Source organism: Pseudomonas sp. P1_A1, from assembly GCF_056406935.1.
Genome location: NZ_JBFTZE010000003.1, coordinates 115,344 through 172,303, shown reverse-complemented (window position 1 = coordinate 172,303; position 56,960 = coordinate 115,344). Strand labels below are relative to the sequence as shown.

Here is a 56,960-nt window from a genome sequence, read left to right as displayed (position 1 = left end):
GGGTGTTGAAATTGCCGACCACCTGGCCGGCCTTGGCGCGGTTGCCTATACGTGCTTCGATATCGCTGAGGGTTTGGGTGTAGGCGGTTACCTGGATACCGGCACCGCCCCCCTTGTTGATCAGCGGAATGAACTCATCGCCCATCAACTCGTTGAACTCATCGGCATGCAGGTTGATTGGCAGTTTGTCACCAGCGTTGTCAGATTGAGGCAGCCCATGGTCAATGCCATGTTTGTAGATATGTCCCGCGACCGAGACCAAGTCGGCGAACATTGAATTGCCCACGGCGGCGGCCACTTCGGCATCAGTCAGCGCATCCAGGCCAACGTAGACGATGCCGCGTTTTCGGATGATCTGCATCCAGTCGAAGATCGGCCGCGGGTCATCCAGGTCGGTGTAGTTGGGAGCCAGTAACTGGGCGGTCTTGCCGGTGGTGAGTTTCTCCAGTAGCGGCAGCAGTGAGGCCACGATTTTGTCGAAGTAAGTGCGGTCGTAGCGTACCGCTGATCGCAGTCCGTCCATTACCGGATCAAATACACGCTTCACCGCCAGGTATTGCTCGATGGCCACCACCCGCTTTTCGCGTCCTATCATATGCCGCGGAATGTTCTTCTCGGTGAGCTTGCCTTCGAGCTGGACGATCACCTCCCAGGCCTTCGGGTCGGTCTTGGCGAAAAACTGCTGGGCGTATTCGATGAACAGCGCATCGATGTTGACCACATGCCGCTGAATCTGCAGATAGTCCGGGCGTCGGCCCAACTCGATCAGCGCCCGTGCGATGATGTTGACGAAACGCCAGGCGAATTCACGGAAGGCCGCTGAATTACCTTCGCCACTGAGTTGCCCGGCGATGCGTGACGCCACTTCCGAAATGCGTCCAAAACGTCCCACCGCGTTGTAGCGCGCGGAGATCTCCGGCCAGCCTAGGTGGAAAACATAAAACTCCTTGTCTCGACCGGCACGTTTGGCCTCGACATACATTCGTTTGAGCAAGTCAGCGTCGCCCTTCGGATCGAAGACGATGACGACCTCGTGTTCAATGCGATGAATATCTTGGGTGATGTACACCTCGGCGAGTCGAGTCTTGCCGACGCGGGTCGTGCCTAGCACTAGGGTGTGACCGACCCGTTCGCCCAGTGGCAGACTGACTTCCGTTTCATCGGGCTCGACCCCATGCAGCAGTGGCGAGCCTCCTACCGGTGGTAAAGGGCGCAACGGATTGAAGGCACTGTCCCAGGCAGTGACACGGGCCAATATCGAGAGCGGAAACGGTGCATGCTCAAGGGACCGTTCGAGACCACGGGCCATGCGATAGCGTGTCGGTTGGTCGACATAATGGGCGACCGCTGGGTCCTGAGCCTCGACCAAGCGCTGGGTATGCAGGCGGGTCCAGCGAAATCCGCGGCCCATGAACAGACGCTTACAACTGATGGGAATCTGCCGACTTGTCAGTTCGTAGCGGGGCAGCCGGCGGATATTGCGTCGATAGCGCAACACCTCCCAGGCTTGTCGCAGGCGGATCAGGCCGAATAGGGTATAGGCCAGCGCCGCAACCAGCCCGATCTCGGGTGACAGGGCCACAGCCCAGGGCGAGTACACGCACAACACCGCGGCGGCGATGCAGATCGCTACTGTGTACAACTCCACCGCCGGCCGGAGCTTGGACTCCATCGCATGTTCGGCCATGACCTGGACTCATTGTTCCAATGAGGTGGCGGTGATCAAGACGGGGTAGTGCTCGATCTGCAAGCGGGTGGCGATGTCGTTACCGTTGACCGGCAGGATGGTGATGCCCGGGGCGGCTGCTCGAATCCGGATCAAAGCTTCGGCATCGGTTACTTCAACCGCTAGACCAGCCGCGCCCATTTCTTGCAATTCAGTCGCGCGTTGACGCAACCAAGCCAGTGAGTGGGTATCCTCACCCACCAGGAAAAATGGCCGTAATCCCGGCATGTTTAAGGCGCGAGACTTGATTTGGCCTGGGCTCAAGTGGGAGCTGCGAACGGGTAATATCCAGGTTTCATCGGCAAACGTGGAAAAGTCCGCATGCATGGCGCGACCAGGCTGGAGATTGTTGTTTATGGGCGGCCTGGTAACTTGAAGATGGGGATGGGTGAAGCCGCAAAACTGGTCCTCTGCAACGGATTGTTTCGACTGGGCGAAAGCAGCCAAGAGCAGGGAGAAGTAATAGGCAATAGGAATTCGTTTCATGGTGGTGTGCCTTGTTCAGCGGAAGCCTGTAGCCGTGCGAGGTGCCGAGAGAATCCATCGCGGTAGCGCGCGGCGGGTAAACCTCCCGAAGGTCGGTGATAACGCCCAGCGGCTGAAACCCAATCACCGGTGACGGCGTGATGCTCTTGCAGCAGGGCGGCAGTCACAGCCAGATTGCGGTAGGGTTCGAGAGCTTCGCAGGGACTGGAAAAACGTTGTCCGTGATAACCCAGGTTGGTTTGCCCAAGTCCGGCGTCGACCCGTTTAGAGTCATATTGTGTGAGCGCCTGGAGCAAGGCGTGACATGCGGCCTGGCGAGTGGCGAAACGGTAGGGTGTTCCGGCGATATTCAGGGTCCAAGGCCACGGCAGCAGTCGACCACGGACGCGAATACCGCTCTCCTGTAAGGCAATCGCGAACAACACCGTAGAAGGGATGTTGGCGTCATGCGCCGCCAGTTGATAAGCCGGAGGGGGAAGTTCGTTAGCCCGAACCGCGTGCACCGTCAGCAGGAGGGCAATAGTAATTAATCGAGACGTTGCCATTGTCCATTCACCTGTTGAAATGTTGCGGGCAATGGTCCTGGGGCACCTAGGCTGAACCAGCGACCACGGTCATGGTTCAGGGTGATCTGCCGGCGTTGAACCTTGGCCGGATCGATGTCTGCCTGGCGAGCCCAGCTGCGGACGCGTTCATCCTCGCCCTGGCTGCCCACCAGGTAGATATCGAACGCCGCTTCACTGTTTTGCAACCGTTGTGCTGCGGCGGTGCACGCCGGGCAGTGGTCCTCCACAAATAGGGCTGAGCGCGGTGCGACCGATGAGCTGGTAGGGGGCGAAGATGCCATGCCCTGGATCGGTAGCTGCCCAGGAAACAGCTTGGTCCAGGCCGCGGTGTAAGCGTTTTGGTAGGCCAACTCGCGCTCGGCGCGTTTGGCTTCCAGCGCTACCTGCAATTCGGCATAGCGCTGGCGCTCTTGGTCGGTCTGGGCCTCAACCCCGAGGGCGGTCAACGGATCGAGGTTCGGGCTCCAGAAACCACGTGGGCCGGCTTGGATCTGTTCGAAGCGCGTCCACTCCTGCTCCGTCAGACCCCAGCTTGCAGCCTGTTCAGAGTGCGAGCGTCCCAGGGGAGTGGATTGTGTGTCCTGGAACCGTGACGGTGTCGTGACAGGGGTGCCCATCGCAGCGCCCGTGCTAAGCAGCGAAACGAGATAGACGACGGGCAACAGTGGCGCTCGGTTCATAGTCGTTTCTCAGGGGATTTGCACTGTCTGGTCTGGATGAGCGGTCACTGCGAAGATGGCCGCGTTCGGCTCCAGCACTTTCAGTTGCCATGTGCCGAGCTGCTCGCCGTTGTGCAGCAACCGGATATCGTTGAGCGAGCGACTATCAGGAGGCACGACCGCCAGAAATCGCTCGCCACCACGGGACTCGACACTCAATACTGAGAATGGCGGGGGGAGTGGGGCAGGCTCTGGGCGAGCGGTTTTCTTCGGCTTGGCCGGGGAAGGTGTCGGTGGTTGAAGTGTTGGCTGTGGCTTGAGGTCCAGGAGTTGCTGCTCGACGTGCTCAAGTCGTGCGCGTAGCGCGTTCATGTCGGCTGCAGTGGCTCGGTCTGCCAGACGGTCGCGCAGTTCCTGTATCTCTTGCGCCCATTGATCCAACATCGGATCGAGTGTGTTGGCCTGTTGCTCACCGGAATCCACCATCTGCTTCAGGTCTTTCAGTGCGTACTGCAGCTTCTCCTGCGCGTCTTTGAGAGCGCTCGAATCACGTTGCAAGGTTTTCAGGATCTCTAGGTGTTGGGTGTTCGCATTTTCTAGCTCAATCACGCGTTGATACTGGTTGTACAAACCACCACTCAGCCCGGAGACCGCCAGGCAAAGTGAGCCGACAATGAGGGTTTGAAACGTCGAGACTTTCATGGACGTACCCCCGACTGATGGGACGAGATGGGGAGTAACAGCGCGACGCCAGCCTTCGTTTTCTGCCGTTCGAAGCAGACCGAACGGCTGACCTCATTGGTCGTGAGTTGCCAAGCGGAGCCAGCCATTACCTGTAGTGCGCTGCGTAACGGAATCGGGCCGAGCTGGTAATGGGCTGCAGGCAGAGGCCGAGTGAAAAGTGTCTTTACTGGCTCGGTGGCAGGGCAGAGCGAATAACCCGAGCGCTGCAGCACGTAGTGCATCGCCTCCTGTACCGAGGGATTAAGGTTGGACGGTATGTTCACATCAATGATTTGAGCGAGAAGATCACGTTGCTCCGTGGTGGGCTCTGTGCTCACCAGCGTATAGCGACCATAACGGATCTCCGCCGAATGGCTTGCTTCGGCCGGGCTCCTTGATAATTGGGTCAGATTGGAGCCATTGTCGATCTTTGGATTAGTCGGCAATGGGGTGGGGATTTGCGCGCTGCAGGCACTCAAAAAAACCAGCAGGCAGACAGGCGTAAAAAAACGCTCCATGAAAAAAACCTCATGTCAGATTCAGTGCAGAACCTGACATGAGGTGAAGGAGCGATTCATTTAGAAAGTCGATTCAAGGAGGGTCGTGTTAACGCTGAACGCGTTGCTATTCATCGAAAATGGCGAGCCCATTCAAGACAGCAGCGTCGGGATCGAAGATCAACAATCGCACATCCGCCAATGCCGCCAAATACAGTATGTTGACCAAGGCTGCCGGCGTACCGGCATCGAGTTGCTCTTGCCTCAGCGATGAGTAAGGACAGCCCTCGATTTCCTCCAGGTTATTGTCGGTCCAGGGCGTGCCGATCAGCTTACACCCGACGCCATTGCAGTCCGTCAGGACAAAGGGTTCGAACAGCAGACCGGTTGGTCTGGAGTCGAAATTGCCAGCCCGGTGTTCCAAGTAGCGCAATGCTTCTTCAGTGAGGTGTGCGGTGCTGATCTCCCAGGTTCGACTGTAGTGTCCCGTCTCGAAGCTCAAGCGACGGATCACGGCTTGGGAATCTTCCAGGGAGTACAGATCTCCGACATGATGCCGCTCGTTGAGCATTTCGCCCATCACGGCGTAGATCACTTGGCGCACCAGTCCGGTGGACTGACAGCATTCATTCAACTCATCCGGAACGGGTTGACCTTCGTTGATCAAGGCAAAATCGTCATTGAAAATGCAGGGGAATGTCTGCAGTTCATCGTCGGGCAGATGGACCTGTGAGTCGTGCAGGGGGCGAAAGCAGGGAGGGTAGTTGTTTTCGTAGGTGATCAGTAACAGCCGTTCGATATGCAAGTTGTCATAACCGCGAGCAAATGGGTTTGAAGCGGGGAGCAGGGCTAGGGTTTGGTTCATAAGGGTTCTCCAGAATTGAAATAAACAAGGCGCCCGTAGGCGCCTGTGAGGTTTAAAGCCAGCCGTATTCGGTAAGGGAGAGCGGGCGACCTTCACCCACGATGAAGTGATCCAGTACGCACACGTCGATCAAGGCCAAGGCCTCTTTCAACCGAGCGGTCAAGACGCGATCCGCGTGGCTGGGTTCCGTACACCCCGAGGGGTGGTTGTGAACAAAAATGGCGGCCGCAGCGTTATGCGCGAGGGAACGCTTAACGACTTGGCGGGGGTAAACGCTGGCGCCATCAATGCTGCCGTGAAAGAGGATTTCGAACGCCAGCACCCTGTGCTGGGCGTCAAAAAAAATCACACCAAAGACTTCATGGTCTTGGTGCGCAAGACGCAGTTTTAGGTAAGCCGCTACGGTGTCAGGCGACGTCAGGATAGGACCGCGGGCGAAAAGCCGACGATCCAGAATGTGCAGCGCTTCGTCGATCAGCTGGTTTTCTTGGACAGTGCGATCCGCCTCGGAATCCGAGGTCTCAATCAGTTTGAGTAGGGGGCTCATGGCGCTACCTCCGAAGGGAATAATCAGGGGTACACGCCCGAGGGGAGTGGTATCCCCTGGGTGGGTGTGGAGTTGCAGGCGTTTGCAGGTGATGTAGTGTTTACATCCGAGTGTATCGGTGACGTTGGCCGTGCAGAGGTGAACCACAACCGTCGCAGGGCAATGGGGAAAAGGTTCTTATTCCGTGGCCAGTTTCGGGATCGAAGTCGGCACTGATAGGCATTAGCCGAACCAGCCCACGATGTATCGCGGCGATGCGTTGTTCGGTCTCATCCGGCGAGTGATACAGCGATAACGTGCTGTAGTCCTCGTAAGCCGCACCGAACAGGCAGTCGTCGCAAAGCCAGAAGCATTCCATATTGGTTCTCCTGTGCTGGCTGAAGAAAAGGCGCTCGATTGAGCGCCTTGATGTAAAACATCATGGATTGTTCAGGCGGAATGAACAGCACGTGTGGTGACACGGCGGGCCGTACGGGGAGTGGTTGGAGATGCAGGTTTAGTCCTGAGCTCTGTTGGATTACCGATATCCTTAGTTTCGACATCAGCCGATGTTGGGGATGATTCATTGTTTGGCGCTTGCTCAGCAGGTGCTGTTGCTTCCTGCCTGGCGGGCGCTTTGTATTCGAGCTTGCCATTGACCTTGATCCAGTCGATGAACAGCAAACGACCTTTCAGGCTGGCGCCAGGTTGGCCTTGTTTATCGCCTTTCTCATAGAGAAATGGGTCGATCCACAGGTCACCAATACGGAACGACAGCAAGACCTTTTTCTCGGCCTTGACGGCGTCCATATAGAGACGAATCAAACGGTCAGCTTCGCCACCAGCGACTTTGCAGTCGAAACGGGTGTACTCCACTGCATCGTTGGCACCATGCAAGGCTGCGATATCGCAAGCCATGAAGGGTTGGCCACGACGCACTTGGACTTCACGAACACGGTTGAGGTAGCCAATTCCGACGGTGTGCAGGTTGAAGTAAGTGGTCGCTTCTTGGGATTGGTTGGCGTAGGCCATGGTTGTTCTCCTGTTTCAAGGGAAAACGGCGACGCACAGTCCTTGACGGGAAAGTGAGCCCCCGTCAGGGTGGGTAAGGTGAAGTCGAGCGATGAACGACTCGCCACCGGCAAGCCGATGACCATCAGAATGAAGCTTCTGGGTGAGTAGCTGTGCAGCAGAGGAGCGTCTGCAGTGGTAACCCGCAGGCATGGAGTAGTCGGCATTCATCACCGCTTAAGCGGCAACCGCGCGAGCTTCCGAACGCTGATCGCACTTGGGTAAACCACCACGAACGTGGCGTAGCCTTGAAGGTTTTGGCTACCTGGGCTGGGCTGTCAACGACAGCAAACCACGCCCTTTGTATAAGCCTGTCACAGGGGAGCGTCAAGACGCTACAACCCGATTTTTTAAGGCCGGAATACGGTGGTAGTCACTGGAATTAAGAAAATGAAAAAAAAGAAGAGTGGGCCTAGCGGTGTGCCAGGCGAGGAAGAGAAAAACCACCTTTGACGGTCCAACGCAGTCGACAAGCTCCTCGCAAAACTTGGTTGAACTGCGCAATGATTCGCCAACCGACCCTTGTCGTGGCCTGGGTCGGAATATGCTGGCACGCATCCGCGCACAAAGGGTGCCCTGTGTTTCCCCGGTGGGCTCCGGGACTGAATACGATAGCCGAAGCGGATGACCGCTATTGCCGGGTAGAGGCAACAGTGGTCATCCGCCACCACAATCAGGTCGAGCAAAAAAACGGGAATTAAATTCCGCAGAAGAGGAGGCTCCGAACTCGAAGAGTTTGACCGAACTGCCCGGAGCTAATCGGTCTTGGGTCGCCGTTGGCGGTTATCCGAGGCTACTACAGCAGATACGTCAATACGACGTCAAGCCTTCAGGCCCCCTTCATAAGACGCTACGTTGAACACGATGAAAGAGGTTACTTACTGCCGAGATGTGCGGCCAATTGTTCGACGGTTGCCAAGATAAAGGCACGGTCGCTTTCTTTCAGTCCACTCAGCAGACCCGCGATCATCTGACCCTGGTCATTGGGGCGATTACTCGATGCCGTCAGGAGTTCGTCCATCCGGCAATCGAAAATATCAGCCAGTTGCATCAGCTTGACCACTGAAAGCTCCACTACACCCCGCTCCAGGCGCGAGATGGCTTCGCTACCGATCCCTAAACGTTCAGCCACCTCTTCCTGGGTCAGATTACGCTCGCTGCGGTGTTTCGCGATCATGCGCCCGATTTGGGCTTGGGTTGGATGTTTATGTGCCAAGTGATGAGTTCTCCAGTTCAACCCGAATGGTTGAGCAAAGACCCGTTGACATGAACATCCTTAAGGGTTGAGTGTCGACTCATTGGGTTGTTATAGTGACTGAAACAGCTAAGTATCGCGACGTGGTTTCTTTCCCTTCAGGGATCGGAGTCCAGATTGGTTAGTAAGAGCGACGGTCTGACAGGACCAAGTTGAGGGATGGTTGAGCATGGAAGATGAGAGTAAGGAGGACATGGATCTGATTTGGGATCAAACACTGGAGCTGTTCATCAAGATTCATGACTGCCCGGATAACCCCGAATACTTCGAACGCCTTGTTCATTGGCTCAACGAAGATCCTGCCCACCTAAAAGCCTTCAACGAACTGGGGCAGATATGGATTTCGACAGGCATCGCTTTGGCCCGTGAAGTCGGACAACCTTTGATCGACTTGGAGCGGGATCAGGCGCCGCTGATGATGCACTGAGCTGTGCACCACCCTAACTTCATGTTGATCTCAACCGAACTGTCATGCGCGGCGCGTCTCTTTTCTGAACTGCGTACTGCCCTTGCAGTTCGGATACTGCGAGCATGACCAGAACGGCCCAGATTTGCCCTTCCGCTTGATCATTGAGGCATTGCAAATGGGGCAGGCTGGGCCGGCTTCGACCGGTATCGACAAGGTGAGCGCTCCATAGTGTTCGACCAACTTAGCAATCCAGCTCGCCTGCTTGGCAACGAACTCCTCCAAGGACAGGCGCCCCGCTTCGATTTCGTCAAGCGCCTGCTCCCAGATCGCGGTCATRCCAGGATCCGCAACTGCAGCGGGTACCGCCTCGATGAGGGTATGGGCCGCCGTCGTAGCTATTAACGCGCGTTTTTTCTTCAGCAAATAACCGCGATCAATTAACCCTTTGATAATGCCGGCTCGTGTGGCTTCGGTTCCGATACCGGTGGTGTCCCGAAGTTTCTGTTTCAGGCGTGGGTCATTGACAAGCTTGGCGACGTTTTTCATCGCCTTGATCAGATCACCCTCGGTGAGAGCTTTAGGAGCGGCAGTTCGCATGGATTTGAGTTCGACATCGTCCACTGTGCACGGCGTGCCCTGTTGCAAGATGGGTAAGACTTGGGATTTTTGACTGTGCTCATCCTCCTCGGTGTTTTCGGAGAGCAAGCTTTTCCAGCCCTGGACCAAGATCAGTTTGCCCACAGCGGTCAATCGTTCTTCGCCACACGCCAGTTCGACCTGGGTCCGATCAAACTCATGAGGCGGAAGAAACTGCGCTAGGTAGTGGCTACGGATCAGTTCGTAGACATGGCGTTCTTGTTCGGACATCCGCACCAGGTTTGCCGGCTCGGTGGTGGGGATGATGCCGTGGTGCGCGGTGACCTTGGCATTGTTCCATGCGCGGGAGCGCAGTGATTGATCGAGGCCCCCAAATGCAGGTTTGAGTGCAGGATCCGTTTTGAGCATGGCATCGAGTACCGCGGGTGCCTCGTTGAGCATATTCTCTGGCAAATAGCGGCAATCGCTGCGCGGGTAGGTGGTGGCTTTGTGGGTTTCATACAGGGCTTGGGCTATGTTCAGGGTTTCCTGGACGCCGAGCCCCCGCTTACGCGAGCAGACTTCCTGCAACGTGCTTAGGTCGAAGGGCAGGGGCGGCGGTTCTCGGAAATGCTCAGTATGTAACGAGAGTACTGTGGCGGGCTTCTCGTCGGTGATTGTTTGGACCGCGTGATGGGCAAGCACTTGTTGTAGGCAACGCCCCGACTCGTCCCGTCCTGAGCATGGCGGTAACCACGACGCGATGAATCGCTGGCCCATCGACGATAGGTGTACCTCAATGTTCCAGTAAGGCACCGGGATGAAGCCGGCAATCGCACGATCCCGATCGACCACCAGACGTAAGGTGGGTGTCTGGACGCGCCCCACTGACAAAACGCCGTCGTAGCCTGCCCGCCGACCAAGAAGGGTAAACAAACGACTGAGGTTCATGCCGATCAGCCAGTCGGCACGGCTGCGGGCGAGGGCCGAGTGATAGAGCGGGAAGGTCTCCTGACCAGACTTCAGCGAGGTCAGTGCCCTGCGAATCGATGCTTCGTTGAGTGCGGACAGCCAGAGGCGCTGAACAGCGCCTTGGTACTGGCAGAGCTCCAATAATTCGCGGGCAATCATCTCACCCTCTCGGTCGGCGTCGGTTGCGATGACAACGGTGGTGGCTTCGCTGAGCAGGCGTTTGATGATTTTGAACTGCGCGGAAGTCTTGGGTTTGACCTCCACTTGCCACTGCGCCGGAATGATCGGTAGATGATCCAACGACCAATTCTTGTACTGAGTGCCGTAGGCTTCAGGCGGGGCCGTCTCCAGTAGGTGGCCGATACACCATGTGACAGTTGTCTCGGGGCCGATCAGGCAACCATCGCCACGCCGAGTGGCTCCGAGAACCTTGGCGATGTCACGACCCTGGGAAGGTTTTTCGCAGAGGAAGAGGTGCATATAACTACTCCGGATTGAGTTCGGAGCAGCGTTGTTCGAAGTAGCAGGGGCGAGATATGAGAAACCCGAATGGCAGGTTCCTCATATTAGTCGATGAGGGCGGCTTTGAGTGGTCTGAAGCTGCTACCTTTGGAGCATTTGTAAATGGGTGGGGGCTTCACGAGCAGCGAGCAATGACAGGCCAGGAACTTCGCGCAAAGGCGCAATTTTTATGCCTGAAGTCGTTTAGGCTTTAGGTGATTGACCTCTGTGTTTCTTGGGTTTCGACGTCGGTGAACTGCCCTGTTCTGTATTTTGAGAGGCCGCCGTTTCACTGGAGCGTTCCCGCATGACCACACTGTGCACCCGGTGAGGCAGGATGCCGACTCGGCGGGCCTCGATCTTGAAGGTCACCCGCGCATTGTCTTCGCTGTCCTCCCACTCATCGCGCACCGTACGACCTTCGACCAGCACGCGCATGCCTTTCTGGTACAGCGTGCTCCAGTGTTCTGCCTCACGGTGCCAGAGCTCAACCGGCGCCCAATAGCCGCCCCGATCTTCATAGCTGCCCTCGCGTGGTATGGGGTTGTCGAAGTACACATTCAGCCGTAGCAAACGCCGTGGCTCGTCATTGCCTGAGGCGAACTCCTGGAACTCTGGCGCACTGCCGATATTGCCTTCGCCGACGAAAAAAGTACTCATCGTGTTTTCTCCACTGCGGGTGTGAACTGGCGCAGCAACTGTTCGGCACTGGCCATGTTGATCGCGCAGGTCGTAGCCTGGCGGTAGAGCGAATGCACCACACTCATCTGAAGGTTTAGTGCGATACGCGCGCATTCGAAACGGTGCAATTCCTTTCGTACGATCTGCGGCAATGCTTTGTTGGAGATCTGACGTTCCCAAACCGCCACACCCATGCGAGAAAAATCACGGGTACGCCAACGCAAAAAGGTGCTGCCCGCACTGGTCTTCTGCAGCACCAATCGTATCTTCAATAGCGAGTACGGCGGCTGCCCGGCTTGCTGCACGACAGCCTCCATCAGGCGACATAACTGCGCCTCGATTTCCCTCGCCACCTGCGCCAGGTGCTCCAACTCCCCCTTACCCTTAAACGGTTTTAAAAGGCCTTTTAGGGAGGCAGCGTGTTCGAGCTGCCGATAGGCATCCGGTGTCAACGCTTCGAAGGGCATTGGTTGAATCGGGGTCATGGGATTCATGCGTCAGCCTCCGGCTCATTCACGGTCACAGACGGACCATCCACGTCCTCTGCCAACGCGTCAGCGTCATCCACTGCTACAGCACCACGGCGAATGATCGGCGGCGCAAACTGAGAACGGCGATGACCCTCAAGGATGTCCATCGGGGGCAATCCATACTTCTCCACGGCCGCCAGGGCGCGGGCATTATTTGCGGCCATATCATCGCGTGTAACGCCGGCATGTCGATAACGTTGCGCCTGACCGAACAGGCTGCGTAACAGGTGGGCACCGTCGTCGATCCAGGCTTCCATGTCTCTGCGGCCGATCAAAGCCGTGTGATGGGCCAAGAGGGTATGGCGGACCAGCGTGTCGTAGTCGGTTAGCAGGTAAACCGCCAGAAAACCCAGCTGACTGCCGATGTACAATGGCAAAGTGACGGGGTGGATGTTTAGGTTGTCCCCCATATCGATCTGTGTCGGTAGGTCCTGTCTTATTCGGTCTAACTGTTGAGTCAGTTCCAGCATCCCAGCCTTTGCCTGCATCAATTTTTCTTCGAGCTGCACGATGGCCCAATCGGCATAGGGATCGTCCTGGGCCGCAGTTTGTTTGATCAGGTTGGTGACACTGATGTAACCGGCCATACCCATGATCGAGTGGACGCCTTCGCGTGCGGCTCGACCTTGCCAGATACGGGCTGCATGGTGGGTATGCAGGGTCAGGGTGATGCTGCTGCGCAATGAACCCAGATTGAGTTGATAGTGATCGGCCATGGTGTTGTCCTCGCATTGGCTTGGACGGGACGTTGCGACAGATGAGGGTCAAGGACAGCCAAAAAGCTGAATGCGGTCTATTCGGTTTGGTGAGAGAGGGCAAATGCCTGACGTCTACGTTTATTGGAACTACGCCCAGGCGTTTCCCTAAACGCTCCATGGTTCGGTCCGATATTTTCGTAGATTGGAACTCTATGGATTTGATGCCACTGGCATCAAATCTACTGACGTCCACTGCCTCCACGCAGTTGGCGCAGCTCATTTAGGCACGCTTGGGCAAGGGCTGATGCAGGTTCGCCCTTTTTTCGAGATGGCCGCGAGGGGGCGGTTGGGGGCGGTTCTGTGATGGGTGATGGTTCGGCCTGACTTGCCCAAGGACGAAAGTCGCCCTTCAGCGCACGTTGGGCCAAGCCCATCAGATAGGCAACTGGCTTGCGTATACCACCGGTCGCACAGCGTGCCCCCGCTTCGTTAAGCACCGCCTGCTGATCCGCTGGGTTGAGCTTGTTCAGCGCCACGGCGATGGCCTGACGTTCGCTTGGGTTCAGGCGCAGCGAAGTGGGCCAGTGCAGGTTATCCACAGTAGAGGTCGCGCGCGGTACTGTACATTTACTTTCTTTTAATACAGTACAGGCAGCGTTCGGATTCCGAACGGTGCTGGAAACGTTAGGGTTCGAGCCTGATTCGGAATCCGAACGAGGGCCTGCACGATTCCGAACGTGTTGATCTTCCCCACGTTCGGAATCGTGGAGTGCATCACCGGGTGGCTGATCCAAGCCTTGCTGCGCCCACTGTTCGCCCCAACTGTCCAGCCGCGTCGGTAACCGACCCTGATCGATATTCGTGTCCTGTCGGACCTCCTCCACAATGTGCTGAGCGACAATACGCACGGCCTTTGTCGCATGACCGAGGGCATGTCCGACCAGTTCTAGGTAGTCCTGATCGAGCTCCATGGCTTCGGCGGGAGTTAACGGCTCATCGTGCAGAACGTACAAAGAACCTTGTAGCTGCCCGCTGATTTGATCGCGACCGCGGCTAACCAAACTGAGCCAACGAGTGAGCCTGAGCATCGTCAACACGCGTGCAATGGTTTCACGTGAGGCTGACGCACCGTAGGGCACGCTCGAGAGGTAAGGCTGCAAATCCTCATAGCGCGGCGTGACCACGCCCTGGCCTTGCAGCATGAGCCGAAATACCTGCCAAGCATTTCGCTCCAATGGCRTCAGCCGATTATCCAACAGCAGCCGACGTGGCACGACTTCGTGTGATTGGCCACTAAACAGAAAACCAGCCTGTAGAGCCTGGTTGGAGGGCTGTTCAGTGGTAGGGCGTGCTGGCCAGCGCTCATGCAGCTGCTGTGTGCATTGCTGCAGGACACGTTGCCAGCGACTGGCGGGAACAGCATTCATGTTTTTTTGCTGTACTGGTCGATTTGCTGCCAAACGATGGTCAAGCTGATCTGCTGTTCTTCGGCAAGCATCATCATGGCGTCGAGTTTATCCTCGGTGCCGTCCTCTGTTCGTATTTGGCACCAACGTTGCCACAACGCATGCTCCTGCGCTTCGCTTAAATGTTGGGGGCGGCCTTTACGAGTTTCTATCTTGAGTAGACGCCGACGCATGGCTGTTTCCGAATGCGCCAAGCCAAAACACTGGTACATAATGGTGCTGCTTGCGCCGAGTTTGAGCGCTCGGTTGATCAACCGTTCGTTCTGTTCGTCGCGTTCAGCTTGTTCAATCAAACGATGCAGCACTGGCGAGTCAATCTTGACCTCAAGCCAAGGGACTGTGGCATGGGCCAGACGCGATAACGTGGTCGGTGGTAAGGATTGCAGCACGAAGATGTCATCCTCACTCAGTCCAAGTGCCTTGCAGCGTTGCAGGTTGCCCAGGCGCAGTTCGTGCAGTACCTGGGTTAGCATGGCTTGATTGAGCATATTGAAGGACAAGTTCATCTCAGCTCCTCCGGTGAGTTTTTGTCTTCAGAGATGAGTGTTAAGTCGATTAGACGCCGGGCCAGGCGGATCAGGCGAAACAGTTTGATTAACAAACTGTCAGGCAGTCGCTCCAGACCCACGTCCGTGACTGGTCGATCTGGCAGATAGAGTTGATAGACCCCTAACAACAGTTGCCCGAACAGTGCGGAAGGTATTTGCTTGCGGTCCTCCCAGTTTACCTCGTCTTGAGCCCTTAACAGGGCCAGGAGCATTAGGTGAATGCCGGTCGAGCGAGGCGCTGAAAGATCAAGTCGCTCAATGTCTAGGGTGAAGCCCAAGCCAAGCTTTTGATCAATGATGCTCTCGGCATCTCCGGCATAGGCCGCCATTTCCCGAGCCAGCCCAGCAATGGCTAAACGCAGTTGTTCTGGGGTATCCAGCGGTGGTGTGATGATCCAGAGGTCGTCGATTGGGCAGGTTTCGACTGGAGACGTCGCCTCGCTGGATATCTCGCGATTGATTTGCTCACGAATCTGTTGAACGCGTGGTAGAGGGCTGACCGCAGGTGAAGCATTTGTTTCGGGGGCTCTGAGCAGTTCTTCTGGATTTGGCTCTACCTTGCTCTTGGCATCAGTTGATTCGGGGTTGGTGTCGGAGGAGGGGCGGGCTGCCGTGGCTTCATGTACGCTTTGCGGATAGATGCTCTTGGAGGGCGTGGTGGTGACAGCACCGGGCGTGGAGACGACCCGTTGGGTATCGCTCAGCTCCAAGGCCAGCATACGGTAGGACTGTCCGAGCAAGTGGCTCATGCGTTCGAGCAATTCGTCCTGGATCTGCTCAAGATCAAAGGATTCAGGATCGCTATCGAAGTAGCCCATGGTCTCCAGCCAGAACTCTGCAAACGCGACTGTGGCGGTTGGATAGCGGTTCCAGGTTCGCTCAGCCTGACTACGTAGACCGATCAGACGTTCTATCTGAGGCTTACCCAAGCCGGCATACAGAGTTTGTGGAATGGCGGGTAATAAGTGTTCGAGGGTGTCCAGCATCCGGCTGATATGCGACTGCGAAACCGGATAGCCTCCAGCGGCAAGACGTCGAGCCAGCTCCCGTTGTGAGAGCTCTGGGCCATCCGACTCAAGCATGGTTTTGAGTTTGGCTACTGCCAGGGCTCTTTCGATGAACGTGAGTTGGCCGTGCAGGTCGCTTTCCGCTAGATGGCCGAGTAGGGCGTTGGTTTCATTGCTCCAAGGTCGGAACAGGCAGTGAATCCGAAAGAAACGCTCGTCGCGAGTTTCCTGCCACAGCTCGCCGAGAATTGCTAAGCGCGTATTACCGCCGTTGCGGATGATGAAAGAGGGTTCACCCGGACGGCGGGTAATCGGTGGCGGTTGATCCAGCCCGCGTTCACGGATCGATGCCTTGATATCGTCATAAAGCGGATTACGGATGAAGCGTGGGTTGTGCTCGTAGGGGCGTAACTGTTCCAGAGTGACTAGCATGGGAGTGTCGATGACTGGATCGGACAGTCGCTCCAGTCCAGGACCTTGAGTGAAGTGGTCCTGGTGCAGCTTGTCGGTGATTTCCTCCTGACTGAGCTTCTTCATCGCAACCGCCTCGGTTAACGTCGGCTACGTAAATGGTCACCGACCTCGAATTTCACGATTTCGGCAGTCCCTGAACCTTCGAAATGTTGGGAGAGTTCTGCGAGGAACCACACCATCGCCGAGCGCCCCCCTTGCAGACGAAAAACCACGGTGCAGTACTCCTCGCAAGCCGCGTCGCGTGGTCGAATGGAAGGCTGAACGACGATAGGAAACTGATCCAACATTAGAAAACTCCTTACCAAGCCCTGCTGGGCTCAAGGCTGATCAAACAAAAATAAATTGGTGAAATGCTGATTGGGCGATTTGTTTTATCGAGGCTCCGCACACCTCATTCCCGATGAGATCGCTTCGCGCCATTCAGGAAATAATTCGATAGCCAGCGCTTGCATGATTTCTAACGCACACGGCGAACGTCGGCGTTTACTCGATAGGCACTTATCTATTCGGTGGACCGGTAAACCGAGGGAGGCGGCATTGAGATATGCCACGCGGTCGGGGATTACGGTGTCTAGCACCGAGATATTGGTAGCCTCTGCGAAAGTCTCGCGCAGGCTTCGGATGATCATCCGGGTGTCCACTCGATTGACGTTCACCTGGTTCAGTAAGAGCCGTAAGGGCGGCGGGTCGATGCCTAGGTGGCGAAACGGTTCGAGCTCACTCAGTAACTTCAAGGTGCCACGGCGCATTTCGCGGGCAGCGAGCATTTCTGGCGTGATGGGAGAGAGGGCGAGATCTGAGGCCAGGATGGCCATTTCCAGCATTACACTGCGTGCTCCCTGAGTATCGATCAAAAGCAGGTCATAATTGAGACACAACTCGTTGAGCAAATTGTGCAGGCGTAGGCGCCCGTCAGGGGCATGCAGCAACAAGGTGCTCAGTCGACCTTGATCGTCATTAGAGAAAATCAGGTCGAGACCGACGACTGCAGTCCTAGAAATTATTCGTTCAGGTATTGTTAGATTGAGCGCAATGAGCTCGTACGCACCTGCCTGTGCTTTCTGGCTCAATGAATAATAACTGGAGAGGGTGGGTTGGCTATCCAGATCCAAGAGCAGAACACGCAGACCAGCATCGGCCAACAGGCCACCGAGGTTCGCCGCTACTGTAGTTTTGCCTACGCCACCCTTGGTGGAAACCACCGAGACCACGTGCATCACCTCACTCCTGTCGCGAAAGGCGTTCTGCAATCCAGTGCTCAATTTCCAGTGAGTCCCAGCCAACTGCGCGCAGTCCGATACGCTTCGCCCGCGGAAACTTGCCTTCCTTCATCAGGTTGTAAATGTGCGCACGTTTGAAGCCGGTTTTTTGCTCCACCTCATCACGTCGCATGATGTGGCGTTGGGGTTGAGGTGCTTCGACTGCGGGTACCGATGGGTTGGACATGCTAGTCACTCCTGGCGCCAGTTGGCGCGTGGTGGGAAGTGACATGGATTGAATCGCACCACGGCGGATGAGTCATTGCATTGCAATCAACCCTATTGCAACGCAATTGGCTCGATCAGGTATTTTTTTTGAGGCTACGATTGGCCACGGCAAACTTTTCATCCAGCGTGCGCTTGCTAAGGCCGGGCACATCTTTGTGACGGGCGACAATGGCGTCAACGATGGCTGCTTGATTCGTGAATACCGAAAGAGGTTTTCCGGCGGGCGAATGGTCCAAGAGAAGGCTGACCAATGCTCCAATGATGTTGTGATAGGTCAGTTCGCTGCGCTCGCTGAGTTGACCATTCGTTTTGGCCAAGGCTTTGAGATCATCTCTTTCAAGTCCAATCGACTGGAGCTCTCCCAAGATTTCTTGAATGCACTGCTGTTGCGCTTTGAACGCTCTCGATAACTCATCTCGATCTGCTTTCAAGGAGAGAAAAGTTCCTAGACTGACCTTTGCAGGCGCATCTTCACCAGACTCGAATAAGAAACTGGGCTTGTGGTCGGGGTAATGAATCTCCATCCAGCGGCGTAAGTCCGAATGGCGGATGGTCAGCTGATAGGGCTCTACATAGCTTCCCAAAGGAACAGAAATGCCGAGGCAGCCATACGGCAGCTCACCATTGCGTATGGCGTCTAAAATTCTTTCGACAGCGATGTGAAGATTGGGCCATTGGGGGAATAGGACTGCAAGGTTCTCGGGACGAGACCAGTCCGCCTGTACTATTTGGGCTTCGCAGTGAGTGAGATTGCACCAGCGTAAAGCTGCGTCTATAGGGCGATAGAAGCTCTTGCTATGCGGATTGAAAATATAAACGCTCATCTACGGCAGGCCTCCGTTCCTTACAGGTAGGTTGCTCACCGATTATCTACAAATCAAAACTAGCTATCCACGCTAGCTATTTCCCGGTTGACCAACTCGGTGAGGTTATTCCATTTCTTGGACTACTCGAAAGCGATCCCAGCGCGGCAATCGATTTACGAAGTCTTTAATGTTCTCATGAGGAAGAGTCAATGCCGAATTAAAATCGGGTTAGACAATTCCCTTCTAGCGCCTCGTCCCAGAATACTCAGCTGTAATGTTCGAATTGATCTAGTCTCCTCGGTTGGCGCATTCATTAAGGCGCTTTCTAGTGGATCAGTCGAATGAGGCCTTTGTCAACTATCGTAAAGTGCAAATATGCCAAGTGCGTTATAGGTAAATGTTATTAAATATAATTTTTTGCTTTTAAGTGAGAAGGTGCGGTTTGTAAAAAAAAATGCTGTAAAAAATCCAGGTGTTTGCCGTCTTTTTTTCCAATATCAAAAATTGCGCTAATAGTACGTTTGATTTGCAAGAAGAACTCGAAAATTTCACGTGAGGCAAGTGGGAGTGCTTTTATGATATAAGTTTTTTTGATGTTAAATTGTAAATAAATCAGCTGGAAAAGCTTGTTTTAAGATGGGCTGATATACTGCAATTGTTAAATAATAAAAATTTTGTAATTAAACACTGCCACCCTATAATTATAAAGAAGTGGGTTGTTATGAAAAACAAAACTATTGCAATATTAGGTATTTGTGCGGCGACAAGTGCTCATGCTGAAGTAAGTGTGCTTCCTTACACGATTATAGATATTTCGGCGAGCAGAGTCTCTAATGTAGTGAAGAAAGATGGCGATTCGCACGCGCGCACTGAAGCGAGACTGAACGGAGGATATGGAAGTCGATGGGGTGTTCGGACGGGAGTCACATTTGGTGAAGGGCAGGAGTTGTTCGCCAGATATGAACAAGGCATTGTAAAGGTAGACGGGGAGGTTAAAACTGGCCTTGATGAGCGCTATCTGCGACTTGGTCACGTTGGCTATAAGTCTGGTTTGGGAACAATCCGATACGGGCAAGATTTAAGCATCAGTTCTCTGTCATTAGATTATGATCCGCTGATCGGGCGACTTGTAAGTAGCAGTTCGCAGTTATATTTTCGTGATGATGGATTTGTGTCTAATGCATTCTCTTACGACAGCCCTACATTAAGTAATTTCAGTTTTTCGCTGCAGCACAGTGGTGAGCAAGAATCGAGAGGGTTTGTTTATGGGACTAAAAAGACATATGGTGCATCTTTAAAATATGCCAATGGACCTTTCTCAGGTCGAATTGGATTCGATGAGCAGCAGTCTCCAGATGGCGAGCTGAACAATCTTTTCTCATATTCAAAATTTGCTTACGCTGCTGGCCTAGTTAACTTAGGTAAAGTGACATTGATGGGCGGGTATTCACAACTGAGTGCGCCTGATGCAGCTAGGGCCGCTAGGAAAGCTGATCATCTCTGGTTTGGCGGGAAATACCAATTTACACCTAAGTGGTCGACGTCGCTATCGGTTTATGATACGAAAATTCGAGATTCCGGTCGAGCAACGATGCTGGGTGGGATCGTAGAATATGGACTAAATAAATATGTAACACTTTGGACAACTGCTGGATATTTAGTAAATAGCGACAAGTCCGCTTTCGCTATCAATGGACTTGATAGCCCTTCATTAGGGAATAATCAAACATCGGTAGGGCTAGGGATGACTTTCATTTATCAGTAAAGAATAAGCGAGTGATGTTTTAAAATAGATCCAGTCGACCGCCTTTGGTCGACTGGAGCTTAATTTTCTCGGTATCAGCCCGCTATTCATTCTTGTTGTGCACCGCGCCATCAATAATGGCTCCGATTTTCTCTTGCTTCTCTGGGAGTAAGGCCGTGTTTTTTTCGAAAGGCATGCGTGAAATGTGCTTGATCAAAAAAACCTGCGCTAGTTGCGATTTGAGCAATTGACTTAGAGTCGAGCATCAGTTCTGACATTGCCAATTCTAAGCGCTTTTCAATGATATAGCGATGGGGGGGCATTCCGGTAGTATTCAAAAACAGAGCCCGCAGCTTTTGAACGCTACAAGAAACGTCAATTGCCATTTGTTCGAGTTTATAATCGTCAGAAGGACGATTATTGATTTTTCTTAACAACTCCTCGAATGTAAGGGCTGGGGAGGATGTGTGAGACTCTAATTCTGCTAGGTTAAAGGTCAATAAATGCAAGCAGAGAGCGCGTATTAAGCTCAGCTCATAGCAGCGTGGCTCGGTTGCATTTTTGTCGTGTTTGCATGTAGATAACGCTATCAGTAATTGAGAGATTAGCGGGTCGGATATTATACCTTTACTTCTAAACTCAAGGGCTCCTTTACCAATCGGACGAGTTTCGGCAACTAGCGACTTTAAATAATCATCACTGAGGTAGAGATGAAAGGTTGAGATCGCAGAGTTTGATTCCCAGCCGCCGCCTTCGTTAGCGGGACGAAACCATGCTGAACCAGCTGATATAGTGCTTTCACGTGGTTGTTCAGAATTAGCCCAAAACCGACCACGGGCACCAATGTCGGATACCGCGAGTGTATGAACGTTTGAAAAAACTGGATATTCCGCCATTCGAAACTTGGCGCTTTCTTTCCAGGTCGAGCTGAAAAATTTCCCAGGATAGTAATTGTTGATGCATTGAGGCTGTAACCCACAAGATTTTTTGTAGGCTTCAAGAATCAGTTTGTTGTTCATCGAGGGCACCCCTGATCGAAAATTCGTCTGGGCAGATAATGTCTTATTATTTTCATGTTTATATACTCTATAGAGTACACATTGCAGTAGTGCTTTTTGTTCGCTATCTATATGCCATTTTTAGGGTTTTGTCAAGACTCGCGGTAAGTTATTTATTATCCTACAGCTTTTGATTTGCGCCTCCGTGGTTATAGTCATGTTAGTAAGCATTCGGGTTTGAAAACATTGCTTTCGGATGGTGTTCATTCGCGAGAGATTGATTCGCAATACCATCTATTGATTGGCTACTGTACGAGTAATGGTGAACTCAACTAATAAGGCGCGTTTCTACGGGCCTTCATGATACATATTATTAGGGCTTTACCATATTGGTTGTAAAAAAAACGTTTCGATAAAATGGCCGTCGATGTGCATTTTTTTACAAGATCCTTGGGTGATTTGGATATAAAAATAAACGCACGGCAAACGAGCTAACGTCAGGCGTAAATAGCTCTGCATATGCTGCAGTTGAGTTGTTTTCAGGATGAAAAGCATGTCCGGCTCAGGAATTCATGTGAGGTTTTGTAATTTGGAGGGTGCATAGGTTTTTCGCTTCGTGGATGAAATTTAATTTGATTATAAGAGACTTTAGATGAGCGTTGAGCGATTGGTGGTAAACGACGATTCTGAACTGCAAATCTATTTGCAGGGACTAATGCGTGACAGGAAAATTCCTGGGGCGCAGATTGTTGTAATAAAAAATCGTGAGATAGTTTATTCAGATTCTCTAGGTTATGCTGATCTGGAAAATAAAATACTAGTTTCTCAGGATTCGGTTTTTTCTATAAATTCTATTGCTAAAGCCTTTACCGGTGTGGCGGTGATGCAGTTGGTAGAAGAGGGTTTGCTTGATCTCTCAAGTGAGGTCTCAAACTACTTGGATGATCTTCCTGAGGCGTGGAGGGGTATTAGTATTCGTCAGCTTGCAGCGCTCACGTCAGGTCTGCCAGATGTAATGACTGTAGGCATGGATGGCAGTGTAGGTTTAATTGGTGACGGAACTGACAGCTCTGCTTGGCTTATGGCTTATGAAATGCCCACGATTTTTAAACCAGGCACAAAATTTAATTACTCTCAAACAGATTATGCGCTATTGGGTCGAGTGATTGAAAAAATAAGTGGGCTGAGTTTCACTGATTTTATTATTGAGCGACAACTTATTCCTGTGGRCATGAGTAATACCAAATATGCAAATGATCGTGACATAATTGACGGCCGGGCGACTACTTATAATTCATTGTATCCGGCAACAGGCGAGGGTACTGGCCTATCGCGTAGCTGCTTGAATTGGCCGGATATGCTCAAGCCTGCTGCTGGTCTCCACAGTACCGCTATTGATCTTGCGCATTGGGTAATCGCACTCCAAAATAGTAGCTTGCTCAAGTCGTCTAGTTACTCGGTATTGCGCGAGCCTATAGCATTGACAGATGGCGGTGTTGGAATAATGGGGATAGGCTGGCTAAGTACTCCGGGTGCGAGTGGTTATGTTTCAGTGCCTAGTGGTGGTTGCAAATCACAAATCACAGTTTATCAAGACGGCCTTGCGATTATTTTGCTTACTAATTTGATTGGTGGGCTTTATGAGCATCTTTCAGCAGTTAGTGGTGATCCGATCAGTATCGGAGTCATGGATGAGATAGCGAGCTATTTTTAATAGCCGGCTTTTTGCAGCCTAATGTCTTGGGTCCAACAGTATTGGTTTCTCTGGTGGGCAATTGGGTGTGGTGGTTGTAAAGATAGTTTTGAACTTCAGAAAATTTTAAAAACAAGATGGGGTGCGTATGACTACTTCTACCGTTGGCTTGCGAGCAAGTTGGTTTTATCCAGGAATTGTAATCGCAGCTGTGTTTGCTTTTACGTTGCTCGAGACAATGCTGGTTCCTGTACTTCCGTTCATTCAGCGCGAGTTGAATGCAACACCTGCTCAACTCGGTATGGTTTTTACGGGGTTGCTGTTGTCTGGCGCGGTTTGCACTCCTCTTGTCGGGCGAATGGCTGATATATTTGAGAAGCGATTAGTTCTACTTTTCACTATTTTGGTTTTGGGCGTAGGTGTCGTAGTTGCGGCACTGGCTCCGTCCTTCGAGTGGATGGCGTTGGGGCAAGTGTTGCAAGGTGCGGGCATGGGGCTTATTCCACTTTCTATAGGCCTTTTGAATGAGGCGCTTCCGGTCGAAAAGGCAAGCCGATGCACTGGGCTGGTGATTGGGGCATCTACTGCCAGCATGGCGCTTGGTTTGGTGCTAGGCGGGCCGATAGAAGCAGCATTTGGATTTCGTTGGGTATACTGGCTGCCGCTCTCAGTTCTTGTCGTATGTGCAGTTCTTGTTTTCCTAGATCTGGTTCAGGGAGTCGACTCTTATAAGGAGTCTAATCGACAGCCTATCGATTGGTGGGGTGCTGTCTTTCTATCGTGTGCTCTAATTGCTCTGCTTCTAGCTATAAGCACTGGCCCTCGATATGGCTGGACCTCGAGCAATGTAATGAATTATCTTTTTGCTTCGGTAGTGCTATTTTCGATTTGGGTTTACATTGAGCGGCGAGTTATATCCCCTCTGGTCGAAGTGAGCTTGCTTGCAAAGAAAGACGTAGCACTTACCGGGGTTTTTGCCTTTGGGCTTGGTTTCGCATCCGTGATGAGCTATGTGCTTGTTCCCGCGATGGTGGCCTCACCCTCTTCAAGTGGTATTGGATTTGACGCTTCTGCTACATCTACTGGGTTCTATATTTTACCGCTTGGAATTATGGGGACTGTAGCCGCGCTTGCCGTTTCTAAGTTAGAGCATTGGATCGGTGATCGATACACAATGGCACTTAGTGGGTGCACGTTGATGATCGGGGCTATTATGATGGCAACAGTGTTTGCACACCCGCTCTCAGTAATTATTGCTATGTCATTAATAGGTATTAGTATCGGATTGGGGTTGCCGATCGCTATGAATGCTGTTGTAAAGTCTGTTCCAGTTGATAGGGCTGCGAGTGTCTGTGGTGTAGTTATGGTGGTTAGGAATATTGGCGGAACCTTAGGCGTCCAGTTAGGGTTTACCTTTTTGGCCGCCCAAACAGATGCCGTTACCGGTATAACCTCTCCGCAGGGTTTTATCGACGCATTTTATGTGGCGGCCGCTTTTGGGTTGGTTGCTATAGTTGCGACGCTCATGCGCTCAAAGAAACGTGCTTCCACATTGTAAAAAAAACTTATCAAAAACTCACGTCGTTTTTTACAAGATATACACAGCTCATTTTCTTCATGCTCCTCCTTATGGTGGCTGAGTATGTAATTGGCGCGCGATGACTACAACTTATTAGCATTTTTATCGGCGACAACGATATAACAAAAAATAGGAGTTCCGAATGCGAGAAGCTTGGATTATCGATGTGGCGCGGACGCCGCGGGGCATCGGGCGCGCTGACAAGGGCGCGCTGTCATCGGTGCATCCGCAGCGCATATTGTCGACGGTGCTTAAAGCGCTTGGTGATCGGAATGGACTGAATACTGATGATATCGACGATGTCATCATCGGCTGTTTCGCGCAGGTCGGGGAGCAGGGTGGATGCATCGCACGCCAGGCTGTGCTCGATGCAGGGTGGGGTAGTCAGCCCCCCGGCTTTACGGTCAACCGCTATTGCGGTTCCGGCCTCACCGCAGTGAACCAAGCTGCTATGGGGATTTGGTCCGGTGCGCAAGATCTGGTCATTGGCGGTGGCATTGAACAGATGTCGAGCACTCCTGCGGTTTCGCAGCCCACTCTCTTTGATTGCGGGAACTCTCACCTGCGAGCGCTTCACGCACAGACTCACCAGGGCATCTGCGCTGATCTCATCGCCTCAATGGAGGGCATTAGTCGTCAGGAACTCGACACTTTTGCCTATCACAGTCAGCAGCGCGCGGCTGCGGCGATTGGGGCGGGCGCCTTCGCGCGCAGTACGGTGCCTGTCTATCACAACGATGGATCTCTGGCGCTCGACAGGGAGGAATACAACCGGCCTGACACAACGATCGAGCGGCTTGCCGGCCTAAAGCCCGCTTTCGAGGGGCTGCTTGATATTGAACTCGACGCCAACGGCTTGACCTATCGGCAATTGCTGGAGCGCGACTATAAGGGCGTTGAAGTTCATCACGTCCATCATGGCGGTAATTCTTCGGGAATCGTCGACGGCGCGGGAGCGGTCGTCCTTGCGTCGCCCGACTATGCCCGCGCGCATGGTCTGAAGCCGCGCGCACGCATCCGGGCAATCGCGACCGCGGGCGGATCGCCCGAGCTGATGCTCGATGCACCGGTGGCAGCAGCGCGCAAGGCGTTGAAATCCGCCGGCATGACGATCGACGACATTGATCTCTTCGAAGTCAATGAAGCGTTTGCAGTCGTCCCCATCATCTTTATGCGTGCGCTCGGTGTCGACCACGCGAAAGTGAACGTAACTGGCGGCTCGATCGCACTGGGACATCCAATTGGCGCTACCGGTGCGATTCTGGTGGGAACGTTACTTGACGAGCTTGAACGACGTGATCTTTCGACAGGGTTAGTGACCCTGTGCACCGGCGGTGGCATGGCGCCAGCCGTCATTATCGAACGAATCTGAGACGTGTAGGGAGAAAGAAATGTCTGATAGTTACAGCAGTACATACGCGGAGGCCCGTCAGAAATTCCTGTCGCTGGCGTCCCGTCGCAATGCGAAAGTTATTTCGACGTCTCACCCTAGCGAGCGCGGTGTGGAAGGCGAAGAGCTGGCGATCGACATCGCAATTTTTGGCGACCCCAATGCCGAGAAGACTCTGTTCCTGGTATCCGGGACACATGGACAGGAGGGCTACTACGGTTCGGCTCTGCAGATTGAATTTCTGCGCGACCTCAAGATCCCCGAGGAAGTGAATATTGTAGCGCTCCATGGCCTCAATCCTTGGGGCTTCTCGCATCTTTCGCGAACTGATCACCAGAATATCGATGTCAATCGCAACTTTACCAACTATGGCGTTCCGTCCGAGCGGGATGAGCTCTATCCTCGACTTTTCCGAGCCCTGTGCCCGGATGATTGGACCGAGGAAACGATTGACTGGAGCAATATTCGCGACGAGTTAACGAGGGAGTATGGCGCGAAACGTTTGGTTTCGGCTGCCGGCGGAGGGCAGATCATTGAGCCGACGGGTATGAATTACATTGGCGCCGGCCCCTCATGGTCGCGCTCGGTGGTCGAGAACCTACTTCCTAAGATATTCGCTAGGTCGAAGAAAATCGCTTTCATCGAATGGCACACAGGCCTCGGTGATTATGGTGAGCTCAGCCATATCCCGATGATGGAACCCGGTTCGGACGGATATGAGCGGATGTTCGAATGGCTCGGTGATGACGCGCGCTTGACTTGGGCCAGAGGCATGGGCGATTTTGATGGGGCGACTCCAGATTATCGGGGCTGGTTTTCCGCTTGGCTTCCGAGTACTGCACCGCAGGCTGAATGGACTGGCATGGTGATCGAGGCCGGCACCTATGGCGTCGTCGAGGTCATGGACGGAATACGAATTGACCGTTGGCTGAAGTTCGGAAAGGGACGCTCTTATCAATCGCGCGATGAAATGCGCGTCACGATGATGGATAAGCTTTATCCCGTCGCGCCCGATTGGCGTGCGGCTGCCCTGAGCAACGGAATCGGCGCGCAGCAGGCTTTTTTAGAAGGTCTGCAGAAATGGTGAGAACAAGTTACGCAGACCCGATGGCGGAATCCGCGTTCAGCGCCACTTATTTGCAGGCGCGCGAGAAATTTCTGGCGTTAGTGGCTGATCGTGATGCGCAGCTCGTGTCTGTAGTTCACCCAACCGAGCGCGGGGCCGAGGGCGAGGACCTTGCTATAGACGTCGCGACGTTCGGCAATCCCAACGCTGAAAAGACGTTATTCCTAGTCTCAGGAACGCACGGTCAGGAAGGTTTCCTCGGCTCGGCGCTGCAGATCGCCTTCCTGCGCGACCTGGAGATTCCGGACGGTGTAAACATCGTAGCCCTGCACGCGCTTAACCCTTGGGGGTTCTCGCATCTATCGCGAACCGACGAAGCAAACATTGATCTCAATCGAAATTTCAATGAGGGCGCCTCGAACCTCATTGATGACGAACTCTATCCCTCGCTTTTCCGTGCCCTGTGCCCCGACGACTGGACCGAGGAAACGATCGACTGGAGTACGATTCGTGATGAGGTCGTTCGAGAACATGGCTTCAAGCGGATGGTCACTGTTTTAGCAGGAGGACAGATTATCGAGCCGACCGGCCTCAACTTTGTTGGGCACGGAGCGTCCTGGTCGCGCACCGTAGTGAGTGAACTGCTGCCGCAGATATTTGCAAAGGCTAAGAAGATCGCTTTTATCGAGTGGCACACTGGCCTCGGAAAATTCGCCGAGCTCAGTCATCTTTGCAGCTTCCAGCCAGGTTCGCCGGCTTATGAGCGAGTGTTCGGCTGGATGGGAGAAGAAGCCCGCATCTCTTTCGCGGCGACCTTCGAATTGACGGCGGGCGAGGCACCTTCTTACGAGGGGCTTTTTTCTGCATGGCTTCCCGTTACAGCGCCGCATGCAGAGTGGACTGGGTTGCTGATTGAGGTTGGCACTTACGACAACATTACCGTTGGCGACGCCGTCAGAATGGACCGTTGGCTGAGATTCGGGAGTGGGCACTCGTCGACACCGCGAGAAGATATGCGCCGGATGATGATGGACCGTCTCAATCCCAAAGAGCCTGAATGGCGGTCCAGGGCCTTGGCAAATGGACTGGATGCACAGCGTCGTGCGCTGTCGGGGCTAAAAACCTGGTGAGGCCATGTGTGCGGAGCTTCCAAATAGAATAAGAACATCGGAGAGAGAATTATGAGCGATATGCTCGCAGTACCCATTGCCGCCGTGCCCTATGTAGTGATTGATCGGGACGGCGACCATCATCTTGTCGGCAGCCAGTGCACGCAATGCGGTGCGACGTTTCTCGGTCGAAGGGTCGCATGCGCTGCCTGCGGTGCAAATGATTCCATCGACCATATTCGGCTTGCTAATACTGGACGAGTTCGTACCTGCGCGGTCATCAATCGCAGCTATCCAGGCATTGCGGTCCCATTTATTGCTGCGGTTGTCGAGATCGATGGCGGCGGAGTCGTGCGGGGAACCTGGCATGGCTCGATCCCATCGGACCCTGTAGCTGAGGTCGGTCGTCCGGTAAGGATTTGCATCGAGGACACCGGTCAGCGTGACGCTTCGGGACGGGCCTATTATTCCCAGATTTTTCGGTCACTGGAGGCTACGGTATGAGCGATGTGGTGATTGTTGGGATCGACATGATTCCGTTCGGACGCTTTCCGGACCGTAGCCTCGAGGATTTGGGAGCCGATGCGGCACTGAGAGCTCTCGCAGATGCACGACTCACGATCCATGATGTTGAGTCGTTTTATTGCGGCAGCGCGCTTCAGGCGACTGCCTTCCCCGGCCAGCGCATCCTGCGTCAGATTGGCCAAAAAGCGATGCCGGTGCTCAATGTCGTTAATGGTTGTGCTACTGGTGCTTCCGCGTTCCGAGAGGCTGTTCTAGCCGTGCAGAGCGGTCGACATGACGTCGCGCTGGCGGTCGGCGTCGAGAAGATGGATCGTGGTCTAATCGTTATGCCCGGACGTCCTGTGGGCTTTCAGGAGGAAGGCGCTATTGGCACTATCACGACGCCTTGTATGTTCTCCCAGGCCGGCGTGATCCACAGTGCCGCCTATGGCACTACGTTCGAACAGTACGCGAAAGTGTCGGTCAAGAACCATCGTCACGCGACGATGAACGAGAAAGCCTTCGTCCGTCGAGAGTTTACGCTTGAGGAAATCATGGCGTCGGAGATGATCTCTTATCCCAACACCAAGCTGATGTGCTCGATCAATGTCGACGGCGCAGCCGCTGCGATCGTAACCAGCGAGGCGTTCGCTCGCAAGCATGGCCTTATGAACCGAGCGGTCCGTGTTCGCGCTGCATCCCTGCTGGCCAGTGTGCATACCGAATTGGAAGATGGCTTGACCGACTTCAATGAAGTGACCCGCGCGACTGCGAGTCTGGCGTATGAGAGTTCCGGCATCGGCATCGAAGACATTGACTTGGTTGAACTGCACGATTGTTTTGCCACCGCCGAACTTCTGCACTATGAAAATCTCGGTATCTGCGAGAGGGGGGGGAGCGGCGCACTGATCGACAGCGGCGAGACTGCGCTGGGCGGCAGGTTACCGGTTAACGTCTCGGGCGGATTGCTTTCGAAGGGGCACCCGCTCGGCGCGACTGGGATCGCTAATCTTTACGAAATATGCCTCCATCTGCGCGGCGAGGCAGGTGCTCGGCAGGTTGCGGGGGCGCGCCTTGGCCTTGCACATATCGTCGGAGGTATGACCGACTATGGATCGGCCTGCGCCGTACATATATTGGAGCGCGTATGACCATGTCTTCACTTGCTCTGGAGGTTGCGCGGGCCCATTCGTCAGGGCGGACGTTCGAACATCTGAACGATCTATTGTTGAATGCGCTGCGGACCTATCACGATAGGATACTGCTCCACAGTTGTGATGGGCGCAGCTTTAGTGGTAGGGAAGTCGAGAGAGAGATCGCGCGTTATGTCGCGGCGCTCAAGCGGCAGGGTGTTTCCTTCGGACAGACCGTAGGGCTACTATCCGGCAATTGTATCGAAGTGCTGTTCGCGCAGCATGCGATCAGCATCATCGGCGCGATATTCACACCCTTTCATCCGATGGGTGCGCCCGCTGATTTTGCATATGTCCTCAATGACGCCTCCATCGAAGTAGTGATCGTCGACAAAGAGCGCGAAGCGGATATTGCCAAGGCGATTGTTCTGTCGGGATGCAGTCCGCATGTTCTGACGCTCGGCGGCGGTGGAGAAAATGATCTTTTTTTGCTGGCCTCGACGGAGGAAGCAGATCGGATAGATCTGCTGCCGATCAACCCCGAAGCGATCGCGCGTATCGTCTATACAGGTGGCACGACCGGCGTTCCAAAAGCGACATTGGCGAGTTACCGTACGATGTCGACCATGTTCGGCATTCAGCTCGCGGATTGGCAGTGGCCGGATACTATCCGCCAGCTTCTGGTCGCACCGCTCAGTCATGTCGGCACCATCTGCTTTATACCGACTATCGTTCGCGGGGGGACTCTCTATGTCGAGAAGGGTTTCGATCCGTCCCGCGTTCTCACCGTCATCCAGCAGCAGAGAATCACGTGCATGTTGATGGTGCCGACGATGATCAGCGCTCTTTTGGATCATCCGCACCTGAAGAGCTTCGATGTTTCTTCGCTTGAGACGATTTTCTACGGCGCATCGCCAATCACACCGACACGGCTGCGGGCTGCGATCGCGCATTTCGGGCCAGTCTTTTTCCAATTTTATGGCCAGGCCGAGGCGATGACGACGGTAACGATCATGCGCCGCGAGGAACATGATCTGTCTTCCGACCTGCGGCTCTCGTCTTGCGGGCGTCCAGTGCCCGAGGCTGAAGTACGGCTGCTCGACGCAGATGGGAAGAGCGTGCCCGATGGAGAACCTGGTGAGTTGTGTGTGCGGGGGCCGCTGGTGATGAGCGGCTATCTGGGTAAGCCCGCCGAAACAGCTGACGCGCTCAGGGGTGGTTGGCTGCACACTGGAGATGTTGCCGTGCGCGATCCCGATGGGTTTCTGCGCTTGGTTGACCGGGCGAAGGATATGGTTATCACGGGCGGTTTTAATGTCTATCCGCGCGCAGTGGAGGATGTTCTCGAAGCACACCCCGGAGTCGCGACAGCCTGTGTATTCGGTGTTCCCGACGAGCACTGGGGTGAGATAGTTTTGGCTGCCGTCGTTCTGAGGACCGCCGATACCAGCGCTTCTGAGCTGATGGCCTATGTCCGGGAGCGCAAAGGGGCGGTGCAAACGCCGAAGCGTATCGAGATTGTCGACCGCATCCCGTTGACCGCGGTCGGCAAGCCTGACAAAAAGAAACTGCGGCAGATGTTCTCGGCATAGTGCGGTATCAACAGGCATTTGAAGAGCAAGTAGCAATGACAAGAAAAACTAAAAAGCAGCTTGGCTATGACATATCAACCAGTTCCCTACGCGACTATCTTTGCTCGCTAATGGAGGAACGAAGTATTCCAGGCCTGCAGATTGCAGTGATCCGGAAGGGAAGAATCGAACTGCTTGATAAGTACGGCATCGCCAATATAGAGCATCAGGTTCCTGTCAGCCACGAGTCTATTTTCTCGATCAATTCGATGGCTAAAGCCTTTACCGGCGTCGGGGTGATGCAGCTGGTCGAGGACGGTCAACTCGACCTCCTCGCAACAATTTCCACCTATCTCGACGATTTGCCAGAGCATTGGCGGGCTATCACGGTGCATCAACTTGCGACCCTGACTGCGGGCGTTCCCGAAATCATGGTTTATACCGCCGATAGTAACTTACGGCTGATTGGCGATGGCACCGAGGAGAGCGCATGGCAGACGGCTTATGCCGCACCGATGGAATATCCGACGGGCAAGGGTTACAGCTACAACCAGACCAGCTATGCGCTGCTCGGCAAGATTATCGAACGTCTGAGCGGCAAGTCTTTTACCGACTTCATCGTTGATCGACAGTTCGCAGTCGCCGGTATGCCGAACACGCGTTATTTCACTGATCAGGACATCGTTCCGAACCGTGCCGATACCTATATGAATATCACGACCGACGGCGAACCGGCCGGGAAGATGTTCAAGAGCGCGCTCAATTGGCCGCCTGTTCTGCGACCAGCAGCGGGACTACACAGCACCGCCGAGGACTTGGCAAATTGGGTTATCGCCCTCCAAAGTGGTTTGCTGCTCAAGGAGGCGTCTAGCATCGATACGATGATGACTGCGACGCCGATGTATGACGGAAGTCCGGGTATATGGGGCATAGGCTGGCACCTGGGTAAGAGCGCGATGGGCGGCGTACCCGCGCCAGGCGGTGGAGCCAAGGCGCAGGTCGTGTTGTATCCGGACGGGCTTGGTATTGTATTGCTGACCAACCTCCTGGGCGCCTTTCCGGAGCATCTCGCGCCGGTGAGAGCGGAGCAAATCGACTTGGCATTCATCGACCCCATCGCTCGGTATTTATCATCGTGACCATTATTTCCGGAAAAGGACCTCTGGCAGGCATTCGTATCGTCGAGTTCGCGAGTATCGGACCGGGACCGCATTGCGCGATGCTGCTTAGCGATCTAGGGGCCGAGGTCCTGCGGATCGACAGGGAAGGGGGAAATGGATGGCCGAACGCGATAGCCGATAGAGGTCGAGCAACGACTACTGTCGATATTCGTACGCCCGAAGGCAAAAGCTTTTGCCTGGAAGCCTGTGACATGGCAGACATGATTATTGAGGGTTTTCGGCCCGGTGTGATGGAGCGTCTAGGTCTGGGGCCTGATGTCCTACTCGAGCGCAACGCGCGGCTGATATACGGACGCATGACCGGTTGGGGCCAGGACGGTCCGCTCGCTCAAACTGCAGGGCATGATATTAATTATATTGCGCTTGCTGGCGCTCTGGATGCGATCGGCGAACCAGGGCGCAGATCTATTCCTCCGCTCAATCTGCTCGGAGATTTTGGCGGAGGGTCCATGCTGCTGGCATTCGGTCTTGTCGCCGCACTCTACGAGCGGGAGCGATCGGGGCGCGGGCAAGTCGTAGATGCGGCGATCGTAGATGGCGTTGCATCGCTGATGAGCTTTTTCGACGGCCTGCGGCAGAATGGGAGGATTTCGCTTGATAGGAGTGAAAACGTCCTGGCGGGCAACGCGCCCTTTTATCGCACCTATCTATGCAGGGATGGATGCGAAATCGCGGTGGGCGCCCTTGAGGAAAAATTCTACATGCAACTTATTAACATGATCGGCGCGCCTGCCGATTTTCTCGCCAACCAATATGACAGTTCAAATTGGGAGGGTCGCGCGGAGAGGTTGGCGGAAATTTTCGCGCAACGAAACCTCGCCGATTGGATGGCCCTGCTCGAAGGGAAGGATGTCTGCGTCACGCCGGTCATCAAGCTGAGCGAGGTGCAAGATCATCACCATATGAAAGCGCGTTCTACCTATGTCGAAAAGGATGGCAGCGCTCAATGCGCCCCCGCCCCGCGTTTCTCACGGACGCCTGGCGAGATTCAGTGTCCGCACGTTGCAAGCGAGCTTTTGGATAGATGGCGCTCGGCGCCCTCGCGTTGCAACGCTAACTCTGATTAGTCATCGTAAGGAGAAGAACATGGAGATTAAAGGGTTTGCCGCTATCGTAACGGGCGGCGCATCGGGTTTGGGGTTCGCAACTGCCAAAAAACTCGCAGCTCACGGCGCGCATGTCACGCTGTTCGACCTCAACGAAGAGGCCGGGCACAAAGCTGCTGCTGAGATCGGCGGGATTTTCGTCAAGGTGAATGTTGCGGATGAGGCCAGTGTTGAAGCAGGCCTTGGTATCGCCGAGCGTGCGCATGGCGTCGCCCGCATCCTCGTCAACTGCGCGGGCGTCTCGCAAATCATGAAGACCGTCGGCAAGGAGTTCGTGCCGCATACACTTGATGTCTATCGACGCGCGATTGAAGTTAACCTGATTGGCACGTTTAACATGATCGCCAAATTCGCGGCGCGCGCCGCCGCGGCAGAAGAAATTGACGGCGAGCGAGGCGTGATCGTCAACACCGCCTCCGTCGCGGCATTCGATGGGCAGATAGGGCAAGTTGCTTATGCTGCGTCAAAGGGAGGCATCGTTGGCATGACACTTCCTGCTGCGCGTGATTTGGCGCAGTACAAGATTCGCGTGATGACGATCGCGCCGGGGATCTTCCTTACCCCCATGCTGGAGGGCTTGCCGCAGAATGTCCAGGATTCGCTGGGCGCGCAGGTTCCTCATCCCTCTCGCCTCGGCAAGCCATCTGAATATGCCCTGATGGTCGAAAGCATAGTGCGTAACCCGATGCTGAACGGCGAGGTGATTCGACTCGACGGGGCTATCAGGATGGCGCCGCGATAGACGCAGTTTTTAAAGGGGGGCAGCATGAGACGAATATCGTTACGCGGTAGGGTAAACGGTTACCGAGAGGCAGCTAGTTCACCAGTCAAATGACGTTTTCTCAAACGTAAAATAGTGGGCCCAGGATTGATCGAACGACGCCAATTTAGCGGAGGTATGAAGGGGAAAAACCTACGCTATCTTATTCAGAGCCCCGGTGAGAGTACTCTGACGGTTCGGGCAGGATTTTTGCTACTCGAACATTTCTCGCTGCCCGCGTTCACCCAAGTGCTGGATACGATCGTCACCGCGAATCTTATGCGACCCAAGTCGTTCTGTTCCCGAACGTTCGGTTTGAACGATGGGGACGTCGTCAGCGATCTGGGCTTGGTTATTCGGCCAGATGCTCGTATCGATTGTTTAGTCATTAAAGACTTGGATTTGCTAGTTATTTGCGGCGGCTACAGGACTGAGCTCAAGGCTACAGATGAGTTCATCCATGCGTTAAGAGCTGCTTCAGACTTGGGCATCAGTCTGGCCGGGGTGTGGAATGGTGCGTGGTTCCTGGGACGTGCAGGATTGCTTGACGGTTACCGTTGCGCGGTTCACCCCGAACATCGTCCCGCGCTCGCCGAGTTCTGCAAGGCGACGCAGGTCAGCAGTGAGCCCTATGTCATTGATCGAGACCGGCTTACGGCTTCCAGTCCTTCTGGGGCGTTCCATATGGCATTGGACTGGATCAAGGGACTGTACGATAAGGCACTTGTAGAGGGTATTGAGAACATCCTTTCTTTCGAAGAGTCTCGCTACCGGCGCATAAAACCTACTGAAAATATTTGTTTGAGCGCGCCTTTACGAGAGGTGGTCAAGTTGATGGATGCCAACCTCGAAGAACCTTTGGAGTTGGAGCAACTGGCGGTCTACGCTGGCCGTTCACGCCGGCAACTCGAGCGCTTGTTCAGGGATCAGCTTGGGACAACTCCACAACGTTATTACCTGGAATTACGCATCACAGAAGCGCGTCGATTACTTCAACACACGGAGCTCTCGCAAGTCGATGTGCTGGTTGCTTGTGGCTTTGTTTCGCCAAGTCATTTCAGCAAATGCTATAGCTCGTACTTCGGATACAGGCCCTCCAAGGAAACGCGGCACGTTAAATAAAACTTATTTTTGAGTCGCCACATACGCTGGAAAAGACAGCATCGACTCGTCTGGCGTGTGCTCGTAAGTTGAGGACAGCACCGCACTGAGTCGATCGCTTAACAGGTTCCAGGCGCTTTCTTCTCTTCGGCATAGTTGTGGTGCAAGTAATTGCGCCTCACCCAGGAGCCTGCCATTACATGATTTTGGCAGAGATCGATGACACCCAGGCTAACGCTTAAGGCGTGCATAATGGTGGCCCCCGTACGGCGCAGGTCATGCGGAGTCCAGTCTTCGTTCTGACCCTCGGCAACTTGACAAGGACCAGCATATCGTCATGAAGCCGTCTTGAGAGGGCTTTACGGTTTTTGAACCGGGCCTGGCAATCGCCTACCTACTTGCTCACCACTTTCACGGCCACTCGCCCGCCATCCTGCATGTTCGGAAAACACCACTGGGAGTCTCCCGTCAGGGTCTTGAGCTCCTGAAAGAAATGCAAAACGAAGGGGGGAGAGAAAGACATCGTGGTCCTGTTTCTTGCCCCAGGTGCCTTAACCTTCACCCGTAGGCTATGGTGACCCGTCGTATGTGCAACGAGTTTACTTCAACAGTGATAAGTCCCGGGTAGCTTCGGCGATCGTTAATGATTCGAGCTAGATGCACTGCTTTATTGGAGGGGACATCTTCAGCTATCCGCAATCAAGCACCCGCGAGACGCGCCCATAACGCTTGCGCCTGCGTATTCCGGTTACCCAGCCAGCGCACCAGGATCACCTCGAGATGATCAGGATCCATTTGCGGGTACAGCCTGACCAGCTCGCCCTGTTCAATCATTCCCGCGACCATGGTGTGGGGCATGCAAGCGACACCGTGGCCGTTGGCGACCATGGATTTGAGCGCCTCGGACACCGTCGCTTCGAATACCCGTTGCAGGCGTTCAGGTTGAGGGTGGCGACTGACTTGGGTACGCGATAGCTCGTGCAATTGGGCGCTGCGAGAATAGGTCAGCCACGGAATCGGGCCGTTCGACTGCGTGCAATGCTCAGCCAATTGCGGTGTGGCGACCCAGTAAAGCTCGTCGTGGCCCAGCGACAGTGTTTCAAACTCTTCACGGTGGGCGTAAGCCTGCGACTCAGCTTCCCGATAAAACAGGATGAAGTCGCATCGGCCGGACAGCAAGGCCATGTAGTAATCATCCGTGCTGCGGTAGCTGGTGTCGATGCGGGTAAACACCCGCTCGCCTGGCGGCAGTGCGTGGCTGATCCAGTCCGGAAAGAAATTGCAGGCCAGGGTATGGAGCGACGCAAAGCTCAACGGACAATCGAGAATCTTCACGCTCTGCTCGCAGTCCCTTGCCAAACGCACCAGTTCCAAGGCGTTCGGTAGCAAGGCCTGGCCGGCGACTGTCAAGCGAATGGGATTTTTGCTGCGGTCGATCAGGACTGCGCCCAGGCGCGTTTCCAGCAATTGGATGCGCCGACTCAAGGCTGATTGTGATGAGCCGCRCATGCTCGCGGCGGCGGTAAATTTACCGGTGTCAGCCAACGCGAGAAAATCCTCATACCACTCAATATCCATAGTTATTCCATTAGTCGATAGGCTGAACCAGAAAGTGAATCAATCGGCGCTAACGTTATATTTCGATGGGTAGGTATTGTATTGATGAACCCAAGCCTGCAAAGACTCTGGGGGCATCTTCGATCATAAGAACAACTACCGTCTTGAGGCAATGTTATGCATAAAGTGAATGGTCTGAACGCGTTGCTCAAGACGTGCTCGCTGGCGTTGATCATGTTCGGCGCCTGCACGGCACATGCGGGTGCGCTGGAAAACGTAAAGGCGCACGGTAGCCTTCGTTGTGGCGTCGCCAGCGACAAGCCGGGGTTTTCGATCATCGATAACCAGGGCCGATGGACCGGGATGGATGCTGACCTTTGCCGAGGCATTGCGGCTGCAGTGCTGGGAGATGCGAACAAGGTGGAGTTCATTGCGACCACCGGCAAAAACCGTTTCACCGCACTCGCCTCTGGCGAGATTGACGTGCTGTCGCGTTCCACTTCCTGGACTGCCGACCGAGTGGCGAGCCTGGGCGTGGACTTCACCGCCATCTGGTTTTTCGACGGGCAAGGCTTCATGACGCACGCCGAAGACAAGATCGGAAAGCTCACCGACCTGGCAGGTGCCACCTTTTGCCTCTCGCCAGGTACGACCTCGGAGCAAAACCTTGCGGACTATTTCGGCAAGCGCGGTTTGACCTTCCGCACGGTGGTCATTGAGAAGAGCCCTGAACTGTTCGCCGCCTTCCAGAAAGGCCGGTGCAATGCCATCACCAACGACATGTCCGGTCTGGCGGCACGCCGCGCGTTGTTCAATAACCCTGACGATTACCCGCTGCTGCCCGAGGTCATTTCCAAGGAGCCGCTGGGGGCCTACGTCGCGCAGGGCGATGCGGTATGGCGCAATATCGTGACCTGGACAGCCTATGCGTTGATTACGGCCGAAGAGCTGGGCGTGGACTCCGACAACGTCGATAAACTGCACGCGGACAAAAACGTGTCAGCCGATGTAGCGCGTTTGCTGGGCACAGATGGCAACGTCGGCAAGGCGTTCAGCCTGGACAGCGATTGGGCGTACCGGGCGATCAAACAGGTCGGCAACTACGCGCAGATTTATAACCGTAACCTCGGCCCACAAACCGGTTTGAACTTCCCCCGTGAAATGAACCGCCTCTGGAAAGACGGCGGGTTGTTGTATGCGCCACCGATCCGCTGAGTGGCCAACTTCAATCAACGAAACGGGATGTAGTCATGTGGACCCAACGTTTTAACCGTGCACGCCTGCTGAGTGCGCTGCAGCAGGGGCTCGTGCTGTTGCTGGTGGTGCTGGTGTTTTATGGCCTGGCACACAACGCAAGCATCAACCTCAAAGCCCTTAACATTGCGTCCGGTTTCGGCTTTCTGACTGACCGGGCAGGCTACGACATCAGTTTCCAGCTGATCGACTACGCGCCGTCCGACAGCTATGGGCGGGCGTATCTTGTCGGCCTGCTGAATACCTTGCTGGTGTCCGTCATCAGTATCGTGCTGGCAACGCTGATCGGTGTGCTGCTGGGCGTTGGCCGGGTTTCAGAGAACTGGCTGGTCAATCGCCTTTGTGAGCTGAGTATCGAGTTTCTGCGCAATGTGCCGTTGGTGGTGCATCTGATCTGGTGGTACGGATTGATGCTCGCACTGCCCAGTGTGCGCCAGGCTTTCTCGCTGGCGGACGTGTTCTTTCTGAGCAACGCGGGCCTGCAGGTGCCGTGGCCGCAGGAGGGCGCAGCCATGGGCTGGGGCCTTGTATTGATGGGAGTGGGCGCACTGTCCGCCATCGTCGCCTTCAGGTGCCGTGATGCACGTGCCCGCTGGCGTGGTTTTACGCCACGCCGCTGGCCGTGGGTGGTCGCGTGCGCGTTATTGCTGCCGATGCTGGTGTACGCGCTCAGCGGTACTGCGTTGCACTGGGACGTGCCGACCCGCCAGGGCTTCGGGTTTCACGGCGGCGCCACGCTAGTGCCGGAGTTGCTGGCGCTATGGCTGGCGCTTTCTTTCTACAGCGCCAGCTACATCGCTGAAACGGTGCGTGCCGCTATCCAGGCGGTGCACCGAGGCCAGTACGAAGCAGCGAAGGCGCTGGGCTTTGTGCGAGGCACCGCGATGCGTCAGCTGATTGCACCGCAAGCGCTTTACGCCATGGTCCCGCAAATTACCAACACGTACATGAACATCGTCAAGAACTCGTCGCTTGGCGTCGTGGTTGGGTTCATGGAACTGGTGTCGTCGACCGGCGGCACTACGTTGAATCAGACGGGGCAGGCTATCGAATGCATCGTGCTGGTGATGGCGACCTATTGCGTGATCTGTCTGGTGATTTCTCTGGCGATGAATTTCTACAACTATCGCATCAGCAAGCGGGGGCACTGAGCATGAATGAACTGACTCATATCGTCCCGGTGCGTTTGCCTCCGCAGGCAACTTTTACGGTGCGTGTCTGGCGCTGGGTGCGCCAGTCGATGTTCCCCAGTGTCGGCCACTCGTTGTTGACCCTGCTGGTGCTAGCACTCCTGGCATGGTGCATCCCCAAGGCACTCAGCTGGCTGGTGCTGGACGCGACGTTCGTCGGCAGTACCCGTGACGCCTGCAACCCTCATGCAGCCTGCTGGTTGCCGGTGATCGAGCGCTGGAATCTCTTCGTTTACGGTTTCTACCCGGAGGCGCAGCGTTGGAGAGTCAACCTGGCATTCCTGCTGGCCGCCGGCGCGTTCGTCCTGCTGTTTTTCAAACGTCTGGACCGCCGTGCCTTACTGGCATACCTGGTGATGTTGCCGCTGCTGATGTGGTGGCTGCTCAAGGGAGGGGCAGGTTTGCCAAGCGTCTCGTCGACGCAGTTTGCCGGCATGACCGTGACCGTGATGCTGGGCACCATCGGTATGATTTTTGCGCTGCCGCTGGGCATCTTGTTGGCGCTGGGACGGCGCTCGAAGAAACCGGTCATCCGTCTTCTCTGCGTGCTGTACATCGAGCTGGTGCGCTCGGTACCGGTGATCAGTCTGTTGTTCATGGCGTCGCTGATGATCCAGTTGTTCCTGCCGCCGGGCGTGGCATTCGACATTCTTCTGCGGGTGCAGGTGGTACTGATTCTGTTCACCGCCGCCTACATGGCCGAAACCGTACGCGGCGGCTTGCAGAGTCTGCCCAAAGGGCAATACGAGGCCGCACAGGCGCTGGGCTTCGGTTACTGGAAAACCATGGGGCACATCATTCTGCCGCAGGTACTTCGACAGACCATTCCGCCGTTGCTGACTCAGTTTATTGGCCTGTTCAAAGAAACCACGCTGGTAATGGTTGTTGGCGTTCTGGACATCGTCGGCATCGCCAGCAGCACGGCCGCGTCTGCTGACTGGGCGGGGCATGACCACGAGATCTACATATTCCTTGCCATTTACTTCTTCATCATTTGCTTCGCGTTGTCGCGTTATGCCCGGCATCTCGAAAATAACCTGGAGCATGACCGCTCATGAGCATCGCCAATCACACCGATAGCGGCCCTGTGGTGCGTATAGAAAACCTCAACAAATGGTATGGACAGACCCACGTGCTGCGCGACATTTCCTTGTCGGTGGCGGCGGGCGAGAAGCTGGTGATTTGTGGGCCTTCGGGTTCCGGCAAGTCGACACTTATTCGTTGCATCAACCAGCTCGAGCAGCACCAGCAGGGCACGATCGAAGTCCTGGGCGAAGCACTCAACGGCAAGCGTCTTGAGCAATTGCGCCGCCAGGTGGGTATGTGTTTCCAGAGCTTCAATCTGTTCCCGCACCTCACGGTGCTGAAGAACTGCACACTTCCTCAAACGGCCAACCTGGGCGTGCCGGTGGCCGAAGCCATCGAACGCGCATTGCAGTTGCTGGATGAGGTGAAAATGCGTGATCACGCCAATAAGTATCCCTCGCAGCTGTCCGGCGGCCAGCAGCAACGCATTGCCATCGCGCGCGCACTTTGCATGCAGCCACGGATCATGCTGTTCGATGAGCCGACCTCCGCGCTGGACCCGGAAATGATCGCCGAAGTGCTCGATGTGATGACCGGCCTGGCCGAAGACGGCATGACTATGATCTGCGTGACCCACGAAATGGGCTTCGCTCGCAAGGTTGCCGACCGAGTGGTGTTCATGGATGGCGGTGAAATCATTGAGCAGGCGCCGCCTTCTGAATTTTTCCATTCGCCGCAGTCGCCGCGCACTCAGCGCTTTCTCAATCAGATTCTGAACCATGGGGCGCAGCCAGCATGACGTCTCCTATCGCAATTGCGTTGCATGGTGGGGCCGGTGTACTGCAAGCAGGCGTTTTGAGCGCCGAAGACGAGAACACCGTGCACACCAGTCTGCTAAGCGCGCTCAAGGCTGGACTGAGCATTTTGGAGGAGGGCGGCAGTGCCCTCGATGCTGCCCAGGCCAGCGTGGTGGAGCTTGAGGAGTGTCCCTGGTTCAACGCTGGCAGAGGCGCCGTATTCACGGATAAGGGCGATCATGAAATGGACGCCGCGATCATGAGCGGCGACAACCGTGAAGCGGGCGCGGTGGCCGGGATCCATTTTGCGCGCAACCCTATCAAGGCTGCGCGTGCGGTGCTTGAGTACAGCGACCACGTGCTGTTGTCCGGCGTCGGTGCCGACCAGTTTGTTGCCGCCCAGGCGCTGGAGCATGTCGACAATGCATGGTTCGACACCGAACTGCGCCGCAGGCAATGGCAAGCCCAACGCCTGAGCCCACAAACGCTCAGCCTGGAGCCCGGTGGCATTGAGAAGAAATTTGGCACGGTGGGGGCAGTGGCATTGGACCGCAGCGGCCAGGTGGCAGCGGCTACGTCCACGGGAGGCATTACCAACAAACGTTACGGGCGCATCGGTGATACGCCGCTGATTGGTGCCGGCACCTGGGCCGATAACCGAAGCGCGGCCATTTCCGCCACCGGGCATGGCGAGTTTTTCATTCGATGTGCCGTCGCTCACGACATCTCCGCGCGCATGCGTTACACCGGCGCCAGCCTGCGCCAGGCGTGCGACGAGGTGGTGTTGGGTGAGTTGAAAGCGTTGGGTGGCAACGGCGGCGTGATTGCGGTGGCCCCCAACGGTGACACCGAGCTGGTGTTCAATACTCCCGGCATGTACCGCGCCTGGCGCGATGCCGAGGGCAGGTTGCATACGGCGATCTACGCCGGAGAAGATCGCTTGCACGTTTAAGAGGCAACTCCCCGAGCGTTTTTGACGAATGTTGATGTTGTTATCAAGACCCCCTTCAACCTGGAGCGCAATGATGAAAATAATAAAAGCTTTAAAGGACGCCAAAAGTGTTCTGCTATGTGTCCCTTTGTCCATCGCATTGTACGGATGTAACCACATACCGCCGAAAGCGGTGGTCGCCAACGCCAACGCCAACGCCAACGCCGACTCCGAACTTGATGCGCCGGTTAAAAAAATAGGCAATCAACAACTGCTCGTCCGTGGCCCACGCGGTGAAGGTGTGATTCCGGTGTTTGCCAGTGGTGATATCAATGCGGTAGCGCCGGACGTAACGAAAGTGTTTATCGTCATACATGGCACACTCAGAAACGCCGATACTTATTTCGCAACGGGTCAACAGATCCTCGCAGGCGCTGGATCGTTGGGCAACGGCACAATGATGGTTGCCCCGCAATTTCTGACTACACCGGATGTGAAAGCCTTCTCGCTGCCTGCCCGAAGTCTGGCGTGGACACAGGAGGGTTGGAAAGGCGGAGAGCCGGCGGTTGGTCCTGTACCCCTCAGTTCGTTTGCTGCGCTCGATGCTTTGCTTGAGCATTTTGCCGACAAACGCCGCTACCCGGCGCTGTCAAGCGTGGTGTTGATGGGGCACTCCGCTGGCGCACAGATTCTGCAGCGTTATGCGGTGGTGGGGCGCGCCGAACCGATATTGGCCCATGCCCGTATCGATCTTCACTACGTAGTTGCCAATCCATCCAGCTATTTGTACTTCAGTGACGAGCGGCCCGACAGCCAGGCTATTGCCGGAGGCACGTGCCCGGAAGCAACAAAATGGAAATATCAACTCAAGGATGCCCCGGAATATGTGTCATCGCAAAATGTGGAAAAGCTGGAATCCAGCTATGCAGCGCGCAATGTCGTCTACCTGCTCGGTGAAGCAGATACAGACCCCTACAAGCATTTCATAGATCGTTCCTGCGCGGGCATGTCGCAAGGGCCTTATCGGCTTGCACGAGGACTTGCTTATTTCGATTATATGAAAAAGCGGCACTCGGCAGACTTGAAGCAGAAGGTGGTCATAGTGCCAAGCGTCGGCCACGATAACCTGAAAATGTTTACGTCGAACTGCGGCATGGCTGTGCTGTTTAATCAGGCTATACCCAAGACTTGTCCGGTAATAACTGGCGCCAAATAAAGTCTTCTCAAAACAACGGGAAGGGACTCTCGAGTCTATCGTTGAATGGCGAATTTCCAGGCGTGTTTGATTGGGCTCTACGAGCAAACAAGCAAATAAGGCGCTCTGTGCGTTAACGCTTGAGTCTACAGGTCAAAGGTCTTAGACGCTTTATTACTAACAGGGTTGCCCACCAGTGATAATCATTAGTGGGCTGACCCGTAGACTAATTCAACTATAAAAAATGCGCCGCCCTTTGCTGCGGTGTTAATAAGCCACGTTCGTTGGCAAACTACTTGGGGTGCAGTATGAACAAGAAAACTCTGACGGCGGCCATTGCGCTTGCCAACCTCTCTTCGTTCAGCGTATATGCTGGCGAAGTCGGCGCAGGCGACTTTCTCTCTGGAACCAAGGCAAGTCTCAGCTCGCGCTCCATGTATTTCAATAACGACAACCGCGACGGTGGAGCGGATCAGAAGGAAGCCGCCCAAGGGTTCGTATTCAATTATGCTTCAGGCTATACACAAGGCACCCTTGGATTTGGCCTGGATGCTCAACTACTCACAGGGATACATTTGGATGGAGGCAGGGGCAGTCACCCTGACAAAAACACCTTCTCTCCCAGTGACTCAGATGGTTCTGCTGAAAAAAGCTGGAGTCGCGCTGGAGCCAACTTGAAGTTCAGGTTATTGGATACAACACTGAAGGTGGGGAGCGCGCTGAGCCCCGACTTGCCGATTCTTAATGCCAGCGAAAGTCGTGTGCTGCCTCAAACTTTTCAGGGCGGCATGCTGACCTCTAACGCGTTTAACGATGTCACGCTGAACGTCGGCAAGATCACTGACGCTGTTGGCCGTGCATCCAGCAATAGCTCCGGGCTATCTGTATCAGGGGCGACACAAGACTCCAACAGTTTCCAATTTGCGGGAGCAGACTGGAAAATCACGAGGAATTTGACTGCTCAAGCGTATCACGCTCAACTCAAGGATTTTTACAATCAAACGTTTCTTGGCCTTGTGTACCTGGTGCCGCTCGGCAATGACCAAACACTGAAAACTGACCTGCGTTACTTCGATAGCAACTCCGAGGGTAAGAACGGTGCCAGTGGCTATCGCTTCAACAACAATGGAGGTTACGCGAAAAATGCAGGTGAGGTTTCAAACAAGACCTGGAGTGCCATGTTTACTTATGCCATTGGGGGGCACTCCATAATGGCAGGCCATCAGCGTGTAAGCGATGACGGCGGGTTTGTGTGGGTCAACAATGGAAGTATCGCTGATAGCCGTGGACGTAATGAGGGCCAAGGCGGGTCGGATTTCTATCTGTTTACCAACAGCATGATCAATCAGTTTGCCCGTGCAGGGGAAAACACGACATTCGGCCAATACAGCTTCAACTTCGCCTCTTTGGGCTTGGCCGGCCTGAAAACGAGCGTCGCTTATTTGCACGGTGACGACATCAAGGATGTTAAAAAAGGCAGTGATCATTCTGAATGGGAGCGCGACATGCGCGTTGTTTATACCGTGCAGCAAGGTCCGCTGAAAAACCTGAGCGCAACACTGCGTCACGGCGTTTATCGAGGCGACGGCTCGGGCGTGTCCAGCACTGACCAAACCCGTCTTATTTTCGACTACACCTATAACTTTATGTAATGCACGTAACGTTCTCAGCGCGCAAGCGCTGAGGATTTGCAGGTCAGTGAGTCTTTTTATACAGGCAGCGTTATATGACTGAATGGAGTGATACGGTTATGAAGTTTCACCTCTCACTAGTTGCAATCAGCGCGCTACTTCCCTCACTGTTTATTGCTTCAGTGGTACAAGCCGGCACGCCGTTGCAGCAGGGACGATCAACGCAATCATTTATTGTGTTGTGTGACTGCGCAACACCTGCGCAGCGCACACGAATCCAGCAAGTAATAAAGAGTGCTGGCGGTAGAGTTTTTTATACGTACGAACATCTTGGTGGGTTTGCCGTCGAGGCGTCTCAGTCAGTTGAACCAGCGCAACTGGAGCAGACATTGCGCCGCATACCAGGTGTGAGTTCGGTGGAGCCCGATGGCGAGGCTCATACCAACTCCCGCAATCGAGTCGAGCAACCATGACGCTTCGTAATCTTGGCATCGCCCCGCGGGCCTCACTTTTTTTTACCTGCATGGCCCTGCTTGTACTTGTTCTCGGTGTAATGAGTCTGCACAAAATGGCCGATCTGTATCACACGACCCAGTCAATCGTGAAGGGCGGATTGGCCCCCACCCGCCTGTTGGGAGAACTGGCGGACACGACAGCGCGCCTTCGCACGATGTCTTATGCGGTGTTGGTCAACCGTAGCGGTGGCCGGGCAGATATTGAAAAATCAGACGCGCGTGTGGAAGAGCTGACCAAAAAAGCAAAGCGCATCGTCAATGACTACGAATCGCTGCTCAATGGCGATGAAGAATCTGCCAAGTTTCGCGAGTTCAAGGAAGCGCTTGATAATTATGTAAGGGCTCAGGACGAACTGCGCAAGGCATCGCTAGCCAACCGCGAAGATGAGATCCGGGGGTTAATCAAAGGGGATCTCAAGAAGTACTCAAGTCAAATGGCGCCGCTAGTGGACTGGCTGCTGGAAGATAACCGCAAGGATTCAGAAGCCGCAGTCGTTAAGTCCTCCAGCAACTACCTTACCGCACGAAACGTTATCATCGCAGTGCTTATATTGACGGCTGTTTTGACCGCCTTACTGGCAGTCGTCCTGACGCGGAGCATTGTTCGTCCTCTCAATGATGCCGTACGGGCGGCYGAAGATGTTGCGCGAGGTGATCTGACCCAGACCGTGCACATCCAGGGGCGTGATGAAGTGACGCGTCTGCAACAAGCTTTGGAAACTATGCAAACCAACCTTCGCGACACCTTGCAGCAAATTTCAGGCTCGGCGGCCCAATTGACGTCAGCCGCTGAAGAGCTCAACGCCGTGACCGAAGATGGCTCAAGTGCACTTCAGCAGCAGAATAACGAAATCGAGCAGGCTGCCGCTGCTGTCAATGAGATGACGGCTGCGGTTGAAGAAGTTGCAAGCAATGCCGTGAGTACATCGACCGCTTCGCAACAGTCCAGTGCTTCGGCGATGCAGGGCCGTCAGCGAGTCGAGGAAACAGTCAATGCCATTGAGCGGATGAACACAGATGTCGAGGTGACGGCTGAGCAAGTCAGCAGCCTGGCTGAGCAGACGCGGGACATTGGCAAGGTGTTGGATGTCATCCGGGCCATCGCTGAGCAAACCAACCTGTTGGCTCTCAACGCGGCTATTGAAGCTGCTCGAGCGGGTGAGGCTGGCCGAGGCTTTGCAGTCGTTGCCGACGAAGTGCGTGCGCTGGCTTACCGTACCCAGCAGTCCACTCAGGAAATTGAGGTGATGGTCAGCGGCATACAGCAAGGCAGCAGTAAGGCAGTGGCGTCGATGCAAAACAGTAGCGTTCTCGCCCAGAGCACGCTTGAAGTTGCCCGCAGTGCGGGTGAAGCACTAGAGGAAATTACCCGTAGTGTTGGCGAAATCTCCGACCGTAATCTGGTTATTGCCAACGCCGCCGAAGAGCAAGCCCAAGTGTCTCGAGAGGTTGACCGCAATCTGGTCAACATCCGTGATTTATCATTGCAAACATCGGCAGGTGCCCATCAGACCGCCTCGGCGAGCCATGAGCTTTCGCGCTTGGCGGTTGAGCTGAACCAGTTGGTTAGACGGTTCAAAATATAGGTCGGATCACCTCTGATGTTTCTGAGGGCTCGGCCAGTACGAGTCCTCAATGGGCACTATTTCTGTAGCCAGCGCGCAAAGAAAGACTACTAGCGTGTAGAGATCCAGCGATATCGGCTACTGTCGGACAATTGCTTCAGTTTGCACGCAAGTAGACGCACTTATAAAATTGCCTTCTAACAAGCCTTAATCCTGCGTCGCCAATAGTTACTATGACCGGCTCCGGCGTTTACATAATAATTAGCATCCTTCCTGAACCCTGACTGAACTGATCGGTAGATTACAATTTTCTATAGAAATGCTGCTGCAGCGACATGGCATACTGAGATCGAAAGCACATGTAACAAGCAGAGTACAAAAACTTGCGCGGTATAAAAAGATTATTTAAATCACACTCTGATTATCGCTGCTATGCGTTTTTAGATGATCATGGCTGCTGCCAGGGGTTTATGCACTCTTGTGTGCCGCCGCTCGGTGAAAATTGGGTCGAAGTCATGGAGATCCGTTTGAGTTGGTTACAAAGCCCATTGCCCGCCAGTACTCGGGTAAAGCAACGGCCTGAACACTCATAGCAACGCGACACATCAGCCTGTTGAAGGGACCGCGACGGGGGACAACATAGGAGTTTCTCAATGAAACCTAGCTTTGAGCAACATATTCAAGACGTTTTCGAAAACGCAATGAATGCGGCAGAAATAGCAGCGATATTAAGTAATACGGATAATTCGAACGCTGACAACAAAAGTGTGCGTGGCCATGCCGACATTGTTGTGATTAATGCAAGCGAAAGGCTCCTGGACGCTCTTGTAAAATGCACGAAAGTCGCTGAAGTAAAACCAGACCTTTGGGTATTGGGTGATTTCACGCGTCGGCTGGTCGACTATTCACTCTTCGTCAAGGAGGCAGCAGTTGACGCCGCACTACGGGTATTGTCTGAGGGCATCGAGAAAGCGGATGGCCAGTTTCGAGCGCCTAGTTGGGTCGAGTAAAAAGTTTCTAATGCCGAGGCTGGCTTTAATACAGAAAGCTGAATGGGGCAAACCTATCGTATTTTACTGACGGCCAGTTTTGTCCAGCAACTCAACGGCACGGTTGTCCATGGCGATCTCGGGTATGCGACTCGCATCATTACTGTCGGTGGGGGTGTCGATGCGGTGTGGCGTTTGTGCTGATGCGTCAGGCAGTCGCGGGACGCTTATGCGCCCGCGCTGCGTAGCAGGCTTATGGCGCCGTCACCGGTACGGCTCGGTATACGGAGACTTGGTCTGAACGTACGGTTTCTTTCAACACGTAGGTCGACCCCTCTTTGATGTTGATCTTCCAGTGTTTGTCGGCTGTTGATGCTTTTGCGTTAAAGCCTGACTCAGGCACGTTGTCGAAGCTGTCGTATCGGTACAGGTTGTACGGCACACCTGGATTGAGCCCCGATACGGTGACTGTCAAGTTCACCTTCGCAGGAGCAGGACGAGTATTGGAGCCTTCGCTCATGGCCGGTTTTTCTTCATTCACGTCGGTTGTCAGACGAACCGGCAGGGTCTTGCCGTCCCGGTCGATAACCCCGGTTATGGCTACGCCATAGTTTTTTGCGCCGCTAGGCAATGAATACACCGGTCGATTCTCGTCATTGGCTTCTTCTCGGTTCGCCTGAAAAGCWGCGAACTTAAAACGGTAAAGATATGCCGGTTTCCCATCGGGCGACCAAAGGCCGTTATCGCTGAACGTAATGACGTCATCAGCGTAATAGGCAGCCGGTTGAGTGACTGGGTTTGTAGACGACACACCGATGACGGGAACGATATGGTCGTACTCACCATCGCCTTCGCCCCCATCTTCATTTTCGAATTGGGAAAAATTTTCGTAAACGCCGATGATGACCGGATAGCCGGACACCACATTGCCTTTGACCCATGCCAGGAATTTATTCGCGTTCGGCGTGGTAACGCTGTCCCACTCAACAGCTTTCAAGCGCATTTGAGCCGCGGCAGCCCCGTCGTTCACGCCCAATAGCAACTGGCTGCCCCGCTTGGATTGTTTGGTGTTCGGGCTGGCAATTGCACGGGCATCGAACTGTGAAACGTATTGGCCATAGTAAAGTCCGGCACTGATAAGCGCTGTCTCACCGCAATAGCCATAGTTCGCTTCCCATTGAAGGCGTGGGGGAATGTCGTTCATTTGGGTACCGTTTTTTGTAGCGCTTATACCTGTCGAGCGGGGCTGAGTGTCTGCTGCATGAGCCATTGAGAACGGCGCACACAGTGTCAGAGCCATTAACAGACACAGAGGTCTTGGGGGAGTGAAAGGGCGTTTCATGAGCAGGTTGAAGTCAAACATTCTTATCACCTTACTGCGTGGATTGAGAAGTGGGGTATTGATCAACGTCGAAGAAGTCAGCGTGCTGACAGGTCATGCGGTGTCTCCAGGTCACGCACCAGTCGATCCAGCAGAGGCACGCCCCAACCTACGCCGCGAGAGGCTTGGCAGAAGGCCAAGCGTCATGAACGCGACGGTTAAGGATTTTTGCTTTCACAGCAGGTGATCAGCGGAGCCTGTCGTTTCACAAAACATATGGCGATACCGTGCAGATGTGAAATCTATTTTGTTGTCTATCAAAATAAAAATTGCTTATGATGCGAAATGCTCAAATATGCCCATAGCTTCTGTGTCCTTGCCCAAGAGCTGCACTTCAGCAGGGCCGCTTCACGCCTTCACCTGACGCAACCGGCGTTATCCCACCAGATCAAGAAACTGGAGGAGGAAATTGGCTGCACGCTGTTAATCAGATCACCGCAAAAAGTGATGCTCACTGAGGCTGGCCTCATTCTGGCCAAGGAGCTGGGCGTTGCTCTGAACCAGATGAGCAATGCTGTCCAGCAAGCTCAGGATGCAGAGCGTGGTGATGCAGGCGCTTTGGCAATCGGCTATTGCGAACTTCCGGAAGCCGGGCGTATGTCGCTGATCATCCGGTGCTATACGGCCATGTACCCGGGTGTCGAAGTTACACTGCGCAAAATGTCCACCAACGATCAGGTTGTCGCGCTTGCCACTGGCTCCATCGATATCGCTTTTCTTCACCCCCCCGTGAACGCTGCCCAATTGATGATGCGGCCAGCTGGCGATGAGTGGATGGTGGCTGCGCTGCATGCCAATCATGCTTTGGCTGCCCGTCCCACGTTGCGATTGGCAGACCTTAAGACTGAACGTTTGATTGTGTGTGCCGAAGAAGCCGGAGCCTTTATGTACAACTCCATATTGGCTGCATGCGGCAGTGCGGGATTTCAGCCAAGACTGCGTGAAGAAAAAGACAGTTGGCATACCATGCTGGACCAGGCAGCCTCGGGTTTGGGAGTCGCGTTTGTACCCCAATCCCTCACGGGTGGTGGCAATTCACATTTAGTCTTTCGTGCAGTGGATGACCTGAATGTGAAACTGGAAACAGCTATAGCGACCGCTGCGGATCCATCTCGTCCGGCGGTGAGCCGGTTTCTGGAAGTTGCAAGAGAGTGTCTGGCTAAATGCACACCGGCTGCTTCAATGTAGGCGCCAAGCCCTGCCAGGCCAACGAATGATGAATGTACTCAACTGAAGTCGCTCATAAAATCTTCCGGTCTGAATCCCTTCCCGACAGCAAATAGAGCAAAGAGAACCTCCGCGAAGATTCTTCGCGTGTATCAGCAGTTCCATTTGGGGTTAGAAAACCTGAGCTTTGGGAGGGGATTGCGTACGTTTGAAGGCGTAGCCCGATGCACTGAGACCGTTAATCTGGCGGCTGACGGTATCTCCCAGTCCATAGCCGTTACCGGCGAGCACGGCATGGGCGTTGTCCACAGGCAGCAGGATATAGTCGATCAGAGGCTCGTCGTGCAGTTGGCCGCGGATGATCAGGAAGCCATTCTCAAGGTGCACGCTGAGGCCGCTCAAGGGTGGATCGGGCTCATGGGTACTGAGTACTTGATAAGTGCCAACAGTGCCGGCCCAGGCGGGAGGGAGGGAGGGGGGTCAATACGCTCACCCATTTCGGTGCGCTGGCCATGGTTGCGGGCCATGAGTGAAGTGCCAGCCCTGCCAACTCACCTTCCTGAACCCGACGCGGAAGGCGATGATGTCCACCTAAAAGGCGAACCCTTGGCGGTGGAGATCAGCGGCAGAGCCGAGCAATGTACCTGCGCGCCATCCCAGCGAAATAGATACCGTTGGCTGAGTGACTGCTCCCGCCCCCGATTGGCTGTCGATAGAACTCGGCAGCGTGGCTTGGAATTGCTACTTCTTTTCCTCTTGATATAGCTTGAAAGCAAGTCCAGAATCAAGTCCATTCCTATTTTAGAATCACAGAAATCCCTTAGATTTCAATGAGTAGGATGCCCGATACGAGTCTCGTTTCCCGCTCCATATTGTGATCTACAGACTTCCATTGGCGTCTGTAGGTATTTGAAAAGAGGAGCTTCGGCTCCTTTTTTCGTTCCAGCAAACGCCACGAAAATCCACCGACAGCCAGCGTTTTTGAGGCCAGAATTGAGGCTAAGGAGTACGGGTGGCGCCGGTTCCGGGTTGTTGCTGGGGTTGGATCGGGATGACCAGCAGCATCGAGCCCAAGTCTCACCACTTAGGCGTTTGATGATGGCACTCTCTGATTTGGCCGTGCGGCAAGCCAAGGCCGCCGAGAAAACCTACAGCATCCCCGAAACTGACGGCCTAGGCCTGGTGGTCACACCCACCGGTGGCAAATCGTGGCATCTGCGCTACTACTGGCTCGGCAAGCAAAAGCGCATCTCCTTGGGCACTTATCCGACACGCTGCGGCTGTGAACAACATCCTGGGCAAGTGAGTAGGCATGTAAGCTAGGCTGTTCGCACGACAGGCCGTCGGTATTCGACGGCCTGAAAACAAAGGCGCTATCAATGTCGAAGCATTTGCTGTTGGGCTGGCCCCGTTCCTTGTGCGTGCTTGCTGTCTTGAGCGGCGCGGCCACCATGGCAGTTGCTGCCCCGCCTGAAGAAACCGCTACGGCGGCATCGGACACGCAATCGGTGTCCTTGGTAGGCGGCAAGTTGAAGTTCGTGCTGAAAGGCGTCGAGGCCCGTCCCTTGAACAGCGAGAACGGCGGCACGATGTACTTCGATCCGAAAAGCGAGCGGGCCATCATCGTTACCGAAGGTCCGGCGCCGACTGCGGGCACCACCCCGGACGCTGCGTTTCGCCTTGCCGTGGATACCGTGAAGGAAAAGCAGCAGGCCGCGTCACCCAACTTTCGCATGACTAGCGAGAAGACCATACAGGTGAACGGCTTGAAGATGTACCGCCTGGACGGCACCGACGATTTCAACGGCCTGAAACTACTGATGGCCTCGTTGATGACGATGAACGATCAGAAGATCACCATCATCGAAGTGATGTCCAGCGTAAACGACCCGGCCGGCCATACCGCTGCGTTGAAGAACATTCTGGGCAAGTAAATCGCAGGTTTCCGGATAGTAGGCTGTCGGCTCCCGACGGTCTGTCCATCACAAGGAGCCCGCATGATCTCGTGCGCAGACCTTGCCCAACTCGGTGTCGTGCTCCCCGACCCGCCCGCGCCGCGCGGCGATTATGTACCCGACGTGGTGCACCGCGGGGTGGTCTACGTCAGTGGCCGACTGTTGCGCGAAGGCAATCTCACGATCACCGGTCCGGTGACATCCGCCACCTCACAAGACGACCTCAAGCGTGCCGGCCGTGCATGCGCGCACCGAGCGCGATCGATCAAGCCCTCGGGCTGGAAAATGTGGAGGCACAGGGGAAGGCGTACGTTCCATAGGATTAGCGCAATATAAAACTCAATAAATAGCTTTGCCTGCACGCGCTGTAGCATTTGATTCCTCCACATTGAAGTCTCCTTAGTCAGACGATAGGAATTGATGCATGCCTCGTTTCCCACTCCATCTCCTAATTCCTTGCGCTGCATCCTCAATCTGAGGTCACGTGCGCAGCGTTTTGCCGCAACTGGTCTAAGTAGTTCGCCCATTGTTGAGCCGCCTCCCGGCGTTGCACTAGTAATTGCGCGCGGGCATATACAGCCCCCAGAGCACCTGGCATCCGGTGGGACAAAGACAGTTCAAGCACTATAGGATCTATACCCAAATGCTCGTGGGCAATAGTTCTGTAGGTGGCGCGAAAGCCGTGGGCAGTGATGTTGTACTCCGGCCAGATACGCTGAAAGGACTTGAGCATGGAGGTCGGGTTTATGGGACGTCCCGGATAGACCGGCGAGACGAACACCCAGCCTTTGCCTTCTTCATCCACCACGCGGGTTTTATGTAGCTCGCGTAACTGAACCAAGGCTTGCTCAGGCAACGGCACGATGTGCTTGCTCTTATCCAGATGCTTGGTCTTGCTCACCACATAGCGCCAATCGGCGCCCACCAAGTCGACATCTTCCCAGCGCATCCGCACCAGTTCGCCTGGGCGGACCGGCAACATGACCAGCAGACGCATTGCGGCGGCAACGCTGCCGTCGTTGCAGTCATCAAGGCGTATAAGAAACCTGCCCAGGTCGGCTGGCCTTTCGATTGCCGGGTTGCTGGTCACGACATGGCGGATCTTCAACTCCTCAATGTTGCTAAGCGCCACATTACGTTCCACCCATCCGCGCCCCTCGGCAAAGCCCAGGACGGCACGGATGATAGTACGCACGCGCCGGGCCATGGCCATGGTGCGCTGACGGCGCAACGACGTAATAATCGTGGTGATGTGCTCCAGCTTGATCTCGCTGACCGGTTTTTTACCAATCGCGGGAAAGATGTGGTTGTTCAGCGCTCCGCTAAACCCCGAGATGGATTTGGTCACCAGTTCGGCTGACTTGAATGCCAACCATTGTTTGGCTACGTACTCAAATGTGCGCTCCTCGTTGAGGAGCTGCGCCTCGATTTTGGCGGTCTTGGCCTTGAGCGGCGCGGTGTGGTTTGCCACGTCGCGGCGTGCGCTGCGGGCAATGTCGCGTGCCTCCTTGAGACCAATGTCAGGGTAAGCGCCGATGGAGAAGCGGTTTTCCTTGCCATGCAGCCGATACTTCAAGCGCCAGAACTTGGAAGGGGATTTGCCGACCTTGCTAGACGCCCTCACCTCCAAGTAGAGACCAGGAACTTCGCCGTCAGCGTGTTTGCCGGGTTCGGTCAGCGAGCGGATCAACGCATCGCTCAGTTTTCGTTTGAAAACAACCGCATTATCTGGGGACATCGGTGGGGGCATCCTTTTTAAGGAACCGAAATTTGCCCCCAATTATGCCCCCACGAGCTCTGGAATCCAGTGGATTTAGACAGACGGATATAGACTAATTATGTCATTAAGGTGCTGTTATTAAACGATTTTATGGAATTTAGCGGAATTCCATTACAGGCTATCGGGGTCCCCGAAAAACATCTGAATCCGCGACCTCAACCACCGCTCACCCGGATCATTATCCTGCGACCCGCGCCAGGCCATGTGCAATTCAAAGCTGCGCACCGGCAACGGCGGATCTTCCGCCCGAACACCACCGGCGGCGGTCAACGCTTCGGCGGTGTAGTCCGGGACGGTGGCCACGATATCGGTGCCGCTGATCAGTGTGCTCAACCCATTGAACTGTGGTACTGCCAATACCACGTGCCGTTTGCGCCCGAGTTTCTCCAGCTCTTCATCTATAAAGCCGCTCAGGTCGCCCGCGAACGATACCAGCGCGTGGGGGCGGGCGCAGAAATCATCCAGGCTCAATGGCCCCGGCACGGAGTCGGCCCGGAGCAATTTTGGCATGCTGCGGCGCAGTACTTTGCGCTTGGCGTTGGCTGGAAGGTCGGCGGTGTAGCTGACGCCAATGGAAATTTCGCCCGAGGCCAACAGGTTCGGCATCAGGATGTAGTTGGCCCGACGCACCACCAACACGATGCCCGGTGCCTCGGCACGCAGCCGCTTGAGCAGCATCGGCAGCAACGCGAACTCGGCATCGTCCGACAGGCCGATGCGGAATACCGCGGTGCTGGTGGCCGGATCGAATTCCGCCGCGCGACTGACCGCGGTGGAAATCGAATCCAGGGCCGGCGAGAGCAGGGCGAAGATTTCCACCGCTCGGGCGGAAGGCTCCATGCTGCGGCCGGTGCGCACGAACAACGGGTCATCGAACAGCCCGCGCAGGCGCGAGAGTGCCGCACTGATGGCCGGCTGGCCGAGGAACAATTTTTCCGCAGCGCGGGTCACACTGCGCTCGTGCATCAGTGTTTCGAAAACGATCAACAGGTTCAGGTCGACACGACGCAGGTCATTACGATTCATCTGGAGTCCTGGCAGATTCAGCAAACTTGACGTGAGCGACCATATGAGAACAATGGCCGGCGTGAATCTTACGGGGAAAGACTGGTACTCTGCACAGGGTAATTCAGTTTTCCCTGAAAGGCTGCTTCGGTTTTTACGGCATTGGATGGTGTCGCCGTCGCTGCGGAATCAATGACAGGCATGTCGACTATTAATAGCCACTGATGGTCTTGGGTAGAAAGCCCAGATAGAGTTCAGGGCATTAGAGGTTACTTTGACGAGGTTTGCGATGTCCCGCACGATCCGTTTTCACAAGTTTGGTCCAGCCGAGGTGCTCAAATGCGAAGAGCATGCGGCCGCTCTGCCTGCGCCGGGCGAAGTGCAGGTGCGTGTCGAGGCGATAGGCATCAGCTGGTACGACATTCTCTGGCGCCAGAACCTGGCTTCCTCTCATGCTCGCCTGCCTTCAGGCCTGGGTCATGAAATGGCCGGCGTGGTCACGGCGCTCGGCGAGGGAGTCGATGATCTCGCTATCGGTGACAAGGTCGCCAGCTTCCCGGCCGAAAGTCCCAACGACTATCCGGTCTACGGCGAACAGATCGTTCTGCCACGCACGGCTCTGACCCGCTACCCGGATGTGCTCAGCCCGGTCGAAGCCAGCGTGCATTACACGCCGCTATTGGTCGCCTATTTTGGCTACACCGATCTGGCGCGCGTCAAACCCGGGCAATTCGCTCTGGTGACCGACGCCAGTCACTGCGCCGGGCCGTCGTTCGTACAACTGGGCAAAGCCCTTGGTGTGCGAGTAATCGCTGCGACCAAAACTGCGGACGAGCGTGAATACCTGCTGTCGCTGGGTGCCGAAAAAGTCATCGTCACCGAAGAAGAAGATCTGCTGATGCGGATCAACAAAATTACCGACAACCGTGGCGTCGATGTGGTGTTCGATGGTCTGGGTGGCCCGCAGATGTCGCTGCTCGGCGATGTGCTCGCGCCTCGCGGTAGCCTGGTGCTCTATGGCCTGCAGGGTGGTAACCAGACGCCATTTCCGGCCTGTGCGGCGTTCCAGAAGAACATTCAGTTCTTCGTGCACTGCATCGGCAACTTCACCGGCAAGCCGGAGCTGGGCATCCTCCAGGATCAGGCCGCACTGCAACGTGCCCTGCGCGACATCAACCAGTTGACCGCAGACCATGTGCTGCTGCCGCTCAAGACTCGGGTATTCCCGTTTTCCCAGTTTGTCGAAGCGCACCGCTACATGGACGAATGCCCATGCCGCGAACGGGTCGCCCTTGAGGTCGAACCAGCCTGAACTCTTCGTACGAGCCTTTTTGTATAAGCCCCTCTGGAAAGGTCCGTGCAAGCACGGACTTTTCCGCGGTCAAAACCTCCAAAATGAGACATCCCATCGATCCCTCGATGGGGCGGTTCAGCAACTGAACTGGTTTTTGCTCTCGATCTGTATCTTCTAATCATTATGTAAGCCCTGATAATTGAATGATTATTTCATCTCAAGGAAAGAGTCATGGCTGGGTATCAGGTTGAAACTTTTCGATGC

At 54.8% G+C, this 56,960-nt stretch carries 55 protein-coding genes and 3 pseudogenes (1 of these 58 only partly in view); 29 read left to right on the top strand and 29 right to left on the bottom strand.

What is annotated here, in order from left to right; translation table 11 throughout:
• From traD to AC1D2Q_RS05905, 11 genes are all read right to left on the bottom strand, one after another.
• Positions 1-1,687 carry the 5' portion of a type IV conjugative transfer system coupling protein TraD gene (gene traD / locus AC1D2Q_RS05955; protein ID WP_477812569.1) on the bottom strand. The gene continues 419 nt to the left of window position 1, outside the view, so the window shows 1,687 of its 2,106 coding nt (coding positions 1-1,687); its start codon is at positions 1,685-1,687; its stop codon lies off the left edge, out of view.
• Positions 1,688-1,696: 9 nt separating this feature from the next.
• A complete protein-coding gene (locus AC1D2Q_RS05950) occupies positions 1,697-2,212 on the bottom strand; it encodes an integrating conjugative element protein (protein ID WP_477812568.1) in 516 nt (171 codons plus the stop codon).
• Complete coding sequence (locus tag AC1D2Q_RS05945; protein ID WP_477812567.1) at positions 2,209-2,757, bottom strand: lysozyme family protein; 549 nt, start codon at positions 2,755-2,757, stop codon at positions 2,209-2,211. Before AC1D2Q_RS05945 ends, AC1D2Q_RS05950 begins: the two co-directional genes overlap by 4 nt.
• A complete protein-coding gene (locus tag AC1D2Q_RS05940; RefSeq protein ID WP_477812566.1) occupies positions 2,739-3,458 on the bottom strand; it encodes a TIGR03759 family integrating conjugative element protein in 720 nt (239 codons plus the stop codon). The genes AC1D2Q_RS05945 and AC1D2Q_RS05940 overlap by 19 nt, the downstream gene beginning before the upstream one ends.
• 9 nt (positions 3,459-3,467) lie before the next feature.
• Complete coding sequence (locus tag AC1D2Q_RS05935; RefSeq protein WP_477812565.1) at positions 3,468-4,139, bottom strand: chemotaxis protein; 672 nt, start codon at positions 4,137-4,139, stop codon at positions 3,468-3,470.
• The gene (pilL2, locus tag AC1D2Q_RS05930; RefSeq protein ID WP_477812564.1) at positions 4,136-4,678 is read right to left on the bottom strand and encodes a PFGI-1 class ICE element type IV pilus protein PilL2; all 543 of its coding nucleotides are present in this window, start codon (positions 4,676-4,678) and stop codon (positions 4,136-4,138) included. The genes AC1D2Q_RS05935 and pilL2 overlap by 4 nt, the downstream gene beginning before the upstream one ends.
• 106 nt (positions 4,679-4,784) lie before the next feature.
• The gene (locus AC1D2Q_RS05925) at positions 4,785-5,522 is read right to left on the bottom strand and encodes a DUF5983 family protein (protein WP_477812563.1); all 738 of its coding nucleotides are present in this window, start codon (positions 5,520-5,522) and stop codon (positions 4,785-4,787) included.
• Between the two features lie 52 nt (positions 5,523-5,574).
• Positions 5,575-6,069, bottom strand: a complete 495-nt coding sequence (locus tag AC1D2Q_RS05920; protein WP_477812562.1) for a JAB domain-containing protein — start codon at positions 6,067-6,069, stop codon at positions 5,575-5,577.
• Positions 6,070-6,169: 100 nt separating this feature from the next.
• Positions 6,170-6,427, bottom strand: coding sequence for a hypothetical protein (locus tag AC1D2Q_RS05915; RefSeq protein WP_078824271.1), 258 nt, complete (start codon positions 6,425-6,427; stop codon positions 6,170-6,172).
• A 71-nt stretch (positions 6,428-6,498) separates the two neighbouring features.
• Complete coding sequence (locus AC1D2Q_RS05910; protein WP_046035428.1) at positions 6,499-7,080, bottom strand: STY4534 family ICE replication protein; 582 nt, start codon at positions 7,078-7,080, stop codon at positions 6,499-6,501.
• A 913-nt stretch (positions 7,081-7,993) separates the two neighbouring features.
• Entirely contained in the window at positions 7,994-8,335 is a 342-nt protein-coding gene (locus AC1D2Q_RS05905) for a helix-turn-helix domain-containing protein (RefSeq protein ID WP_003235829.1), read from the bottom strand.
• A gap of 232 nt (positions 8,336-8,567) precedes the next feature.
• Here AC1D2Q_RS05905 and AC1D2Q_RS05900 point away from each other — a divergent pair, with 232 nt between their 5' ends.
• Positions 8,568-8,801: a hypothetical protein gene (locus AC1D2Q_RS05900; protein WP_477812561.1), complete on the top strand. Its 234-nt coding sequence runs from the start codon at positions 8,568-8,570 to the stop codon at positions 8,799-8,801.
• Between the two features lie 42 nt (positions 8,802-8,843).
• Here the strand turns inward: AC1D2Q_RS05900 and AC1D2Q_RS05895 are convergent, their stop codons facing one another.
• From AC1D2Q_RS05895 to AC1D2Q_RS05845, 11 genes are all read right to left on the bottom strand, one after another.
• Positions 8,844-10,811 (bottom strand): DNA topoisomerase III, encoded by a 1,968-nt coding sequence (locus AC1D2Q_RS05895; protein WP_477812560.1) that lies wholly within the window; start codon positions 10,809-10,811, stop codon positions 8,844-8,846.
• Positions 10,812-11,036: 225 nt separating this feature from the next.
• Complete coding sequence (locus AC1D2Q_RS05890) at positions 11,037-11,492, bottom strand: single-stranded DNA-binding protein (protein WP_017530156.1); 456 nt, start codon at positions 11,490-11,492, stop codon at positions 11,037-11,039.
• Positions 11,489-12,007, bottom strand: coding sequence for a DUF3158 family protein (locus AC1D2Q_RS05885; protein WP_477812559.1), 519 nt, complete (start codon positions 12,005-12,007; stop codon positions 11,489-11,491). The genes AC1D2Q_RS05890 and AC1D2Q_RS05885 overlap by 4 nt, the downstream gene beginning before the upstream one ends.
• The gene (locus tag AC1D2Q_RS05880) at positions 12,004-12,759 is read right to left on the bottom strand and encodes a PFL_4669 family integrating conjugative element protein (protein ID WP_053136396.1); all 756 of its coding nucleotides are present in this window, start codon (positions 12,757-12,759) and stop codon (positions 12,004-12,006) included. Before AC1D2Q_RS05880 ends, AC1D2Q_RS05885 begins: the two co-directional genes overlap by 4 nt.
• A gap of 221 nt (positions 12,760-12,980) precedes the next feature.
• The gene (locus AC1D2Q_RS05875; RefSeq protein WP_477812558.1) at positions 12,981-14,168 is read right to left on the bottom strand and encodes an STY4528 family pathogenicity island replication protein; all 1,188 of its coding nucleotides are present in this window, start codon (positions 14,166-14,168) and stop codon (positions 12,981-12,983) included.
• Positions 14,165-14,713 carry a DUF2857 domain-containing protein gene (locus AC1D2Q_RS05870; protein ID WP_477812557.1) on the bottom strand — a complete coding sequence of 183 codons (549 nt, stop codon included), beginning with the start codon at positions 14,711-14,713 and terminating at the stop codon, positions 14,165-14,167. Before AC1D2Q_RS05870 ends, AC1D2Q_RS05875 begins: the two co-directional genes overlap by 4 nt.
• Entirely contained in the window at positions 14,710-16,299 is a 1,590-nt protein-coding gene (locus AC1D2Q_RS05865) for a ParB family protein (RefSeq protein ID WP_477812556.1), read from the bottom strand. The genes AC1D2Q_RS05870 and AC1D2Q_RS05865 overlap by 4 nt, the downstream gene beginning before the upstream one ends.
• 14 nt (positions 16,300-16,313) lie before the next feature.
• Positions 16,314-16,523: a hypothetical protein gene (locus AC1D2Q_RS05860; protein ID WP_065942216.1), complete on the bottom strand. Its 210-nt coding sequence runs from the start codon at positions 16,521-16,523 to the stop codon at positions 16,314-16,316.
• 84 nt (positions 16,524-16,607) lie between these two features.
• Positions 16,608-17,453, bottom strand: a complete 846-nt coding sequence (locus AC1D2Q_RS05855) for a ParA family protein (RefSeq protein ID WP_477812555.1) — start codon at positions 17,451-17,453, stop codon at positions 16,608-16,610.
• 4 nt (positions 17,454-17,457) lie between these two features.
• Positions 17,458-17,682, bottom strand: a complete 225-nt coding sequence (locus AC1D2Q_RS05850; protein ID WP_078823985.1) for an AlpA family transcriptional regulator — start codon at positions 17,680-17,682, stop codon at positions 17,458-17,460.
• 115 nt (positions 17,683-17,797) lie between these two features.
• Entirely contained in the window at positions 17,798-18,547 is a 750-nt protein-coding gene (locus tag AC1D2Q_RS05845) for a hypothetical protein (RefSeq protein ID WP_122554986.1), read from the bottom strand.
• 703 nt (positions 18,548-19,250) lie between these two features.
• On the opposite strand from AC1D2Q_RS05845, the gene AC1D2Q_RS05840 reads away from it, so the two are divergent.
• Positions 19,251-20,294 carry a porin gene (locus AC1D2Q_RS05840; protein ID WP_134743122.1) on the top strand — a complete coding sequence of 348 codons (1,044 nt, stop codon included), beginning with the start codon at positions 19,251-19,253 and terminating at the stop codon, positions 20,292-20,294.
• A 110-nt stretch (positions 20,295-20,404) separates the two neighbouring features.
• Here AC1D2Q_RS05840 and AC1D2Q_RS05835 read toward each other — a convergent pair whose 3' ends face one another.
• Complete coding sequence (locus AC1D2Q_RS05835; protein ID WP_080943274.1) at positions 20,405-21,292, bottom strand: helix-turn-helix domain-containing protein; 888 nt, start codon at positions 21,290-21,292, stop codon at positions 20,405-20,407.
• A gap of 631 nt (positions 21,293-21,923) precedes the next feature.
• Between AC1D2Q_RS05835 and AC1D2Q_RS05830 the strand changes: the two genes are divergently transcribed.
• From AC1D2Q_RS05830 to AC1D2Q_RS05775, 12 genes are all read left to right on the top strand, one after another.
• Entirely contained in the window at positions 21,924-22,985 is a 1,062-nt protein-coding gene (locus tag AC1D2Q_RS05830) for a serine hydrolase domain-containing protein (RefSeq protein ID WP_477812554.1), read from the top strand.
• A gap of 127 nt (positions 22,986-23,112) precedes the next feature.
• A complete protein-coding gene (locus tag AC1D2Q_RS05825) occupies positions 23,113-24,522 on the top strand; it encodes an MFS transporter (RefSeq protein WP_046035417.1) in 1,410 nt (469 codons plus the stop codon).
• Positions 24,523-24,685: 163 nt separating this feature from the next.
• On the top strand, positions 24,686-25,915 hold the full coding sequence (locus AC1D2Q_RS05820; protein ID WP_046035416.1) for an acetyl-CoA C-acetyltransferase: 1,230 nt from the start codon (positions 24,686-24,688) through the stop codon (positions 25,913-25,915).
• A gap of 19 nt (positions 25,916-25,934) precedes the next feature.
• The gene (locus AC1D2Q_RS05815) at positions 25,935-27,020 is read left to right on the top strand and encodes a DUF2817 domain-containing protein (protein ID WP_046035415.1); all 1,086 of its coding nucleotides are present in this window, start codon (positions 25,935-25,937) and stop codon (positions 27,018-27,020) included.
• A 20-nt stretch (positions 27,021-27,040) separates the two neighbouring features.
• Positions 27,041-28,129, top strand: a complete 1,089-nt coding sequence (locus AC1D2Q_RS05810; RefSeq protein ID WP_185753845.1) for a DUF2817 domain-containing protein — start codon at positions 27,041-27,043, stop codon at positions 28,127-28,129.
• Between the two features lie 51 nt (positions 28,130-28,180).
• Positions 28,181-28,612, top strand: coding sequence for a Zn-ribbon domain-containing OB-fold protein (locus tag AC1D2Q_RS05805; RefSeq protein WP_185753844.1), 432 nt, complete (start codon positions 28,181-28,183; stop codon positions 28,610-28,612).
• Positions 28,609-29,763 (top strand): thiolase family protein, encoded by a 1,155-nt coding sequence (locus tag AC1D2Q_RS05800; RefSeq protein WP_046035413.1) that lies wholly within the window; start codon positions 28,609-28,611, stop codon positions 29,761-29,763. The genes AC1D2Q_RS05805 and AC1D2Q_RS05800 overlap by 4 nt, the downstream gene beginning before the upstream one ends.
• Entirely contained in the window at positions 29,760-31,337 is a 1,578-nt protein-coding gene (locus AC1D2Q_RS05795; protein WP_199777910.1) for an AMP-binding protein, read from the top strand. The genes AC1D2Q_RS05800 and AC1D2Q_RS05795 overlap by 4 nt, the downstream gene beginning before the upstream one ends.
• Positions 31,338-31,372: 35 nt before the next feature.
• Positions 31,373-32,455, top strand: a complete 1,083-nt coding sequence (locus AC1D2Q_RS05790; RefSeq protein WP_052958872.1) for a serine hydrolase domain-containing protein — start codon at positions 31,373-31,375, stop codon at positions 32,453-32,455.
• Positions 32,452-33,564: a CaiB/BaiF CoA transferase family protein gene (locus tag AC1D2Q_RS05785; protein WP_477812553.1), complete on the top strand. Its 1,113-nt coding sequence runs from the start codon at positions 32,452-32,454 to the stop codon at positions 33,562-33,564. The genes AC1D2Q_RS05790 and AC1D2Q_RS05785 overlap by 4 nt, the downstream gene beginning before the upstream one ends.
• A 19-nt stretch (positions 33,565-33,583) precedes the next feature.
• Complete coding sequence (locus tag AC1D2Q_RS05780) at positions 33,584-34,345, top strand: SDR family NAD(P)-dependent oxidoreductase (protein WP_477812552.1); 762 nt, start codon at positions 33,584-33,586, stop codon at positions 34,343-34,345.
• Between the two features lie 156 nt (positions 34,346-34,501).
• Positions 34,502-35,485 (top strand): GlxA family transcriptional regulator, encoded by a 984-nt coding sequence (locus tag AC1D2Q_RS05775; protein WP_199777933.1) that lies wholly within the window; start codon positions 34,502-34,504, stop codon positions 35,483-35,485.
• Positions 35,486-35,488: 3 nt separating this feature from the next.
• Here the strand turns inward: AC1D2Q_RS05775 and AC1D2Q_RS05770 are convergent.
• Positions 35,489-36,015, bottom strand: a pseudogene (locus AC1D2Q_RS05770) (site-specific integrase); the annotation flags it as partial.
• A gap of 148 nt (positions 36,016-36,163) precedes the next feature.
• Positions 36,164-37,042 carry a LysR family transcriptional regulator gene (locus AC1D2Q_RS05765; protein WP_477812551.1) on the bottom strand — a complete coding sequence of 293 codons (879 nt, stop codon included), beginning with the start codon at positions 37,040-37,042 and terminating at the stop codon, positions 36,164-36,166.
• Between the two features lie 156 nt (positions 37,043-37,198).
• Here AC1D2Q_RS05765 and AC1D2Q_RS05760 point away from each other — a divergent pair, with 156 nt between their 5' ends.
• The 11 genes from AC1D2Q_RS05760 (at position 37,199) to AC1D2Q_RS05710 (ending at position 48,318) form a co-directional block, all read left to right on the top strand.
• Positions 37,199-38,236, top strand: a complete 1,038-nt coding sequence (locus tag AC1D2Q_RS05760) for an amino acid ABC transporter substrate-binding protein (RefSeq protein WP_477812550.1) — start codon at positions 37,199-37,201, stop codon at positions 38,234-38,236.
• A 35-nt stretch (positions 38,237-38,271) separates the two neighbouring features.
• Positions 38,272-39,426 (top strand): amino acid ABC transporter permease, encoded by a 1,155-nt coding sequence (locus AC1D2Q_RS05755; protein WP_477812549.1) that lies wholly within the window; start codon positions 38,272-38,274, stop codon positions 39,424-39,426.
• 2 nt (positions 39,427-39,428) lie between these two features.
• Positions 39,429-40,523, top strand: a complete 1,095-nt coding sequence (locus tag AC1D2Q_RS05750; RefSeq protein WP_477812548.1) for an amino acid ABC transporter permease — start codon at positions 39,429-39,431, stop codon at positions 40,521-40,523.
• On the top strand, positions 40,520-41,290 hold the full coding sequence (locus AC1D2Q_RS05745; RefSeq protein ID WP_477812547.1) for an amino acid ABC transporter ATP-binding protein: 771 nt from the start codon (positions 40,520-40,522) through the stop codon (positions 41,288-41,290). The genes AC1D2Q_RS05750 and AC1D2Q_RS05745 overlap by 4 nt, the downstream gene beginning before the upstream one ends.
• Positions 41,287-42,240, top strand: a complete 954-nt coding sequence (locus AC1D2Q_RS05740) for an isoaspartyl peptidase/L-asparaginase (RefSeq protein ID WP_122554970.1) — start codon at positions 41,287-41,289, stop codon at positions 42,238-42,240. Before AC1D2Q_RS05745 ends, AC1D2Q_RS05740 begins: the two co-directional genes overlap by 4 nt.
• 73 nt (positions 42,241-42,313) lie before the next feature.
• Positions 42,314-43,435 carry an alpha/beta hydrolase gene (locus AC1D2Q_RS05735; RefSeq protein ID WP_477812546.1) on the top strand — a complete coding sequence of 374 codons (1,122 nt, stop codon included), beginning with the start codon at positions 42,314-42,316 and terminating at the stop codon, positions 43,433-43,435.
• A 287-nt stretch (positions 43,436-43,722) separates the two neighbouring features.
• Positions 43,723-45,066, top strand: a complete 1,344-nt coding sequence (locus tag AC1D2Q_RS05730; RefSeq protein WP_477812545.1) for an OprD family outer membrane porin — start codon at positions 43,723-43,725, stop codon at positions 45,064-45,066.
• A 74-nt stretch (positions 45,067-45,140) separates the two neighbouring features.
• Entirely contained in the window at positions 45,141-45,518 is a 378-nt protein-coding gene (locus AC1D2Q_RS05725) for a hypothetical protein (protein ID WP_477812544.1), read from the top strand.
• Entirely contained in the window at positions 45,515-47,146 is a 1,632-nt protein-coding gene (locus tag AC1D2Q_RS05720) for a methyl-accepting chemotaxis protein (RefSeq protein WP_477812543.1), read from the top strand. Before AC1D2Q_RS05725 ends, AC1D2Q_RS05720 begins: the two co-directional genes overlap by 4 nt.
• A gap of 632 nt (positions 47,147-47,778) precedes the next feature.
• The gene (locus tag AC1D2Q_RS05715; protein WP_477812542.1) at positions 47,779-48,135 is read left to right on the top strand and encodes a hypothetical protein; all 357 of its coding nucleotides are present in this window, start codon (positions 47,779-47,781) and stop codon (positions 48,133-48,135) included.
• A 42-nt stretch (positions 48,136-48,177) separates the two neighbouring features.
• Entirely contained in the window at positions 48,178-48,318 is a 141-nt protein-coding gene (locus AC1D2Q_RS05710) for a hypothetical protein (RefSeq protein ID WP_477812541.1), read from the top strand.
• Positions 48,319-48,367: 49 nt separating this feature from the next.
• Here the strand turns inward: AC1D2Q_RS05710 and AC1D2Q_RS05705 are convergent, their stop codons facing one another.
• On the bottom strand, positions 48,368-49,318 hold the full coding sequence (locus AC1D2Q_RS05705; RefSeq protein ID WP_477812540.1) for a hypothetical protein: 951 nt from the start codon (positions 49,316-49,318) through the stop codon (positions 48,368-48,370).
• 462 nt (positions 49,319-49,780) lie between these two features.
• Here AC1D2Q_RS05705 and AC1D2Q_RS05700 point away from each other — a divergent pair, with 462 nt between their 5' ends.
• Positions 49,781-50,683, top strand: a complete 903-nt coding sequence (locus AC1D2Q_RS05700) for a LysR family transcriptional regulator (protein ID WP_477812539.1) — start codon at positions 49,781-49,783, stop codon at positions 50,681-50,683.
• Between the two features lie 150 nt (positions 50,684-50,833).
• On the opposite strand, the pseudogene AC1D2Q_RS05695 reads toward AC1D2Q_RS05700, so the two are convergent.
• Positions 50,834-51,192: pseudogene (locus AC1D2Q_RS05695) on the bottom strand (serine hydrolase); the annotation flags it as partial.
• 568 nt (positions 51,193-51,760) lie between these two features.
• On the opposite strand from AC1D2Q_RS05695, the pseudogene AC1D2Q_RS05690 reads away from it, so the two are divergent.
• Positions 51,761-51,931: pseudogene (locus AC1D2Q_RS05690) on the top strand (Arm DNA-binding domain-containing protein); the annotation flags it as partial.
• 110 nt (positions 51,932-52,041) lie between these two features.
• Entirely contained in the window at positions 52,042-52,596 is a 555-nt protein-coding gene (locus AC1D2Q_RS05685; protein WP_122554963.1) for a DcrB/PsbP domain-containing protein, read from the top strand.
• A gap of 490 nt (positions 52,597-53,086) precedes the next feature.
• On the opposite strand, the gene AC1D2Q_RS05680 is transcribed toward AC1D2Q_RS05685, so the two are convergent.
• Positions 53,087-54,355: a site-specific integrase gene (locus tag AC1D2Q_RS05680; protein WP_122554961.1), complete on the bottom strand. Its 1,269-nt coding sequence runs from the start codon at positions 54,353-54,355 to the stop codon at positions 53,087-53,089.
• A gap of 153 nt (positions 54,356-54,508) precedes the next feature.
• Positions 54,509-55,423: a LysR family transcriptional regulator gene (locus tag AC1D2Q_RS05675; protein WP_477812538.1), complete on the bottom strand. Its 915-nt coding sequence runs from the start codon at positions 55,421-55,423 to the stop codon at positions 54,509-54,511.
• A 268-nt stretch (positions 55,424-55,691) separates the two neighbouring features.
• On the opposite strand from AC1D2Q_RS05675, the gene AC1D2Q_RS05670 reads away from it, so the two are divergent.
• Complete coding sequence (locus AC1D2Q_RS05670; RefSeq protein WP_019649900.1) at positions 55,692-56,714, top strand: zinc-dependent alcohol dehydrogenase family protein; 1,023 nt, start codon at positions 55,692-55,694, stop codon at positions 56,712-56,714.
• Positions 56,715-56,960: the final 246 nt, after the last annotated feature.

Coding starts and splice junctions, on each gene's coding strand:
- AC1D2Q_RS05790 (WP_052958872.1), top strand. CDS start 31,373: ATGACAAGAAAAACTAAAAAGCAGCTTGGCTATGACATATCAACCAGT.
- AC1D2Q_RS05755 (WP_477812549.1), top strand. CDS start 38,272: ATGTGGACCCAACGTTTTAACCGTGCACGCCTGCTGAGTGCGCTGCAG.
- AC1D2Q_RS05820 (WP_046035416.1), top strand. CDS start 24,686: ATGCGAGAAGCTTGGATTATCGATGTGGCGCGGACGCCGCGGGGCATC.
- AC1D2Q_RS05735 (WP_477812546.1), top strand. CDS start 42,314: ATGAAAATAATAAAAGCTTTAAAGGACGCCAAAAGTGTTCTGCTATGT.
- AC1D2Q_RS05710 (WP_477812541.1), top strand. CDS start 48,178: ATGGGGCAAACCTATCGTATTTTACTGACGGCCAGTTTTGTCCAGCAA.
- AC1D2Q_RS05725 (WP_477812544.1), top strand. CDS start 45,141: ATGACTGAATGGAGTGATACGGTTATGAAGTTTCACCTCTCACTAGTT.
- AC1D2Q_RS05845 (WP_122554986.1), bottom strand. CDS start 18,547: ATGAGCGTTTATATTTTCAATCCGCATAGCAAGAGCTTCTATCGCCCT.
- AC1D2Q_RS05740 (WP_122554970.1), top strand. CDS start 41,287: ATGACGTCTCCTATCGCAATTGCGTTGCATGGTGGGGCCGGTGTACTG.
- AC1D2Q_RS05810 (WP_185753845.1), top strand. CDS start 27,041: ATGGCGGAATCCGCGTTCAGCGCCACTTATTTGCAGGCGCGCGAGAAA.
- pilL2 (WP_477812564.1), bottom strand. CDS start 4,678: ATGGAGCGTTTTTTTACGCCTGTCTGCCTGCTGGTTTTTTTGAGTGCC.
- AC1D2Q_RS05870 (WP_477812557.1), bottom strand. CDS start 14,713: ATGAACTTGTCCTTCAATATGCTCAATCAAGCCATGCTAACCCAGGTA.
- AC1D2Q_RS05950 (WP_477812568.1), bottom strand. CDS start 2,212: ATGAAACGAATTCCTATTGCCTATTACTTCTCCCTGCTCTTGGCTGCT.
- AC1D2Q_RS05760 (WP_477812550.1), top strand. CDS start 37,199: ATGCATAAAGTGAATGGTCTGAACGCGTTGCTCAAGACGTGCTCGCTG.
- AC1D2Q_RS05885 (WP_477812559.1), bottom strand. CDS start 12,007: ATGAATCCCATGACCCCGATTCAACCAATGCCCTTCGAAGCGTTGACA.
- AC1D2Q_RS05945 (WP_477812567.1), bottom strand. CDS start 2,757: ATGGCAACGTCTCGATTAATTACTATTGCCCTCCTGCTGACGGTGCAC.
- AC1D2Q_RS05880 (WP_053136396.1), bottom strand. CDS start 12,759: ATGGCCGATCACTATCAACTCAATCTGGGTTCATTGCGCAGCAGCATC.
- AC1D2Q_RS05915 (WP_078824271.1), bottom strand. CDS start 6,427: ATGGAATGCTTCTGGCTTTGCGACGACTGCCTGTTCGGTGCGGCTTAC.
- AC1D2Q_RS05840 (WP_134743122.1), top strand. CDS start 19,251: ATGAAAAACAAAACTATTGCAATATTAGGTATTTGTGCGGCGACAAGT.
- AC1D2Q_RS05675 (WP_477812538.1), bottom strand. CDS start 55,423: ATGAATCGTAATGACCTGCGTCGTGTCGACCTGAACCTGTTGATCGTT.
- AC1D2Q_RS05805 (WP_185753844.1), top strand. CDS start 28,181: ATGAGCGATATGCTCGCAGTACCCATTGCCGCCGTGCCCTATGTAGTG.
- AC1D2Q_RS05925 (WP_477812563.1), bottom strand. CDS start 5,522: ATGAACCAAACCCTAGCCCTGCTCCCCGCTTCAAACCCATTTGCTCGC.
- AC1D2Q_RS05680 (WP_122554961.1), bottom strand. CDS start 54,355: ATGTCCCCAGATAATGCGGTTGTTTTCAAACGAAAACTGAGCGATGCG.
- AC1D2Q_RS05700 (WP_477812539.1), top strand. CDS start 49,781: ATGCTCAAATATGCCCATAGCTTCTGTGTCCTTGCCCAAGAGCTGCAC.
- AC1D2Q_RS05825 (WP_046035417.1), top strand. CDS start 23,113: ATGACTACTTCTACCGTTGGCTTGCGAGCAAGTTGGTTTTATCCAGGA.
- AC1D2Q_RS05835 (WP_080943274.1), bottom strand. CDS start 21,292: ATGAACAACAAACTGATTCTTGAAGCCTACAAAAAATCTTGTGGGTTA.
- AC1D2Q_RS05890 (WP_017530156.1), bottom strand. CDS start 11,492: ATGAGTACTTTTTTCGTCGGCGAAGGCAATATCGGCAGTGCGCCAGAG.
- AC1D2Q_RS05855 (WP_477812555.1), bottom strand. CDS start 17,453: ATGCACGTGGTCTCGGTGGTTTCCACCAAGGGTGGCGTAGGCAAAACT.
- AC1D2Q_RS05795 (WP_199777910.1), top strand. CDS start 29,760: ATGACCATGTCTTCACTTGCTCTGGAGGTTGCGCGGGCCCATTCGTCA.
- AC1D2Q_RS05800 (WP_046035413.1), top strand. CDS start 28,609: ATGAGCGATGTGGTGATTGTTGGGATCGACATGATTCCGTTCGGACGC.
- AC1D2Q_RS05750 (WP_477812548.1), top strand. CDS start 39,429: ATGAATGAACTGACTCATATCGTCCCGGTGCGTTTGCCTCCGCAGGCA.
- AC1D2Q_RS05685 (WP_122554963.1), top strand. CDS start 52,042: ATGTCGAAGCATTTGCTGTTGGGCTGGCCCCGTTCCTTGTGCGTGCTT.
- AC1D2Q_RS05730 (WP_477812545.1), top strand. CDS start 43,723: ATGAACAAGAAAACTCTGACGGCGGCCATTGCGCTTGCCAACCTCTCT.
- AC1D2Q_RS05715 (WP_477812542.1), top strand. CDS start 47,779: ATGAAACCTAGCTTTGAGCAACATATTCAAGACGTTTTCGAAAACGCA.
- AC1D2Q_RS05900 (WP_477812561.1), top strand. CDS start 8,568: ATGGATCTGATTTGGGATCAAACACTGGAGCTGTTCATCAAGATTCAT.
- AC1D2Q_RS05910 (WP_046035428.1), bottom strand. CDS start 7,080: ATGGCCTACGCCAACCAATCCCAAGAAGCGACCACTTACTTCAACCTG.
- AC1D2Q_RS05775 (WP_199777933.1), top strand. CDS start 34,502: ATGAAGGGGAAAAACCTACGCTATCTTATTCAGAGCCCCGGTGAGAGT.
- AC1D2Q_RS05850 (WP_078823985.1), bottom strand. CDS start 17,682: ATGTCCAACCCATCGGTACCCGCAGTCGAAGCACCTCAACCCCAACGC.
- AC1D2Q_RS05940 (WP_477812566.1), bottom strand. CDS start 3,458: ATGAACCGAGCGCCACTGTTGCCCGTCGTCTATCTCGTTTCGCTGCTT.
- AC1D2Q_RS05670 (WP_019649900.1), top strand. CDS start 55,692: ATGTCCCGCACGATCCGTTTTCACAAGTTTGGTCCAGCCGAGGTGCTC.
- AC1D2Q_RS05935 (WP_477812565.1), bottom strand. CDS start 4,139: ATGAAAGTCTCGACGTTTCAAACCCTCATTGTCGGCTCACTTTGCCTG.
- AC1D2Q_RS05780 (WP_477812552.1), top strand. CDS start 33,584: ATGGAGATTAAAGGGTTTGCCGCTATCGTAACGGGCGGCGCATCGGGT.
- AC1D2Q_RS05865 (WP_477812556.1), bottom strand. CDS start 16,299: ATGAAGAAGCTCAGTCAGGAGGAAATCACCGACAAGCTGCACCAGGAC.
- AC1D2Q_RS05860 (WP_065942216.1), bottom strand. CDS start 16,523: ATGTTGGATCAGTTTCCTATCGTCGTTCAGCCTTCCATTCGACCACGC.
- AC1D2Q_RS05920 (WP_477812562.1), bottom strand. CDS start 6,069: ATGAGCCCCCTACTCAAACTGATTGAGACCTCGGATTCCGAGGCGGAT.
- AC1D2Q_RS05815 (WP_046035415.1), top strand. CDS start 25,935: ATGTCTGATAGTTACAGCAGTACATACGCGGAGGCCCGTCAGAAATTC.
- AC1D2Q_RS05745 (WP_477812547.1), top strand. CDS start 40,520: ATGAGCATCGCCAATCACACCGATAGCGGCCCTGTGGTGCGTATAGAA.